The sequence below is a fragment of the Chlamydia buteonis genome, assembly GCF_900634605.1.
GTDB lineage: Bacteria > Chlamydiota > Chlamydiia > Chlamydiales > Chlamydiaceae > Chlamydia > Chlamydia buteonis.
In genome coordinates this window covers 403,700-461,370 of sequence record NZ_CAAAFM010000001.1, presented here as the reverse complement: position 1 = coordinate 461,370, position 57,671 = coordinate 403,700, and the positions used below count along the sequence as shown (strand labels likewise).

Genomic DNA, 57,671 nt, shown 5'->3' with positions numbered 1-57,671 from the left:
GACACAGAAATTTTAAAAATCACTACAATTCATGCATCTAAGGGATTGGAATATGATATTGTTTTTTGCCCGGGACTAGATAAATCAAAAAAAAATAAAAGTTCTTCAGAATGGATAAGAGAAATGTATGTAGCTTGTACTCGAGCTAAAAAACAACTCTTTATCCCTTTCCAAACTTCTTTAAATTCAAGACACAATACAGCTCTTACAAACTATGTAAATCAGGAGGGATCTTATGCATCTATCTTCGATCTAGCAAAAAATTTATCCAAAGAGCATCCATCCCTATTTTCTTTATCAACCACAAACACACAGGATCAATCTACTGGGCCTATTTATAACATTACCCCACCTTCAACTTTTGTGTTATCCCCCTATCCTACCAAACAAATTTTCTCTTTTTCTTCGGTAAAAATGATGTTAGATAACGAAGTGCTTTTAGACAGTGACATTGAGAGTCCACCTATCTCTTCCGTACTTCCTAGAGGAAGAAAAACGGGAATTATCATTCATAAAATCCTAGAGAATATATCTCCAAATTTTAAAATTCCCATTTCTAAAATCTTAACTACAGTCTTACACTTCGTTAAAAACACTCATTTAGAAGGGTATGAAGAGATGATCTCACAAAAGCTTTTCTCAACTATCTCTTCACCACTATCTTTTTCCTCTGCATCCTTTGCCTTAAAAGATATCTGCCCCGACAAAATACTCAGCGAAGAAGCCTTTCTCTTTTCTAATAAAGAACAGTTGTGGCAGGGAGCAATTGACCTATTTTTCGAGTATAAGGGCAAGTATTACATTATAGATTGGAAAACATCCTTCTTAGGGGAAACCAGCTCGAAATATTCTCAAGAAAATCTCTTCTCTTACATAAAAGAGCATAACCTGGATTATCAAGGTGCCATTTACATCCATGCGGCAAAACGCTTTTTGCAACAATTTGACATTACTAGTGATGTAGAAATGGGATTTGTTTTTATTCGCGGTATCGATTCTGAAGGAAACGGCTTTTTTTGCTTACCAAACTATAAAACATCTAATCCCACAATAAACCAAAAATATCCGGTCTATCATTAGGGTTAAATTCCATAGCAGGAAGAATCAAAACAGAAGAGAGATGCATTAAATCTGCAGCAAGTGATTTAGCTTCTATCTTATAAGAGCATGCGCCCTCTCGGGGTAGACAAACTTTAGTAATTTCAGCAACCAACAATCCTGGAGGAAAGACACCATCTAGTCCAGTTGTAACTAAAAGATCCCCAACACATAAACCCTTACCATCAGAAAAATAAAATCCTTCCCCATGTAAAGTTAGAGTTTCATCTTTCCACAAAGGACCACCTTTGCCTGATAATGTACCTCGCAAAAGTAAGGTATTTTCATCACTACATTGTATAGATGTATTGAGTTCTTCTAGATGATAGATTTTTTCATATTTATCTTTTTCTAGAATGTAAGCATCTGAAAGGCGTTCTATATGTTTACTAAGATCGTGAATCCGATCTTTTATTAACCATGCTTGTATTCCCCCTCGAACAGCTATCACTGAAGGTTGCATACCTACATCAGTAATCAAACGTATTCGGGACTGCTTTTCTCCAACATAATCTACAAGACCGATAAGAACCTTCCCAGAAAGTACTGAGGAGTTTTTTTGTATGTTGTGTTCACTACCCACATCTACCCAACAAGAACTTCCCCAATGGGAAGGATCTCGGTAAATCACACGACTAGTTATTAACTTACGAAAATAAGGTGATAGAATCTCTGGAAACAAAGGGGGCGTATGATAAGCAACCTCATAAGCTTGTAAACGTTCTTCTAAAATAGCAATGCGATCTTTTAAGATCATGTTCTCAGTATCTTGAATAGAACAACTTTTAGAAGAAACCTCAGCGTGTTTCATAAAAACACGGGAATACCAAACCACGAAACGTTTTTGGATATTTTCATAAAACGGTTTTGGCAAACTCCAGAACAAAGTAATACTCAATGCTATCACCACATAAACATATACTCTGTTCTTTCTATGTCGATGGTAAACAACAGATCCTGTTGTTTTTATTGCAGAATGATGTTCTTCCGGATTTTTAATCTCTCGCATATTTCTTAATGTTTTCGTTTAAACACAAGATTCATTTCCCACTTCAATCTACCTGAAACCCTATTTAGTCTATGTAGTTGTTAAGTGCTTAACTTATCGTTTTATGATATTAACAAATAAAACAAAAGATAATGAAAACTTCAGTGTGAAGTTAATAAAAAACAGGCGCAGATAAATACCTGCGCTATCATTATGAGTATTTTTAATCAAAAAAGGGGAACCATGTTATATAAAACTATGCATACTAAGCTTGTTGATATGCCTCAGCAAAACTCTGAACTACATGATCGATGTTATTATCGGTGATCCCGTTTAGATTAAACCTAGCTCCACTTGTTGTGTAAACGCCTTTTTCTAATCTTAAAAATAAGACCTGTTCTAAAGAAAATCCTGGGTAACCAAAAAATCCTTTCTGAGATAGGATAAAGTCAAAAGAATGACCAATATGATTGCGCATAGCCTGAACAAATCGAATTCGTGTTTTTTCTAAAGAACAACGAATTGTTTCTAATTCTGCTAACCATTCTATTTTCAAAGAGGCATCTGATAAAATTGTAGAAACAACTTTAGCTCCATGTCTAGGAGGTGAAGAATATTCTCCTCGTATTTTTTCTTCGAGACAGCTGGAAATCTTATCTAAATCATCAACAACCCTACTGTATGCAGCAAAATAACCTACACGCTCCCCATAAAGAGAAAAATTCTTACTTGCACACGCAGCTACAAATACAGCATGCCCCGAATCTATAAAAATCTTTATAGGTTTTCTATCTTCTTCGATACCCAATCCAAAGCCTAAATACGCCGTATCAAAAAAAGGTAGCAGCTGGCGTTCTTTCATTAGCTCTGCAAGACGTATCCACATGTTCTCGTCAAGATCCATTCCTGTAGGATTATGACAACAACATTGCAAAAGCACTAAAGAGTTCTTGGGAGCAGATTTTAATACAGAAATCATCTCATCAAAAACTAGTGTTTTACTTTCTGCACTATAATAAGGATATTTTAGAACATCTAAACCTTGTTGAGCAAATATTCTCAAATGGTTTCCCCATGTCTGTTCGGGAATGTATACTGCACCAGAAGGATTGGTCATGGAAAAAATCTTAGCACCCAAATGCAATGCTCCTGTTCCCCCAAGAGCTTGGGCGCCAACAACAAAACTCGGATTTACATCATCACCAAAAACAAGACTCTCCATTTGTTGATTAAAAGAAAACAACCCACTAATAGGTAAGTACCCCTTATTCATCTCGTTTTCTAATAATAAAAATTGTGCCTTGCGGACACTTGAAAAGCCACCATAAGCCTTATTAGGATCTTCATAAGAACCTATAACAAGATTTACCTTCTCATCTCGCTCGTCTTCTAAAAATAGTTTTTGCAAACCCAAAATAGAATCGGGAGCAAACGTGGGTAATTGATGAAAAAAACTCATACCAAAGAAATTCCTTCGTATTATAACAAAGATTGATTCTAAACCTTATCTCATGATAATTTTACCTACTTGGGGTATTAGCTCAATTGGTAGAGCGCAACAATGGCATTGTTGAGGTCAGCGGTTCGATTCCGCTATACTCCATTTCTTTATGCATCCCAAATAGATTGTATTCGGCTAATCTTATATTTCTTTCCTTGAAACTGTAGACTGGCTCCAACGCTCTTGTTAAGCATTTCTTGAGCAAGCTTAGATTTTAAAGATAAAATATAGTTGTCAGGATCAGCGTCCCAAGGACCTAGAATTGAATATGTGATAAGATTTCCCTGTTCATCTTCTAAAGAAACCTTACAACCAATGCCTACCGTATCAGTAAAAACAATATCCTTAGTTAATATTCTAGCTCGATTTACCTCTTCAGAAAGCACACGAATTTCTTCTTGTAAACGTGCTCGTTTTTCCAAAGCAAATTTATACTCAGAGTTCTCCCTAAGGTCCCCTAAAGCTCTCGCGTCCTCTATTTCTTTGGCGTTATCCACCATTTCCTTACCCACAAGAGATTGAAGCTTGTTTTTCATTTTCGTAAAGCTTTCTGGGGTTGTCCAAAAAATGTCTTCTTCCACAGCCAAAGTGTTTTTCTTCAAATCAGGTTGTACAACCTCAGCAAGGCTTTGTAAAACACTAAGATCACTAGAGGAAAATTGACTACATTTTGTAGAGAGCAATAAAATCTCTTTCAAATAAGATAAGGGAGCCCCCTCTATCATATTACGAATAACTAGGTAACGTTCACTCACAAGGAAGTGGTAAATCTTTTTTCCCAACTCTTTCTGAGGCGTTGAAGCAATATGATACATAAACACCATAGCAGCTTCTAAAAACAATCTTTCGATTTCTTTATCATTCGGATCAAAAAGACCATCATCGTGCGACCCAAACTTTAAGAAAAACCAGACAAAAACCTCTGGGTACATCATAGGATGTTCTATAAATCCAAGAAGCTTTTCCTTAATTTTCTGGCAACACGACTCCTCTCCTTTTAATATTTTAAAACTAAGCTCTCTAAGAGCTGGAAACGTTGTCGAGAAAAAGATCTTCATAAAGACATTTTCCCAAACTGGAGAATGCTTCTTTATTAACATTAAGAAAGCCTTCTGTAAGGCTGCTATAGAAATGTCATTGACTATAGAGATAATCCCTTCTTCAGAAAGCGAAGTTACAAATTTACTGTCTAACTTATTAGATTTTTCACCTAAAAAATCAGAAAGTAACAAATCCCTTTGGATTTCTAAAGATTGGTTATCTTCTATAGGAAGTGTTTGTAAAACCTTAAGTATAATTTCCCTGTTTTCAGGTTTCTTTAATTCACTATGCAAATCTCTAATGAATTGATAAATCTCTATAATCTTGCTCTGAGTCTCTTCGATTTGAGAAAGTCGAGTTTCTAACTGAGAAATTAAAGAATCCCCTCCAGGATTATATCTATAAGGATCTTTTATGGTTTTAGGGGCTACAATACGAATGTTTTTCTTAATTTTACTCTTAGTTGCTTGCCACCAACGATTCCACTCAGCCTCGGGAATAACTAAATCTACAAGCTCATCCTTGATCTCTTTAGCTGTTTTTGGACCTAAATCCTTAAGTAGAATTTCCATAACCTCGGACGGGTGATCTTTAGCATAAGCCTCAAACCCATCTGGATCCCCAAATCTTCGTGATAGAAAATGATCTTTATCTAAAGGAATCAAACTTTTAAAGGCTGTTTCAAAGGAGATATCCTTAGCCATCATAACTCCTTCAAACTCTATGAGAACCTTCTGTTGAAGAAAAGAAACACTCATAACCTCTCCAACACCCCATCCCCCAGAATGAAAGACGAAATTTCCCTCATTCAAGTGCATTAAGAAGTCAAAACGGCTTAAACTATACTGAAACTCACGACCATCACGAAGACCAACAACTCTTAAAGCTTCATTAAAATTTTCCCTACCACTATACTTCCTGTTTACGTAATCAATAGCAGCATCATAAAATGGCTTAGCGTTAGTGTTTTGTATATCCAAAACCAATCTAAGAACCTGATCTTTTTCTTTGCCCTCAGGTATTCTTTCCCATAAAGGAAGGACAGTGTCTGATATCTTGCCAAACAAAGGGGCTAAAGATGAATGTCTTACCTTTTCTAAGATCTGAACAAGCTCCGCCCCTCTCACCACATCGTTAAAACAATATTCTTCCCACAAATTAAAAAAACTCGAGGGTTGCTCTTCGTCTATTAAGACCTGCAACTTTTCTAGATAGTCCACAATGTCTCCCGTTTTTAACGGGAAATATACGCTTAACTATAAAAAAGAGCAATATCACAACACAAAAATAATAATATTTGTTTTATAATAAATTAAAATCCATGGTGTATTAATGAATAGTAACTCTGCGCAAAAAATAATAGATTCTATAAAACAAATACTTACTCTTTATAATATAGACTTCGATCCTTCCTTCGGTTCAGCTTTATCTTCCGACTCCGAAGTAGATTACGAATATTTGATGGAAAAAACCCAAGAAAAAATCCAAGAGCTAGACAAACGTTCTCAGGAAATCCTTCAACAAACAGGGATGACTAGAGAACAAATGGAAGTGTTTGCTAATAATCCGGATAACTTCTCTCCAGAAGAATGGTTAGCTTTAGAAAACATCCGGTCTTCATGTAACGAATATAAAAAAGAAACAGAAGCCCTGATTAATGAAGTTACCAAAGAATTGGGAGGAGAAACTCCCCCACCGAATTCTAATAATAAAACAAAAACTACTTCATCTAAAAAAAATAAGAAAAAAAACTGGATTCCCTTATAAAAACGCCTATAATCCCTAAAGTATGAAAATTGCGATTACTCGGGGTTTAGATCTATCTTTGCAAGGGTCTCCTAAAGAGTCTGGGTTTTTAAAAAGAATAGACCCTGCTCTGGTTTCTGTAGACCTGCGCCCATATTCTGCCTTAACTTTAAAGCTTAAGGTAGAACAGCATGATGTTATTTCTTCGGGATCACCCATTGCGGAATATAAAAACTTCCCAGGCGTTTTTATTACATCTCCCGTTTCTGGAACTGTACAAGAAATACGTAGAGGAGATAAACGCTCTCTTTTAGATGTAGTTATCAAAAAAAACCCAGGACCAAACCTAACAGAATATTCTTACGATTTATCCAAATTATCAAGAAAAGAACTGTTAGAAATCTTTAAAAAAGAAGGGCTATTTGCTCTTTTTAAACAACGTCCCTTTGACATTCCCGCCTTGCCCACGCACAATCCTAGAGATGTCTTCATCAACTTAGCTGACAACCGTCCTTTCACCCCATCTACAGAAAAACATCTTTCTGTCTTTTCTTCCAGAGAAGAAGGATTTTACGTTTTCAATGTAGGAGTTCGAGCTATAGCCAAACTTTTTGGTTTATGCCCGCATATTATTTCTACTGATAGACTAGCTATTCCTGAAAAAGACTTAAAATCCATAGCACATTTACATAAAATCACAGGACCCTATCCTTCTGGGTCTCCCTCTACACACATTCACTACATAGCACCTATTACTAGCGAAAAAGATGTGGTTTTCACTATCTCTTTCCAGGAAGTCTTAGCTATAGGACATTTATTCTTAAAAGGAAGAATTCTCAATGAACAGGTAGTAGCCCTAGCTGGGTCTGGTTTAAAATCCTCCTTAAGACGCTATGTGATTACTACTAGAGGTGCTGATTTCCAAAGCTTACTTCCCTTAGATGAGATCGCATCTGATAAGGTGTCTCTAATTTCTGGAGATCCTTTAACCGGAAGACTTTGCGACAAAGAACATCTTCCTTGTCTCGGTATGAGAGATGCTACTATCTCTGTTATCCCTAATCCCCAAAAGCGGCAAGCTTTTAACTTTCTAAGGTTAGGCATTAATAAACCTACACTTACAAGGACCTACCTTTCCGGATTTTTAAAAAGAAAACATACATATATGGATCCGGATACAAACCTCCACGGTGAAACACGCCCTATCATAGACACAGAAATTTATGATAAAGTTATGGCGATGAAAATACCTGTTGTACCTTTAATTAAATCTGTCATTACCAACAACTTCGAATTAGCGTGCATGTTAGGGTTTTTAGAAGTTTGTCCTGAAGATTTTGCTCTTCCGACCTTCATAGATCCATCAAAAACAGAAATGCTAACAATAATCAAAGAATCTCTACAGCATTACGCAAAAGAAACAGGGATATTAAACCCAGAAAATACAGCAGATACAGAATAAAGTTCTTCGAAGAACTTAAATTCTCGAAGAAGCTATCATTTCTAGGATTAACGGGGTTGCATAAGAAATGATCATGTCTGCTCCTGCTCGTTTTATAGCTATCAAAGATTCATACACTATCTTTTCTCTATCCAACCACCCCATATTAGAAGCTGCTGCTATCATAGCATATTCACCACTGACCTGATAGGCTGCTAAGGGTAAGGCTGTACTATTTTTCACTCGATGCAACACATCAAGATATAATCCTGCGGGTTTTATCATGAGCATATCCGCTCCCTCTTGCTCGTCTAAAGAGCATTCTAGTAAAGCTTCTAAAACATTTTTAGGATTCATCTGATAATTTCGTTTATCTCCCGATTGCAAATGAGATCCCAAAGCATCTCTAAAAGGATTATACAAAGCAGAAGCATACTTAACGCTATAAGAAAGAATCAAAGTTTGAGTCCATCCTGCTTGATCTAACTTCGAGCGGATATGAGCTACCCTACCGTCCATCATATCACTAGGAGCCACAACATCAGCGCCCATCTCAGCATGCAACGTAGCTATGTTACCGAATATACGAACACTTTCATCATTTAATACTTCCCCACGATCAACAATACCGTCATGACCATGAGTGGTATAAGGATCTAAAGCAATATCGCTTATTACACACAAGTTAGGAAAAGCTTTTTTTACTTCATAGATACTCTTACATAGAATATTTTTAGGATTGGAGGAGTATGAGCCATAAGCATCTTTAAGATGACTCGGAATTACAGGAAAAAGAATCACAGCTCTTAACCCCAAAGAACACAACCTTTCGATCTCTTTTAAAAGCAGATCTATACTCCATCTATACACACCCGTAAGGCTTTCTATTTCCTCACATATATTTTTTCCTTCCTTAACAAAAAAAGGGCAGATGAAATCCTGAGGTAATAAAGAAGTTTCAGATACCAAATCACGAATTGCCTCAGTTCTTCTATTCCTACGAGGTCGTCGACTCAACGCTAATGAGCTCATTTTTACATTCCTTCAACACTTTCCACAACTTCTGAAAAAGATATAGTATTTATATAAATATTACTTCTTCTTCTTTAGAGGGTGTGGAAAGTGTTTAAAACTTGATTTATAGAGGGAAAACAACGTGGTTAACATGTTTAAAACTTTGTTAAAACATTGTTCAGTTTGTAAATAAAACGAGATTTTGCATGTTTGTGAACACAAGATCAACCATTTTTCAACAGGATTTTTAAGTAAAAACGTTTTGGTTTTTTTCTAATCCATATGGCAGTCTTTTTAATTTTTGAGGTTTTTCATGTTGAGCAGAGATGATGAGTTTTCTTCAGAACAAAGGAAGAGTTTGTCTCATTTCGTTACCAACCTAGAAACAAACATTTTTGCTTTGAAGAATCTTCCTGAAGTGGTGAAAGGAGCCTTATTTTCTAAATATTCTAGGTCCACATTGGGTTTGCGTTCTTTACTTTTAAAGGAGTTCTTAGAGGGTGAGGGGGGCGATTTTTTAGATAGTTCCGGAGTGGATTTTGAAGTAGGAATACATAAAGCGTCTGATTTTTATAGACGAGTCCTTGATGGATTTGGGGATGATTCTATAGGTGAATTAGGTGGTGCTCATCTCGCTATGGAAAGTGTTTCTATGCTTGCTGCAAAGATACTAGAAGATGCTCGTATAGGAGGGTCTCCTTTAGAAAAGTCTTCTAGATATGTTTATTTCGATCAAAAGGTAAAAGGGGAGTATTTATATTACCGAGACCCTATTTTAATGACCTCGGCCTTTAAAGACGTGTTTTTGGGGACCTGTGATTTCTTGTTTGATACGTATGCGGATTTGATTCCAAAAGTACGTTCTTATTTTGAAAAGATCTATCCGAAGGAATCTGAAGTATCTCAGTCTGCATATACCATTTCTTTAAGAGCTAAAGTTTTAGATTGTTTGCGGGGACTTCTTCCTGCTGCAACCCTAACGAATTTAGGATTCTTTGGTAATGGAAGATTCTGGCAGACCTTATTGCATAAAATTCAAGGACACAATCTTACGGAAATTAGACAAATCGGAGAGTCTTCTTTAACCGAACTCATGAAAATCATTCCCTCTTTTGTTAGTCGTGCAGAATCACACCATCACCACCATCAAGCTATGCTAAGCTATCGACAAACTCTCAGAGAGCAGTTAACTAGCTTGGCTGAGAAGTTTAGTGGGGGGGCTCATCCGTCTAAACAAACTGGAGTGCGCTTAGTTTATGGAGATCCTGAAGGAATCTATAAAGTAGCTGCGGGATTCCTTTTTCCTTATTCAGAACATACTTACGAAGAACTTATCAATATCTGTAAATCCATGCCTAGAGAAGACCTGATCCGTGTTTTAGAAGCAGGATCTTCATCTAGAGAAAATCGTAGACACAAATCTCCACGGGGGTTGGAGTGTTTAGAATTCGGATTTGATATCACTGCTGATTTTGGAGCTTATAGGGATCTTCAAAGACATCGAATTCTTACTCAAGAACGTCAGTTACTCACGACAAATCTCGGCTACCACATTCCCGAGCAGTTGTTAGATACTCCTATGGAAAAAGATTTTAGAGAAGCTATGGAAAAAGCTGAAGAAGCTTACAACCAAATTTCCTTAGAGTTTCCAGAAGAAGCTCAATATGTTGTTCCCCTAGCTTACAACATACGTTGGTTTTTCCATATCAACGGAAGGGCATTACAGTGGCTTTGCGAACTACGTTCACAAATACAAGGACATGAAAATTATAGAAAAATAGCCATAGACATGGTTAAAGAGGTCATCAGGTTTGATCCTATATACGAATCATTTTTTAAGTTTGTGGATTATTCCGAATGTGATTTAGGTAGGATAAAACAAGAATCACGTAAAAGATCTTTTTAGTAATTTCTTAAATATAATCTTTGCGTTTACAGGAACCTTAGAGGTTGGTATTTTTATTGCTTTCGAAGACGAAGGTCATAAAATGAAACACCTTATCGATAATAACTTGGTGAGATTTAAAAATATTTCCAAAACTAAGCAAGGAATTTTTGTGAACTTCAAAGTAAAGGGAGAAAAAGGTGGAGCATCTTTTACAGCTTCTATAGCAGTAGACATAGAATCTGCTGATGTCTCGGCAGGGGATACTTTAGAAACTATTATTGAAAGATGTGCTCAGATAGGTGTTGCAGAATTTAAGAAATGTGAGTTCCAATTTGAAGGAATAACCTGTTTGTAAACTAGTATTTCCTGGGTGTAGCGCAGCCTGGTAGCGCACTTGCATGGGGTGCAAGGGGGCGGAGGTTCAAATCCTCTCACCCAGATTTTTAAATATTCAACTTTTTAGTAATCTCGAACACCCATATATTCTACAAGCATTTCTAATTCTGAAGTGTCTTTTAACCCGTGTTGTTTAAGATGGTTTATTAAGCTAAAGCACTTGTCTTTAGAGCTCTTTAAGAGGTCTTTTGCAGCATCTACACCAAATAATAGTGCGTAATTTAGCCCTACATCTTGATCATCTTGATGTATATCCAAAATATCATCTTTTACTTGGAAAAGCAGACCGAAGGTTTGAGAAAATTCTAGTACTTGTGGAACACATTGGGGTGTTCCTCCTCCAAACAACCAACCGGAGACACAAGCTATTTCAAAAAGGGATCCTGTTTTTTTATTAATAATAGATTGAACATGTTCAGGACCATCATTATTGAAGAACATGTCTTCATATTGTCCCCCTAAAACACCGTGGATGCCAAAATTTTTATCTGTGATATCAGAAATCATATCATAAGCAAAATCTACTTCTTTAGAATCCACACCTAAAGATTTGAGTTTTTTTGCATTTAAACGAATTCGAGAATATGCAGCAGGAATCAAAGCATAAGATGCTAATAAAGCAGAAGCTTCATCGAAAGCTTTATGCACTGTAGGACGCCCACGACGCTCATCATCATCATCCATACAAGGAAGATCATCAGCGATTAATGTGGATGTATGAATGAATTCTATAGCTAATGCAGAATCTAAAACATCTCTACCCATACCGAGACCTTTAGCAATCATACATACTAACATAGGGCGAATGCGTTTACCACCGCTTGTTAATGCATATTCTACAGGAGCTCGTATAGATAATCCTTTAGGACCAAACTCCTCTAAAGAATTCTCTATAGCAGTTTCTATCATTACGCGGTAAGCTTCGAAAATATTCATAACGACCATAGAATTTGCCCTAAACTAGATAACTGTTCCGGGATAAATTGTTGTATGAGCTGGAATACAATGCCCAGGATTAATAACAGTGTTGCAACCCACAGAAACGTTTTTACCAAGAAAGGCGCCTACTTTTCTTAGTTTGGTATCCACCCGACCTTCAGCACAATTAACAGAAACGTTTTTCCCATCAAGGCGAAAATTAGCACAACGCACACCTGCACCGAGATTGACTTCTGAACTTAATACAGAATCTCCAATATAAGCGAAGTGGCCAGCTTTGGCATAATGACCAAAATAGGCCTTTTTTACTTCTGTACAGTGTCCAATAACACAACCTGTGCCTGTGATCACACTACCTCGTAGATAAGCTCCGTGACGGACTTCTGTTTGAGGGCCTATGATGCAAGGACCTACAATGTAGGCTCCAGATTCTACATAAGCTCCTTCAGCGATTTCTATGCTTTCTATATTTTTTAAAAAAGCTCCAGATTCTACAGTTCCATGAATTCCTGAGAACACGTGAGAGGATAATTTTCTATCTATTAATGCTAAAATATCCCAAGTATAATACGCTTCTGTAATGAGTTCAGGAAAAGAAAAATCTTCAGGAGAAAATAAAACAGATGCAAGTATCATGGCAGGTCATAGCTTTTTAGGATATTGTCTGGTTATGACGATTTAGTGACAAGGAGTAATCAAAAGCTGTTAGAAGGATGGGTAGATGTTGGTTCTTCGCTTGAGTCTGGAGGTAGATTATCGTTTTCTGAAAATAAATAACCAACACCGCGAATTGTAGAAATTTTAGAACCGTAAGGCCCTAGTTTTTTTCTTAAAGAAGCGATATGTACATCGACGTTTCTAGCTATAATTTCTTTGGTGTTTCCTTTTATTTCCTCAAGCAGGTGTTTTCTTAAACACAACTGACCACGATTCATAAGTAGTTTTTTTAATATTCCAGCTTCTGAAGGAGTTAAATGAATAGTTCCTTGAGGTGAGTCTATAGAAAGATTTAAAAGATGGAATGTTCGATCACCAAAAGATATGGATTCAGGAATGGCGTGTTCGAAATAATGATGATTGCGTAAAAAAGCACGAATAACAGCATCTATAACTTTAACTGTTATGGGGCGAAGTAGATAACCGCTCGCACCGTTATTCAGAATTTTTACAATAGCCTCTTCTTCAAATACATCAAATAATACAACTAAATCTGTTTCTGAAGAAATTCTACTAGAAAACATAGCTTCAGGGAGAAGTAAGTATTCACAGAAAATTAAATCAGCTTCAGGCGTATCAGTAAGAGTAGACGAGATAACAATGTTATACTCTACATTCTGAGCAAACTCTTGTAGTTGCAAAGATATACTACTGTCTTCGGTAACAAATAATATAATTTTATCTGTAAGCATGAGCAAACAAGGTAGGCTATATTATTTGAGTAACTAATACAAAATCTTTTATTTTTCAAAGGCTCTTTACAATTTTTAATTTTTTTTATGATTAAAAATAATTTTGCATAAAGACAACCCTGTATATATAATTTAACTTTAACACGTTAAAAATTAATTAAAAACGACGGTTTAAAAAAGCCGGCAGAGGCTCTGATGGTTCGCTATATACTGTTTTGCGTATTTTTTCTTTCATGCTTTGCCATGGGAGGGGGGCTTTATTTTTTATGTTCCTCGCACAACCCTTCAGTGACATCATCAGAAAGCACACAAGCTGCAGCGTTATGGGTTAATGGTCAAAAAGAACAAGTAGATTCTTTTTTACAACGTTTGCTACCGAATCAACAACGTCAGTGTCTTCTTTGTTTCCAAGGATTTATTCTGCAAAAGCAGAAAAATATGAGCCAGTCAGAGAAAGTCTTTTCTAAGATTTATAACGAAGTAGAAACAACGCAATTCTTATTTAAAGAAGAGGTTATAGGAGGGCGTATTCTTAATGCTTTTTTCTCTGAGAATATAGAACAAATGGAGGTGTTAGTTGGTGCTTTGTATCAGCAGTTCCCCAAGTCGCATTATCTTCCTTTGTTTGAGTGTCTTTTAAATTATAAGCAAAGACATTTTGATAAAGCTTTACAAGCTTTATCAGTATGGAGAAATCAAGTAAAAGATACAGAATTTTCATTATTAGATTTAAACATACAGAAATTGGTTTCAGACTTCTTTTTAGGTAATATAGAAGCTCATTGCTTGATAGAACTAGGGGAATTTTCTTCAGGAAGAACCATTCTTAATCGTATCATTGAAAAGCTACTAAAAAGAGAGTGTGATTGGGATTCTGAAATTTACGATTATGCTGTTTTAATGCTCAGTAGAAGTTACTTTTTAGAACTACAACAGTCGAATGTTTGTAAGATTTATCCAGATTACTATGAGATGATTCTTTTTTATAAGAAGAAAGTTCACGCTTTGGATCAAAGATCATATGAAAATTTTATTCCACAAGAGGAGTTGTTTTCGATGCTTGTTGAACATCTTTTTGTTGTTCCTCAAGAACGTCTATCTCCTTTAATGCAGATAATTAAGAATTGGGAACGTTTTTATTTTGATCCTAAATATGATTTGGTAATACGATCTTTAGTTGACAAGTTTTTTTCCCATCCTGAACAGGTTACCCAGCTATGTAGCTCAATTGTTTCTTTTGAAATAGAATCGCTTAGGAAACGTCTTGTAGATACCTTTGGAACTATTCTATCAGCACATGTACAAAAGGTACAAACAACAAAAGCTCAACAAACTCTTTCGATATTAAAAATTTTAGATGCAGACTTGTGGGTAAGTGAGAAGTTGATTATCTCTCCCGAGGCTCTTAAAGAGATTATTGCTAATGACGATCTAAGTTACACTAATCTAAGAAAGTATCTCAATCTTTGGGAGGAGATACAGTCGTATGACATAGATAGACAACAGCTTGTGCATTATTTAATGAAAGAAGCTAAGCAGTTATGGCATCAGGGAAATTGTGATGATAAAGCTTTGAATTTGCTCCACCTCATTTTACAGTTTACTGACTATGATATAGAAAGTGAGAACCTTGTTTTTCTATTTATAAAGCAAGCGTATAAGCAAATGTTATCTGGACATGCGATTACACGTTTATTGAAGTTAGAGGATTTCATAACGGATGAGGGGTTAACTCCTATAACCATATGTGAAGAGGTGATAGCAAATTTTTTAGCTGATGCAGAATTCTTATACATTCAAGGTGAGTATCATAAATGTTACTTTTATAGCTTATGGCTTACCAAAGTAGCCCCCTCACCATTAACCTATCGTTTGTTAGGATTATGCCTTTTTGAAAATAAGAGTTATTTAGAAGCTTGGGACTGTCTACATGCTTTACCCTCGAATGAGCGTATGATTCTAAAGTTCAGAAAGCACTAGCATTATGCCAAAAACATCTACCCAAAGATCTAGAAACTAGTTATAAAAGGGGGTAAAATGCATAGAGTTTATGCTTTCGTTAAGCCCGGATGTTTCTCACCTTCTTTATGATGTAGTTCAACAACAGATTGTTCTACCTTTAGACCTAGCTTTTGCGAAACGCCATATCTCTTCAGAATCAAAAAAAGCATTCGCATTTCTTGCTATTTCTTCTGCTCTTTGGCGTTGTGGTTATCCCTTTCTTAGTATAGAAAATGAACGTCTGTTCCCTTCAGTATCCGGCATTTCTGAAAAGTTGTTTTACGAATATTTTCAGGCTCTTCCTAACGATGTTTTGTCGTCGTTATTTGTGATAGAAAATAATAAAATTTACTTAAAATCTTTATATACAGTTCGTGAGAAACTTTTTAAAAAACTTTCTGTGTTGTCACAAGCTTCTAATCGATACAGCCTAACTACAACAACTCTATCAAGTTTATCTCAGGAGCAAAATGAGGTTTTTCACAAAGCTGTTAACAGTTGTTTTTCTTTGATCTGTGGTGGACCTGGAACAGGTAAGACATTTCTTGCTGTACAGATAATAACCGCGTTAATTAAGCGGTATCCTAAAATCCGTATAGCTATAGTCTCTCCTACAGGCAAAGCAACCTCTCATATCCGTCACATACTCTCTAAACATCATATTTCTGAGGCTAGTGTTACAATCCAAACAATACACCGATTCTTGCAAGAACATGCTTATCATCAATGTACTTCTTTTGATTTATTACTAGTTGATGAGGGGTCTATGGTGACATTTAGTCTTCTGCATAGCTTAGTCAATACTTTATCTGGGGAAAATAAACGAGGGGAAATCATTGCTGATAATTTAATTATATTGGGAGATGAGAATCAACTACCTCCTATAGGTGTTGGCGCCGGAAATCCTCTTCAAGATTTGATAGCACGTTTCCCTGAAAGAGCTCTACATCTTCATGTTTCTCATAGAGCTAAAACAAATAGAGTTCAAAATTTTGCTAAAGCTATTTTAGAAAGACAAGCCATTCCTTTTACTCCTCTGCCTCCTATGCTCACTGCACTTTCTAGGATTAAAGAGGCCTTTATAAATACCCCTTCATCTCAAACACAATTGTGTGTTTTAACTCCTATGCGACATGGTCCTTGGGGATACCTAAGATTAAATGAACTGATCTTTCGTGAAGTACAAAAAACACATCCAGAGTTGCCCATTCCTATTATGATAACAGAACGTTATGAAGCTTGGGGACTATTTAATGGCGATACGGGGTACCTTTGCCCAAAGACGCAAAAGTTATTTTTTCCTCACTCTCGCTTTATAGATGCCAAAGAGTTTTCCTATTATACCTATAACTATGCTATGTCAGTGCATAAAAGTCAGGGAAGTGAGTATGAAGATGTCATTGTTATTATCCCTAAAGGGTGTGAAACTTTTGATATTTCTATTCTTTACACAGCGATCACACGTGCTAAGAACAACATAGATGTATGGGCTGACCGAGAGACGTTGTATAAGATCATAAAAAAACCCCATAAGTATACTTGTGGGGTAAATCGTCTTCTTTAGAGAAAGCTCTTATAAACTAATAAAATCTTGAACAAAGTTTAGCACGGAAGACATCATCCAGAAAGAACCAATAATGATAGCAGATTGAGGTCCTAATAAAGCAGGAGCAAAAGCAACAAATAAACAAAGAATGTCTGCGACTAAATCGACACAATTGCACAGAAAGGAGTAGATTTTCTCTCTTAACGTTAAACGACGTTGGATAAAATTCTCGACAGAAGGTTCAAGATCTGTTGAGCGTAAAGCGCTCACTATGCTAACAACGTCATCAGCAGCGCCGCAAGCAGAACTAATTGCGGATAATCCGGTAGCAATACTGCCTAAACCTTTCGCATGTTTTCCTAAATTTACAAGTTTCAAGTTAGAGAAGCAACAAACGTTTCCTGTCGCTTTGGCAGCTAAGCGAGTAACTTTGCTTGCAATAGCAAGAGGAGATCTTAGCAGACGACTCGAAGTAACTTCTATTTCTCCGTTTGATTTTTGTATGCTTTTTGTAACTACTTTGAAACTTCCGGTAGAAGAGTCTACTTCATAGAACATAGCACCTGTTAAAAGTTGAGAGAGCAGAGTTGCTGTATCTACACAGTTATTTAAGCCTAAAGCTAATCCACACGCATTTTCTAAGGAGGTAAGCCGTGTTAGAGAGTCTTGTCTCCCCGAATTTAGCGATGCTTTAGCAATTATTGTAGAGGAACCTAAAACTCCAAATATATCTCCTAGCAGGCTGATACCATTATGAAGTTTCTTAGATTTTAGTCGAATCTGATCACAACACGTTGTTAATATGGGACTCACAGGAATGTTAGATAGACAACATCTACTAAAGCAGGAAGTAGTCATAATTACCTAATAAATTAAAATTATATTTTTGCATTAGCTCGCAAGGTAGCACGTGATTTGATACGAGCTGCTTTATTGTGTTTAAAAATGCCCCTTTTTACAGCTTTGTCAGCTACGCTGTAGACTAACTGTAATCCAGAAGCAATGGTCGTCTGATCACCAGCTTTTAAAGCTGCTTCAAATTTTTTCATCATTGTTTTTGCTTTTGACTTAAAACTTTGATTGATCAAACAACGTTTTTGCGAAGTTATAATACGTTTTTCTGCAGAAGGTCGCTTTTTTGGACCGCTCTTTTTAGTTGTTTTCTTGCCTGCCATTATTACTCCAAAAACAAGTATTTTTTATTTGAAAGAATCAACCTGCCTTAACACTTGAGTTAAGACTTGATAAGTGTGATACTGTGTTACAATAAGGGCGGAATTGTAAAAGAAAGAACAATAAAAAGAAATAAAAACAGAGGAAATGGACTGTATTTTATGGGAGAGATAAATAAACTTTTATGTAAACATAAAAATATAGAATTAATCGCACGATTTTTTCTAAAAAGACTCGGAAAATAAAGCATACTTTGTGAGTTAATGAGACAAGGATTAGAATTTTTATGTTGTTTGTGAAAAAATTTTTTCACCCGATTGCTCGGTATCATAACTACCTCTTCCCCATAGTTGCATTTCTTCTTCCCCTCATTTGTCTACCTTTTTTGTCTAACTCTCAAAAAAAATATAGCTACTTTGTTTTTTCTATTATTTCCTTAGTTGGATGGTTTTTCTCTATCGGACTCAGAGAGAAGCAGTTAAAAACAGCAGCGGGTCAACTTTTGCAGACTAAAATTCGTAAAATTATTCAGAAAGACGAGGGGTTAAGAAAAATATGTGAATCAGTTGAAGAACGCCAATACGAGAGTCAACAATTGAGATCACAGAATCAGAAACTTCTGAATCAACTACTTCACGTTCGTGGAGTATTTATGAAAACCAAATCAGATATGCAGAAATTGGAAGGGTTAGCAGCTCATTTAAGGGAAGAGAATCAATGTCTGCAGTTGCAATTAGATGCCTTATCTCAAGAATGCCGTGAAAAGGAAGAAGAGATTCGGGAAGTAAATCGTGAACTTACCGAGGCTTTAGCTTATCAGCAAGTGCTTAATGAAGAGTACCAGGCAACTTTTACAGAACAGCACAACATGTTGGATGTTCGACAAGTCTACATTGGAAAGCTGGAATCAAAAGTGCAGGATTTAATGTGTGAAATTCGTAATTTGCTCCAGCTGGAATCAAATATAGTAGAAAACCTGCCCAGACACGCTACAGCGAGTTCGCAAGAATTGCCCAAGCAACTTCTTTCGGAGTTAAAAAAAATAGCTTTTAAAATGGAGAATACAGAAGCAGCATCTTCCTTAACAGCTTCTCGTTATATACGATCCGAATCTTCTGTGCATAACTACTCCTTGGAATGTCGTCAGTTGTTTGATAATCTTAGAGAAGAAAATCTTGGAATGCTTTTTGTGTATGCTCCGCAATCACAAAGGGCAGTTTTCGCAAACTCTTTATTTAAAACTTGGACTGGATACAGGGTAGAAGATTTTTTAAAAATGGATGAGGATATAGTTGTTTCTGGTTTACCTCAATGGGAGGCAGATCTTCGTCTCTATGATCGGCAAGAGCGATCAGGAAAAATAATAATCAAAACAAAAAACCATCGTCAAATTCCTTTTTACTATTGTTTAACTGTTTTAAATAAAGGCCCACTACACAAGCATGTTTTGGGTGTTCTTTATCCGGTGCGTATAGATGCTCTTCGTGGATAGACCTATCATCGACCATGCTTATTAAAAATCCCTAGATTTCCTATATTTCTTTGGCTAAACTATTACCCAAAGGCTAGGGCCCTATTATTTTGTTGCAACCCAATAATCAAATGCTCATGAATACACAAAATGGCCAGGCTATGGAAGCGGCTCATGAAGAAGAAGCTCAGAAAAAGTTAGAAGAACTCGTTTCTCTTGCTAAGGATCAGGGTTTTATTACTTACGAGGAGATCAATGAGATCCTTCCCATGTCTTTCGATACCCCTGAACAAATCGATCAAGTGCTGATTTTCCTTACAGGAATGGATATTCAAGTCTTGAACCAAGCGGATGTAGAACGACAAAAGGAAAGAAAAAAAGAAGCCAAAGAGCTAGAAGGCTTAGCCAAGCGTACAGAGGGGACTCCTGATGACCCTGTACGTATGTATTTAAAAGAAATGGGAACCGTTCCTCTTTTAACTAGAGAGGAAGAGGTTGAAATTTCTAAAAGAATAGAAAAAGCTCAAGTTCAAATTGAACGGATTATCTTACGTTTTCGTTATTCTTCAAAAGAAGCTATCTCTATTGCACAATATCTCATCAATGGAAAAGAACGTTTTGATAAAATCATTTCCGAAAAAGAAGTAGAAGATAAAACTCATTTCTTAAAGCTGCTTCCTAAGTTAATCAGTTTGCTTAAGGAAGAAGATGCATATCTAGAGTCTTTGCTGTTAGCTTTAAAGCAAAATAATTTATCGAAAAAAGAGAGTGCGAAATTAAACGAGGATTTGGAAAAGTGTCGTATTCGTACTCAAGCTTATCTGCGTTGTTTACATTGTCGTCACAATGTTACTGAAGATTTCGGTGAGGTTGTCTTTAAAGCATACGATTCTTTCTTACAATTGGAGCAGCAAATTAATGATTTGAAGGTTCGAGCAGAAAGAAATAAGTTTGCGGCAGCAAAATTAGACGCTGCTAAGCGTAGATTATATAAGCGAGAAGTCGCAGCAGGAAGAACTCTGGAAGAGTTCAAAAAAGACGTGCGTATGCTGCAGCGTTGGATGGATAAGAGCCAGGAAGCTAAAAAAGAAATGGTCGAGTCTAACCTTCGTTTAGTGATTTCCATAGCTAAAAAATATACAAATCGCGGCCTTTCCTTCTTAGATTTGATTCAAGAGGGGAATATGGGCTTGATGAAAGCTGTAGAAAAATTCGAATATCGCAGAGGATATAAATTTTCTACTTATGCCACATGGTGGATTCGTCAGGCTGTTACACGTGCTATTGCAGATCAGGCACGAACCATCCGTATTCCTGTGCACATGATTGAAACTATAAACAAAGTTCTTCGTGGTGCTAAGAAATTAATGATGGAAACAGGCAAAGAACCTACACCAGAGGAATTGGCCGAAGAGTTAGGATTAACCCCTGATCGGGTGCGGGAAATTTATAAAATTGCTCAGCATCCAATTTCTTTACAAGCAGAGGTTGGTGAGGGAGGCGAAAGCTCCTTTGGCGACTTTTTAGAAGATACTGGTGTGGAGTCTCCAGCAGAGGCTACGGGCTATTCTATGCTTAAAGATAAAATGAAAGAGGTGTTAAAAACCCTTACGGATCGTGAACGTTTTGTTTTGATTCATCGTTTTGGTCTTTTGGATGGCAAGCCTAAAACACTAGAAGAGGTGGGTTCAGCATTTAATGTGACTCGAGAGCGTATTCGTCAGATTGAAGCTAAGGCTTTAAGAAAAATGCGTCACCCGATTCGTTCAAAACAATTGCGAGCTTTCCTCGATCTTTTAGAAGAAGAAAAAATCACGGGTAAAGCAAAGAATATCAAGGGAAAATAACTCGAATCATTTTATAACTTTTAGGTGTCACCGCAGAATCGTATCAACTCATTATTCCAGATTTTCGTGTATGGGTGCGTCTTGGATGTTCTTCAGAGGAACGTTATTTTAAGCAGCCCATTTTAGTTTCTATCGCCCTTTCTTTCTTTAAAGAGCCATCTGTTTGTGTTTCAGATGATCTTGGGGATGCATGTTGTTATATTGAAATTACTTCTTTAATAGAAGAAGTGGCCTCTAGCAAGCCTTGTGCTTTAGTAGAGCACTTATCTAAGATTTTAATGGATGCTTTAGAAGCAAAGTTAAAAGACAAGGTTTCTAAAATAGATTTAGAAGTGCGTAAAGAACGCCCTCCTGTTCCTAACTTGCTACAGCCCATTTGTTTTAAGATAAGTAGGGAAGTTTCACTATGATAACCAAGCATTTTATTTGTTTATCTCTAGGTTCTAATCTAGGAAACCGTTTTGAAAATTTTCGTAAAGCGTTCTCTCTTTTAAAAGAGTTGGGTATAGAAGATTTACAAAGTTCCATAATTTTGGAGACAAAGGCTTTATTGCTGCCTAACTCACCAAAAGAATGGGACTTGCCTTTTTTTAATTCCGTACTTATTGGAAGGACTACACTATCTCCAAAGCAGTTATTGTCAGGGATAAAACATATAGAATGTAAGCTTGGTAGAGATCCTAATGCCTTGCCTTGGTCTCCTAGGATTCTAGATGTGGATATTCTGTTATATGGTGATGAAAATTACCAACAGGATGACATAACTATACCTCATAATAGGATTTTAGAAAGACCGTTTTTACTTTCTCTTGTGGCATCGTTATGCCCTACTAGAAAACTCAATCAACCGGATTCTGAATTTCATTTAAAAACTTTTGGAGAAATAGCCCATTGTCTACCTTATCCTCAAGAGACTGTTCTTAATAGCTTTTCTCCTACTACCTTTTTAATGGGAATAGTTAATGTTACGGACAATTCTATTTCTGATGGGGGATTATATATAGATCCTTCTAAAGCTGTTGCTCATGCAGAGCAATTATTTGCTCAGGGGGCTTCCGTGATAGATTTTGGTGGGCAAGCAACTAATCCTAAAGTTAAGCAGTTGATTGACATAGATCAAGAGTGGGCCCGTTTAGAGCCTGTACTAAAGCTTTTAGCTGAAAAATGGTCAGGATGTATGCAATATCCGGACGTTTCATTGGACACATTTTATCCTGAGATTGTTAGGAGAGCTTTAGAGATTTATCCAATTCGATGGATAAATGATGTTTCTGGTGGGTCTAAGGAAATGGCTGAGATTGCGAAGGAGGCGAATTTATTATTAGTTATCAATCATTCATGTTCTCTTCCCCCACGTTCTGATAAAACGTTAGCTTTTACGACATGTGCTTCAGACCAGTTGTTAAGTTGGGGAAAGAAGCAAATCGAAGCTTTTGTTGCTTTGGGATTGAGCGAAGATCAAATTATTTTTGACCCAGGAATAGGTTTCGGCACGACTCCCATACAAGCATTGAATATATTACACAGAATGGAAAAATTCCGAGAGCTTGGTTGCTCTACGTTAGTAGGTCACTCAAGGAAATCGTGTTTCTCTTTGTTGGGGAAATATGATGCTAAAGATCGTGACTGGGAAACTGTGAGCTTATCGGTTTTGTTACAACAGCAAGGAGTGAATTACTTACGTGTTCATGATGTTGAAGCAAACCAAAGGGTTTTATCCGCAGCAGCATGGCCTGGGATTTATGTGTAAAATACTTGGTATAGTTGCTTGTGACCCTCGGGGAGTAATAGGAAATCAAGGAAAGCTTCCCTGGAACTATCCTGAAGATATCAAATTTTTTTCCAAAACTATAGGGGGTCATGCCCTAATCATGGGGAAAAGGACTTTTGAGGGTCTTCCCGATAAGTATAAGAAGAATCGGAAGATTATTGTCTTTTCTAGGAATTATCATGAAAGTTTCGAGAATGTGATATGGGTATCTTCGTTAGAGGAATTTACTCGTTTAGAACAACCTTCTTCTATTTTTCTTCTTGGTGGAGGAGAACTGTTTTCTTTATTTTTAGAAAATCGGATGGTGCATGGGTGTTTCATAACTCATATTCATAAGTGTTATGAGGGAGATGTTTTCTTCCCCCTATCTTTAGTAAAAGGGTGGAAAAAGACTATTTTAGATGAGAAAGAGAACTTAACATTTTGTTTTTATGAAAATTTCGCCGATTGTCACTCGTAGAGTTCATGTTCATGATGATATTTACGAAATTTTAGATGAGTCTCTTCCGCAGTTGGCGGAGAATTCTATAATTGCTTTATCTTCAAAAGTTTTGAGTCTTTGTGAAGGTGCTGTTGTTGATGTAAAAACAACAACCAAGGAGGCATTAATTAAAAAAGAATCAGAGGCTTATGTTTATTCTGAGCTTCATGATATGTATCTCACTAAGAAGCAAGGAATTTTGATTCCTTCAGCGGGGATTGATGAATCTAATGCTCAGGATTACTATGTTTTATATCCGCGAGATTTATTAGCTTCAACAAATGCTTTAGGCATATGGTTGAAGGATAGATATCGCTTAGAAAATTTAGGAGTGATAATAGTAGATAGTCATACGACACCTATGCGTCGAGGTGTTTTAGGATTAGGATTATGTTGGTATGGATTTTCTCCCCTATACAGCTATATAGGGAAGCCTGATTGTTTTGGCCGTCCCCTACGCATGACGCAAATTAATCTTTTAGATGCTTTAGCAGTTTCTGCTGTACTTTGTATGGGAGAGGGAAATGAACATACTCCCATAGTGCTTATAGAAGATGCGCCTAAAATCACTTTTCGTTCTTTGCCTACGCTGCAGTCCGATTTATCCACATTAGATATTGATGAAGGAGAGGATTTATACGGTCCTTTGCTTCGTTCTGTAGCTTGGGAGTCCACATAATTTTAATTTTTTGGAGGCGTTAATGAAACCTTGTTTGGATTTACTAGATAAAAATATCAATCAGAAACATATGTTAAACCATACTTTCTATATGAAATGGTCTAAGGGAGAGTTAACTAAAGAGCAGCTAAGAGCATATGCAAAGGATTACTATCTTCACATTAAAGCTTTCCCTCGTTATCTTTCAGCAGTCCACAGCCGTTGTGATAATTTAGAAGCGCGTAAATTACTTCTTGATAACCTTATGGACGAGGAAACAGGGAACCCTAATCATATAGATCTATGGAAAAATTTTGCCTATGCTTTAGGTGTTACTGAAGAAGAGTTAGAAAATCACGTCCCTAGTGAAGCAGCCCAAAAGAAAGTAGCTACATTTTTACGCTGGTGCTCTGGAGATTCATTATCAGCTGGTATTTCGGCTTTATATACTTATGAAAGCCAAGTCCCTGCAGTTGCAGAGACAAAAATTTCTGGATTAAAGCAATATTTTGGTTTTACTGCTCCTGAAGATTACGAGTACTTCTCAGTACATCAAGATGTTGATGTAAGACATGCTCGTGAGGAAAGAGAGTTAATAGAAACACTACTTAATAATGATTGTAATAAGGTTTTACAAGCTTCTCGGGAAGTCTGTGATGTTTTGTATAACTTTTTAGATACTTTCTTAGATGAGAAAGATTCTTGCTCAACAATTTCTACTACTTCAGATTCCAAATCTTCTTCATGTCGTTGTCATTGCGGTCATTAATGAGCTGTTTCTCCTTCTCTTGATTAAATCAAGAGAAGGGTGTTAAAACATTTAAGCTACAGGTTGCACAGTAGGCTCTTCTTTCTTTTCTTCAACTGTAGTTTTTGATGAAGCAGTCACTTCGAAGATACGTTTTTCTAATTCTTCGAGTAATTTCTTATTTTTCTTGAGTTCTTCACGAACAGCTTCTCTTCCTTGTCCTAATTTACGATCTTGATAGTTAAACCATGATCCTTTTTTCTCGACGATATTATGTTCTACAGCCAGATCTAAAATGCATCCTGCTGAAGAAATACCCTCGTTAAAGAGAATATCAAATTCTGCTGTTCTGAATGGAGGTGCGAGTTTATTTTTAGCAACTTTTACTTTTATCCGATTTCCAAGATCGAAGTTTTCATTACCTTTGATCGCTCCTATACGACGAATATCCATACGTATTGATGAGTAGAATTTTAAAGCGCGTCCGCCTGTTGTTGTTTCGGGATTGCCGAAACTTACACCTATTTTCTCTCGGATTTGATTAATGAATATAGCACAGGTTTGACTACGTGCTAATGTTGCTGTCAGCTTACGTAATGCCTGAGACATCATACGTGCTTGTAATCCTACATGTACATCACCAATATCGCCTTCGAGTTCACTTTTAGGAACCAAAGCGGCTACAGAGTCTATGACGATAACATCAACGGCTCCTGATCTTGCTAGTAACTCAGCTATGCTTAAGGCATCCTCACCACAATCTGGTTGGGAGATCATAAGATCATTGATATTCGCTCCTATAAGGGAAGCATAACTAGGATCTAAAGCGTGTTCTGCATCGATATAAGCAGCAACACCCCCAATTTTTTGCGCGTTCGCCACAATGTGGGTGGCGAGCGTAGTTTTCCCCGAAGATTCAGGGCCAAAGATCTCAACGATCCTGCCTTTTGGAACACCTCCGATGCCTAATGCTAAATCTAAAGACAGGGCCCCCGTTTTTATAGTAGAGATCTCATGAGATGCTGAGTGTTTCCCTAGACTCATGATAGATCCAGAGCCAAATTGTTTTTCAATATAGGCAATTGCTGCTTCTAGTGCTTTTTTACGATCAGGTACATTCATTTATATAGGTGCTCCTTTTTTCCACACTTTCTATGCAATAGTCCTGCGTTTTGGACTTTGAGAGAAGAATGGGTAAGCTTCTTCTCGTAACTTAGCTAAGAGATGTCAGAGTGGTGATTTTTGATGATGGATGTATGCTTGGCTTTTCTTTTGGTTTTTATGGATAACCCAATTTTTCACACTAGTCAAGATAGAAAGCAGTTGTAAATGTAACATTTTCTGTATCTGTAGGTTTGTTGCAATTATTAGATAAAAGATTTTTCGTGGTTCACCTTGACAGTGGATTGTCATCATACACAGAGGGTGTGTTATTGACAATTCACAGATTTTTCAATGTGAAGACAAAGGTATTGGTAATGAAGAAGTAAAAAATCTCTGGAAAGTATTTATGAACACGTTTCCGAGAAAAATATTAAGCTAAAAATACTTGGGATAAGGGAATATCATGAGATTCTCTAGAAAGAATTGTAGTTTTTTGTTCTCTAAATCCTAAGCCTATAGAGATAAGGTGTGGGTGTTTTGCTAACCAACGATCATAAAAACCACCACCATAGCCCAGGCGGTAGTTATCGTTATCAAAAGCTAAGGCGGGAACAAGAACATGTGTGATATCTTGTGGTGAGATATATTTTAAATTGAACTCAGCGAGACGCAAGGGGTGTACTATCTTTGAGAGATTGTTGAGTGAAGAAACCTGGACGGGCGTCAGTTCATGATTATCTATTTTAGGTAGTGCTAGGGAGAATTGTTCGATCAGAATCTGATTGGCTAAATTTATGTTAACTTCTGATCGAAAAGGGACAAAGGAAAGGACACAACTTCCTTTAGGTAGTAGACGAACAAAAGAAGCCATTGCTTGAGAGGCTTGTGATAACCTAGGTTCTTGTATAGATTGTCGTAGTGAAGAAAAAAATTTTCGTTGTTTTTTTTTGTCAGTAGTTACGGAAGTATCCATAGCTAATTAATTAATTAATGGTTTGCCATCTTGATAAGGGATTTTTTTAGTAATCGTTCCTGAAGATGTGAACAATACTGCTGTGCCACAACCTTTATCTATCTTAGAATAGGGGTGTCGATCTCCGGGGCGGAAATATTCGCCTTTTACAAGCAACTCGTTGTCATATTCTTCGGTAGCCATGATCTGCCCCTCAGGATAATACAACGTTAATAGACCTGATTTTTTATTATTTATCAATTCTTTACAGCTTTCTAGAGATCCATTCGGATACCAGGTCTTTACGGGGCCTTGTAAAATGCCGTGATTCCATGTTAAAAGGAGTTTAGATTTTCCAGAATCGGGATAGAAAAATAGCTCTTCACCATGTTTTACGCCTTCAGATAATGTGTATGTTTGAAGAATTTGATTGCCGAGACCATCGAATACAGTCACGTTTCCATGAGGCTCCCCACGGACGAACACCCGTGTTTCTACAATAGAGTGTTTGCCATAGATAGCTTGCGTTCCGTTGCCGTTGGTGATTTCAGAAAATATTTGATGAGTTTCAGGATCTAGGTAATAGCCTTTTAACAATAGACCATTATCGTATTCTTCTTCAGAGAGCACAGTGTTAGAACGTTCTTCATAGCGTATGGATATGCTGTGCTTTTCTCCATCTTGATATGTCTGCTTTTTTAGTAGGAATCCTTCAGATGTATACGTGAGGAAATCACCATGAGCGCGGCCTTTATGATAAGAGCACTCTTTCCAGACCTGACCATTAGAATGGTAGTAATATGAGGTTCCTTGGAGTAAACCCTTATCATAATTAATAGCAGCTTCCAGTATGCCTTCGTCATTGTGTGCTAGAGTCGTTCCATGGAATAACCATCCTGATTCTGCTGAAGGATGAAGATCTGCAATTCCTCCTATGACTTCTGCTTGGATTTTGATTTTTCCATTACTATGCCATTCTCGGTAACGTCCACACGCACGGTTATTCACGCACTCGAGATACTGTTTTAACTGTCCGTTGGGGTGGTAGGTTGTCAAACAAGAGACATTTTCTCCTCGTGCGTTTTTATACATACGCATGACTTTTTGATAAGGTTGAGGAGAGAGAAAATCTACTTTAGAGTATTTTTTTAGCTTCTCTTTAGAGCAAATTGTCTCCGATAAGCCATTCCTATCAATGATGTTAATTCCTGTTAGTGTTAGTTTCTCATAAGTTCCAGAGGCATACCCCGGAGTCATACAAGCACAACATAGAAGAAATAAACATAAAAATTTTCTTACAACCATCGACTTATAGCCTCAGCGTTTATAGACCACACCTGATTGTTTAATGGTGTAGTATGTTTTGTCATTTCCCAATGTGTAAAGAAGGCCAAAGGTGCTTTGGGGTTATTGGCATCGAATAAATAAAAAATTTCTTCAACATTATCACTATCAGCTTCTACGGGATTTTCCAGACGAAGTGATATCAGATCATCGGCAATCTGCCCGATAAACCATATCACCTGATTGTTTGATGAGAGAAACATTTGTTTCCTGCACCACACTTCTTTACTCTGAGAAATCAAGGAATTGTCTTTGAGGGATGCTAACCGATCTTGCTCCCTACCTAATAGGCGAATTTGCTTACTTGCTTGGAGGAGTTCTTGGGGTTGGATATTTTTATGATGTCGTTTGAGGTGCTCATTCTTGTTCTTGATTAGTTCGCATTGATCTTTCATCAACTTTAAGGTAAGAATGTGCGAGTTTAGAGCTTCCCAGCGCTTTGTTGTCCGGGCGTGTTTATAGACAATCCCTATAATAGGAAGGCAGCTAACTAAACTCAAAGCAATAAGAGCACAAATTAAAGACCATTTTTTCATAGGACTTCCTGGGAAACTATAGTGAATTGTAACTCAAAAGCGCGTCCGCTAGACGATGTCTGCATGATGTTAGAGAGTTTAGGATGCATAGATATTTTGCGGAGGAATTCGGACACGTCTTCAGGATTTCCTTCTCCCTTGACAGAAATATTTGCTTTGTAAGGTAAGGTAGGATTTTGCTGCGAAGGGAAGGACACCAAGGAATAACAGAAGTATGAAAGTTTCACGGAGGGGGTATTCTGCGACATCGAAGAAAGAAACAGCATAGTTTCTTTGCTTGTTGGAATTGTTGGGAGGTAGGGGTACTCGGGGTGAGAATATGAAGATACAGCAGTACGCAGAGCTTCTTCTAAACCGTGAAGAGATTTAGGCGTGTTTGGGATTTCCGGACACGCCAAAGCAAAGTGTTCCCGCACGCGGTGAGAAAGAGAGGCGAGTTTTAAAGTAGAACCTATACCTACGATTGCCGAGGATAGTAATGCAAGTTTCCCTATAACCAGAGCTGAGCGTTTAAACCAATGCTTTTGAGATTCCGAACAGTTAAACACGGGGTTGTAGGGTAAGACAAGAGTTCTTTTTGAGGCACTGTGATATGCTGTGGTAATAGCGTCACCGTAATTTGCCCATTCTTCTTCCTCCAAACCAAAGGTTGTTGTTTGGCAGGAAACCAAAGGGAGAGAGAGTTTGTGTTCTAAAGATTTTTTTAATCCTTCAGGAATATGTGCAGTGTGAATAGCGGATAGCTCTATAGAAGGATAAGTTTCTTTTACGTAATCTAATGTTGTTAAAACATTCTCGGAGTTGTTTTGAGCGTTGCCAAACGATCTAGAGACTAAAACTGCGCCATTTTGGACAAAAAGGCATGTGGTCTCAGAAGAACCTGTATAAACTAAGAAATACGCGGGAAGAGCTTTTAAGGGGGTCTGCTGCACAAGAGAGAATATGTCTGCGGGTTGGCAAGATATTCTATCAGGAAAAATACGCGCTTTATGTAGAAGGGCTACCTCGCGTTCTGCTGTAGCTTTTTGAGTTACCCAAAGGGTTACAGGAGTTTCTCCGTACTCATTTCTTTTCCCTAACCTAGGAGCAACTATTAAAGAATTCCAAGGGAAAGGCGCGTTAGTTTCTAAATCTGTTAAAGCTATTTTTAAAATATTATTTCTATTTCTTAATGAGGAAAGCGAACTTCTGATTAAACTATCAGTTCCTCTTAACGAAAATGCGATAGACGATGTTAAATATTTTTTTGGTAGCAACCATTCTTGATCTTTAGAAATGTGTTCGCAATGGGAAACTATCCATCCTTTACATGTTTTCTGCAAAATTGCTATTTTAATAGTGTTATTTGCATCTAGGGTTACCCCTATATGGTATATGGGCAGTTTAAAATCCATAGTACGGTGTTCTTAAAAAATAAAGGTAACCATTTTAAAGAATAAATGGCTGTTTTTCAAGAAAAACACATATTAATTGTTTATAAAGGGGAAAGGAATGATATCTTATTTTTTGAAAGCAGCTATTAATGTTTATAGTTTTTTAATCTTAGTGTATATTCTTGCCTCTTGGGTTCCTGAATGCCACAATACAAAATGGTATCAATACGTATATAAATTTGTAGAGCCTTATCTAGCTTTATTTAGAAAATTTATCCCGCGGATTGGCTTTATCGATATTAGCCCTTTAATTGCTCTACTTTGTTTAGAAGCTGTTCCTTTTATTGTGTTACGAACCCTAAGGTTTGTTATTCTTAATATTTTTCAGTACCCATGGCTTCTTCAATACGTATAGGAGATATTTTATTAAAATCTCCTGTAGTTTACGCGCCTCTAGCAGGTTTTTCAGATTATCCTTACCGGAAAATGTCATCATTTTATGGCCCTCCCGCGCTAATGTTTTGTGAGATGGTTAAGGTTGAGGGTTTGCACTACTCCCCTTCGCGCACTCTCAAGCTTTTAGAATATTCTGAATCTATGCGTCCCATAGGGGGGCAGCTTTGTGGTAGTAAGCCTGAAGTGGTTGCAGAAGCTGCTAAGGTTTTGGAAGGTCTAGGCTTTGATTTAATAGACTTAAATTGTGGTTGTCCTACAGACAGGATCACAAAAGATGGCAGTGGGTCAGGATTGTTAAAATCTCCAGAACTTATTGGGAAAGTTTTGGAGAAGATCATAGAGGCGGTCTCTATTCCTGTTACTGTAAAAATACGTTCCGGATGGGACTGCAGTAATATTAATGTTGAAGAAACAGTACGTATTATAAGAGATGCTGGCGCAAGTGCTGTTTTTGTGCACGGAAGAACGCGAGCTCAAGGTTATGTTGGTCCTAGTAATCTTGAATACATAGCGCGAGCGAAAGCTGCAGCCGGCAAGGATTTTCCTGTATTTGGGAATGGGGATATTTTTTCTCCAGAAGCAGCTAAGCTGATGTTGGACTCTACGCAATGCGATGGTCTACTTGTTGCCCGCGGTACTATGGGAGCTCCTTGGATAGTAAGACAAATAGAAAGTTATCTTGCGAGCGGAGCATATCAACAAGTCCCTTTTTCTAAGAGAAAACAGGCTTTTATTCAGCATTTGCAGTGGGTGGAGGAATACTATCAAAGTGAAGCAAAGTTTCTTTCTGAAACGCGGAAACTTTGTGGTCACTATTTAATATCTGCTTCTAAAGTGCGGTTTCTTCGCTCAGCTTTATCTAAAGCTACATCAGTGCAAGAAGTCTATCGGCTGATTGATAGTTATGAAGAAGCTGATGACGAGGATGGGGATTAACCAGATTTGAATAAATGCTGATTTAGTAGTTTTGGCAATTGGAACATATCTACAGGTTCGGGGCCAATAATAGCTTCAAACTTATCGTCAGGCAGCAACATCTTTTTATTCTCAGGGGATTGTAGATTATGGTCTTTGATGTATTGCCAGACTTTCTTTGTGGCTTCTCCACGTCCTACAGGTTCGGAGCCAATCACCAGCGCTAATTGAGGAGATGGTGTAAGTAAAGCCCCTGCTTTAGGGGTTTTTCGAGTCTTTCCTTCGCTTTTCTTTTTTTTAGCAGTTGTTTTAGTCATTTTGCTGCTGGATTTTGTAGTAGCTTTTTTCTTCCCTGTTGTTTTCTTTTCGTAAGGTGTTTTTGGAGTTCCTGTGTACTTTGTAATAACAGCATCTATAGTGTTACCTATCACACTGCAGTCAGGATATTCTGAGCAAGAATAGAATGTTTTATTGTAACGAGAACGTTTTTTTAAAATTTTCCCTGAGCAGCCAATGGCAGGACAAGGAATAGCTTCTTCTTTTTCTACTTCCTCGCCTTTCTTATGAATAGAAATCGTTCCACGACATTGAGGATAGTTTAAGCATCCTAAAAATGTTCCAAAACGCCCGTGGCGAACTTTCATATCCCCACCGCAAACAGGGCAAGGGCTATTCCAAGGTGTATCAACAGCATAATCGTCTTTATTGAAAGCAAGTTCTTCTTCAGAAGTTTTAAAATCACACTCAGGGTATTCGGAACATCCGTAAAAATAACGATTTTTTGCCCAGATTTTAACAAGTTTTCCTTTGTGACATGCGGAACATACAATATCGGTAATCACTCGAGGGATAACAGCTTCTTTTTCTGCAGTAGTGACTACAGGAAGAAATTGGTCCCAAAATTCTTTAAGAAGTAATTTCCAAGACTTTTTATTGTCAGCAATAAGTTCTAGCTCATCTTCCATAAGAGCTGTAAAACCTATGTCCATAATCCGAGGAAAGTTTGTCTCAAGAAATTGCGAGATAATTTTTCCGAGTTCTGTAGGGCGTAAGCGCTGATTTTCCTTAATAGTATACTCACGACTTTGAATTTTATTCATAATCGTTGCGTATGTGGAGGGTCGACCAATGCCTGATTTTTCTAACTCTTTTACTAAAGAAGCTTCTGTAAACCTCGGTAAAGGTTTTGTAAAAGCTTGTTCTGCAGAAACCTTTTCCTTATCTAAAACGTCCTGGGCGTGTAGTTGAGGAAGCGATAGATTTTCTTCTTCAGTTGTATCATCATCAAGTTTTTCTTCGTATACTGCGAGAAAGCCTTTAAATTTCAATAATGATCCAGACGCACGCAAATCTATTTTTACATTTGTTGAAATCGTCATCGCTAACGTATCGTAAATCGCAGGATTCATCTGGGAAGCAACACAACGTTTCCAAATAAGAGAATAAAGCTTGAGTTGATCATCGGAGAGTTTCCCTTCAAGCTTATCGGGAGATAAATAGATATCTGTGGGGCGAATCGCTTCGTGAGCATCTTGGGTCATCTTTTTTGTGGTGTAGAGATTAGGAGACTTCGGAAGGTATTCTTGTCCAAATGTGTTTTGTATATAATCTCTCACGTTATTTAATGCCTCGGGATCAATACGTACAGAATCTGTACGCATATAAGTAATTAATCCTGTAGCACCTTCGTTATCTAACTCGACACCTTCATATAATGTTTGAGCCACTGACATAGTTTTAGAAGAAGAAAATCTGAAATGACGACTTGCTTCTTGTTGCAAAGTGGATGTAATAAATGGTGGCGCTGCATTACGTCGTTTTTCTTTCGCTTCTACGCGAGTCACTCTGTAGGAAGCGTCTTCTAACAGCTGAGCATAATGTTGAGCTTGAGCTTCAGAGCTAATTAATAAAATTTCATCTTCGGTTTTTCCCTTAGGGAGTTCTTTTTCCCACTTTTTCCCGTCAGCAGAATATAGGTGGGCCCAGAATGTCTTAGATGTTTTAGGGTCTTGGAGGAAAACACGAATATTCCAATATTCAGTAGGCACAAAGGCTTCTATGGCTTTTTCACGATCAACCACAAGCTTGAGTGCTACGGATTGCACGCGTCCTGCAGATATGCCAGATCTTTGTTGTAGCTTACGACTTAAAATAGGAGAAATTTTATAACCAACAATACGATCTAACAGGCGACGGGCTTGTTGAGCATTTACTAGAGCCATATCGATTTCTCGAGGATGCTTTAAAGCTTCATTAACAGCACCTTTGGTAATTGCATTGAAGGATATCCTTTGCATATGAGTATTTTTAGGAAGCTGATTTGCAATATGCCAGGCAATCGCTTCCCCTTCTCGATCTGGGTCAGGAGAGAGATAGACAATATCACAACTGGAGGCTAATTTACGAATTTGACTGATAACTTCTTGTTTATCAGGAAGAACTTGATAGTTAGGTTCGAAATCATGTTCGATATCGATACCAAATTCCTTGGCGGGAAGGTCAACAACATGTCCTAGTGATGAAGCGAAAATAAAACCTTTCCCTAAGAGTTTTTGTAAGGTTTTAATTTTAGCGGGAGATTCCACTACGATTAAGGATTTTTTCATTTATATTAAATGGCGAACTCCACATTTTACTTGGAGTAAAACCGCCTCTCCTTTTTTATTGTTTTTATTCCCTATCTAAAAAAAATCCTCATGCAAGCAACGATTATTTAATGCAAGCTTTCACTACTGATACGTATTTCAGCTCACTTTAAATAACGGACAAACTAGAAATTTTGACAATAACCTGCTTATATGAAGAGGAAATCTTCAAAATAAAGAAGGATTATAAATAGGTAATTTTATTTTTTCTCTTAGAAGAAAAAATCGCTGACTATAGAGACTTTCATGTCCCTATAATTTCTATGATTTGTAGAGCTTGCCCTTCATATAAACATGTAGAAACCGCAAAACTCAAATTCTTCAATAGAGATTAAACCAGAGGGCCTGGCATGTCCTAATCGTTATTCAGTATGAAGTAGATTCTTTTCAAGGGAATAATGTAGTACTTAAGAAATGTATCTCTACACGAAAACTTTAATAAGAATAATTCTTGTTTTTGAAAGTTGAAACGATAAGAAGCAAATCTTACATCTAACGAGAATATTTACTCAAAAAATGCTTACTGTTGATTTGTTAAAGTTTTTGATTTTAACAATGGATAAGAAGAAATTCTGATAGCACTAGTATCTTAGAAATATGGAACTAAAACGTGGAAAAGTTTGAGTTTTTAATTCCTCCAAAAACTTTGGAGGATGATCTCCTGGATTTGAACAAACAAGGAATATTAGCTGGGCCTGAAGAATTAAAAGCACCTTTTTTATATCGTGCTCAAGATATTATTGATAATGCTCCTGATTATCCCACCGCATTCCCTCCGAGATTACAAGAGATTTTTGATATTAATCCTACACATTTAGAAGTTATATATTCTAATGAAGGGATGGATGTTTGGGAGGCTGGGTGCACATGGATAACCAACAACTATGTAACCATACAGCTACGCAAACATCTACGTAAAGCCGCGCGTTGGTTTTATATGTATTCTAAAGAAGAAATTCTTTCTCATGAAGCCGTACACGCTGCACGTATGAAGTTTTATGAACCTATGTTTGAAGAGGTTTTAGCTTATCAAACCTCACCAAAAGTTTGGAGGCGCTTTTTAGGACCATTATTTCGTTCTCCAGGAGAGCACTACTGCTTATTTTTCTTTGTTCTTTCTGGGCTAGGGTTAGCTTTATGGTCTCCTTTAGTAGGTCTTGCCTGTATTCTTGCTACACCTGTGTATTTCGGGACAAGATTATTGATCATACAGAGCTATTTTCGTCGTGCTATGAAGAAAATCCGTAAAATGCTGGGGATTCCTCCTTTATGGGTAATGCTAAGACTTACAGATGCTGAGATTCGTATGTTTGCAACACAACCTATTCCGGTTCTTGAAAAATATGCTAGAGAACAGAAATTAGAAAATGTTCGCTGGCAGCAAATCTATATAGCGTACTTTACCTAATTGCTAAAATGTAAAACCGCTTTACATTTGCGAATGAGTTTTTCTTTTATAAGCAGGGAGAATTTTTAATTGTGTTCGGTATTTAGCTACCGTACGACGGGCACATTGGATGCCCTGTTGTGAGATGCGTTTGCTAATATCAGCGTCAGACAAAGGTGTTGTTTCAGAGGCTACCCATTGATGAATCCATTGTAATATAGTTTCTTTGGATTGAGAATCACTAGTACTTGCAGTACGAGGGAAGAGGTGTTTCAGAGGTATGATGCCAATAGGGCCTGCCAATGTTTTATTTTCTATAGCACGAAATATCGTAGATTCATGATAGGGCAATTCTTTCGATAAATTTTTTACAGACAATGGTTTAGGGCATGATGTTTTGCCCAGGAGAAAGTTTTCTTGATGAGGCAGGATTTTTTCAATAATAGAAAACAATGTTTGTTCTCGTTTTCTTAAGTTTTTAATCAGCCATTTAGCAGAAAGAATTTGCTGTGTGAGGGTCTTTTTTTCCTCTCTAGGTAGCTGTTCATAAATATGAAATACTTCGCTATTAAGTTTTATAGGAGGTAGTCCTTTGGAACTGATTTGAATCTCCCAAACCCGATCTTTTTTAGTGACATAGACGTCAGGAAGCGCGGGTTGTATATTGGAGGAGGAAGCATACCCTTTGGCAGGGCACCACGGGACTGTAGTTAATGCATTTTTAAGAGCATGTCTTAAGTCTGAAGGGGAGCAGTGACATTTCTTTGCTATACGGAGGAAGTCACAGTTAATCAAAAGAGAGTAGTGCTCTTTGATAATCTTGTAAGCAAGATAGTGTGGGGAGCCTTCTAAATGTAAGAGCCAATAATCTTGTAGAGATGGAGAAGCAATGCCCAGAGGATGGAAATGTTGGATCGTTTTCCATACTTTATAAATAGTCTCTAGAGAAACTTCAAGTTGTAGCGAGAGTTCTTCGGGAGAAGAAAGAAACAAACCTTGATCTGAGAGATTTCCTATAATGTGTTGAGCAATAAGCAGATCTTCAGAACGATCAAAAGTTTGTTGAACCTGTGTGAGAAGATGGGAAAATAAAGATTCAGGACGAGAATATGAAGCATCCACGGAAGGAAGAGAAGAACATGTTGACCACTCTTCCTCTTCTAGAGAAGAGAGATCAAAAAATGGATTATGAATGATTTGTTGAAGTATATAGGAGGAAAGTTCTGTAATCGGAGATTGTAACATTTGCAATCCCTGCTGCATGCGCAGCGAGGGAAGGTAGTTAAGAGAAAGCTTTTGATGGTGTTGAAACATACCTAATGTACTTGAATCAAGTAATCTCTAGGGATTTCCTTAAGAAAACGACTCGGTTTCATGACACGCACTGTGCCCCAAAGAAAACGAGTTTGTGCTGCTGTTAAGTAAAGGAGATCTTGGGCTCTAGTGATTCCTACGTAACATAGGCGTCGTTCTTCTTCAAGATTTTCATAACTACCCTTAGAGTTTGCATGAGGGAAGAGGTTCTCTTCTAATCCTACAACAAAAGCTATGCGGAATTCTAAACCCTTACCATTGTGAATTGTCATGAGATTTACACGATCTGCAATCAGTTCCGTGTCATCTGTAGAACTTTTTAAAGCAAGATCATCTAGGAAATTTTCTAAGGTTCCTTCTGTATTTTGCTGTTCCCATTCGAAAGTTTTTGAAGCGAGTTCGTCAAGATTGCTTTTACGATCTTCGAAAGTATCAGGATCTTCCTTTAATACTTGAAAATATCCGGTGATGCGTATTGTGGCGACCACAAACTCATTAAGAGGAAGGGTTTCATAAGCATGTTCGAGTTGTTGAAAAATACTTAGATACTCCCTCAGGCCTTCTTGTTGTTTCTTGGATAGTTTCACATCTTGAGTTTTTAAAACGTTGTTACATGCTTCTAAAATCGGCAAGTTATTTTTGAGAGCATACTCAATTAAAGAGGAAATCGTAGAAGGACCTAGCCCTCTCTTAGGAAGATTGACTGTTCTATCAAAAGCAACAACGTCTGATTTCGCAGTGAACATTCTTAAAAAAGCCAAGATGTCTTGAATTTCCTTACGTTTATAAAATGAAAGACCTCCAAGAATTTCATAGGGAATACGTCTACGTAATAAAGCATCTTCGAAAGTTCTAGATTGGAAGTTTGTCCTATAAAAAATGCAGATATTGCTGAGGGGAATCTGGGATCTTCTATGCAGCCGGCTGATTTCATCAGCTACAAATTCGGCTTCTTCTTTATCTGTTTTTCCTAAGAATACGCGGATTTTTTCTCCAGGGCCTTTTACGCTGCGTAGGTCTTTCTTCAAGCGTGAAGCGTTGTTTTGAATTAGAGCATTGGCAGCATTAAGAATATTTCCATAACTCCGGTAGTTATCTTCTAAGCGAAGAACAAGAGCTCGAGGATAATCTTTTTCAAAGTTTAAAATATTATGAATATTTGCCCCACGCCAAGAGTAAATAGATTGGTCGGGATCTCCCACCGCAAATATATTTTGATGTTCCCCAGCTATTGTCTGAGCCATTTTATATTGTGCGTGGTTAGTATCTTGATACTCGTCAATTAGAAGAGCTTTCCATAATCCGCTGTATTCTTTTCTGACCTCAGGAAATTCCTGAAATAGTCTTACTGTAAGAAATAACAAATCATCAAAATCTAAAGCGTTAGCTTCGTGTAAACGTTGCTGATATTCTTTATAAATAGAAACCACGGGATCTATATATTCTTCGGGATCCAGGTCCTCAGGAGAAAGCAAACGGTTTTTTGCTTGCGATATGTGATATTGGATGGAATTGCTTAGAGTTTTTTTTAAATTAAATTTTTGTAAACATTGTTTGAGCAATTTGTCAGTGTCGCTTTGATCATAGATAATAAAATTATTTTCTCTATTTAATGCTTGTATAGACCTACGTAAAATAAATACCCCTAAGCTGTGGAATGTGCATACCATAGGAATATCGGAACCATGAGCTTGAGGGCATAAATGTAAAATGCGTTCTTTAAGTTCTTTAGCTGCTTTATTGGTAAAAGTTACTGCAAGGATTTCTTTAGGGGCGATACCTTCGTTAATGAGATGAAGGATACGGCAAGTTACCACACGAGTTTTTCCGGCTCCGGCTCCAGCGAGAACTAAAATTGGACTTAGTGGTGAAGTTACTGCCGCGATTTGTGCTTCGTTTAATTCTGAAGTAAGCATAGTGGTATCCTAATTTAATAGCTTCTGACTGAAAAAAATCAGGATCCCTGAAGCTAAAATAATCTAAGAAGGTTAATATACTTTTATTTTCAAATAATAAAAGTGGGTGGTTTATGCAAAACGCCTTTACTATAGACCAGCTTCCTTTGTCTTGGCAAGAGCAGCTTGAAAATGAATGGTCTCAACCCTACATGTATAAGCTTAGGGAATTTTTAGAGTCAGAGTATTCGCAGAAAACCATCTACCCTGCAAAAGACAATATCTTTACTGCATTAAAAAGCACACCTTTTGATTCTGTGCGTGTTGTTATTCTTGGTCAAGATCCTTATCCTGGAGAAGGACAGGCACATGGATTAAGTTTTAGTGTTCCTCAAGGTGTGCGCTTGCCCCCGTCTCTTGTGAATATCTTTAGTGAATTACACGCAGACTTGGGAGTAAAAAATACCACGGGATGTTTACAGTCCTGGGCTAATCAAGGGATCTTATTGTTAAATACTGTATTGACTGTGCGTGCCGGCTCTCCTTTCTCGCATGCGGGTCAGGGATGGGAACAGTTTACTGATGCAATTGTTACGAAACTCATAGAAAATCGATCTCATATTATTTTTGTTTTATGGGGAAATGCTGCCAGGAAGAAATGTGATTTGCTTTTTCGTTCCACACATAAACACGCGATTTTAGCAGCTGCGCATCCCTCCCCTTTAGCGGCACATCGTGGCTTTTTTGGTTGTTCGCACTTTTCAAAAATTAACTACCTGCTTAAAAAGCTGAATAAGCCCATGATTAATTGGAAGCTCCCATGAATGAAGGTATTCAAACGGTTTCTTTTAACAAGACCCACCGACTTACAGCGAAATCTACAGTTAGTTTAGAAATGCCTGTAGCTACGCAGAAACTTCAAGGAAAAGAAGGCATGCCAGCAGCGGCAAGTTTAGAAGCAGATTTTTTAAGAGCAGAAGCTATACTTGCAGAGATGCGAGAAATTCGCGGCTGCTTAGAACATTCATTGGAAATGTTAATTCCTAGAGACTAGCTGTTTCTCTAACAGGTCTTGTAAATAAGGGGCTAGCTTTTGTAAAGCTTTAGCTCTATGAGAGACTTGGTTTTTTATATCTTCGGAAAGTTCAGCGAAGGTCTGTTTATAGTCATATTTTAAAAATAAAGAATCGTAACCAAAACCAGAAGAACCTTTTTCTTGAAGGCTAATATATCCTTCACAAATCCCACGAGTCTTAAAGAATTTTCCTTCAGGTGAAGCAAGCACAATGCAACATTCAAAATAGGCAGAACGATCTACGATGCTTTCTAAAGATTGCATTTCTTGTAAAAGTTTTTTTCTGTGGTCTTTATCACAAGCATCTTCTCCGGCAAAAGTAGCTGATAGCTTTCCAGGACGCCCATTTAATGCAGGGACCATGAGCATAGTGTCATCAGCAATTACCCAAGAGTTCAGTTCCCTTGCTGCGTGGAGACCTTTTGCTAGAGCGTTTTCTTCGGGAAGACAACCTACTTCTTTAGGAGAGTGGTAGTTAGGGAAATCTGTTAATGAGAAAATGTCAAAGCTTCCTAATAGTTTTAAAAAAGTCTTGGTTTCTCGTATTTTATAACCGTGGGAGCTAGCAATTACTATCTTCATGGGTTTCTCCTTAGCAAAAGGGAAAGAGCAAATAACTAACAGTTTCTGTCTCGTGTGGCATTACATTAGTAATTTTGTCGAGTGTAGTGCCTTTCGCGATTATATTACAAAATAATCGAAATAGGCGCACCTACACAACTATTAGCAAGGTTGCATAAAGTTATCTTTTTTGCTAGCAGTACTTAACCAACATGCAAACTATCAAAATGTTATTTTTATAATCAGATAGGTTTTATGAGACTTATACGCTCATTTTTAATTTTATTATGTTTATTTCCTTGCTTAGGGTTCTCTCAAGTGTCGGTGGGACTAGATCGTATTTTTAATGATGAGCCTTATCTTTCTTGGATTCGTGGTAAGAAAATAACATTAATATCTCATAATGCTGCTGTTAACCATGAGGGGAAAGATGCCCTATCTGTTTTCCTAGAACATCATGATCTATGCTCTTTGAATGTTCTCTGTACTTTAGAACATGGATATTATGGAACTGCACCGGCAGAAACTCCTGGAACAGTTCCTAGGATTCAGGGATTACGCATAGTTTCATTATATGGTGTTAAAGAGGTTCCTGAGCATGCTGTGCAGGGTAGTGATGTTTTAATATATGATGTGCAGGATATCGGAGTGCGTTCTTATACTTTCATTACTTCCTTGCTCCATCTGGTGCGTGCGGCACAAAAGTATAAAAAAAACCTAATCATTTTAGATCGCCCGAATCCTATGGGCGGTAAGATAATAGATGGCCCTATGCCTATATCTCAATCGGAGTATGCTCCTGAAATTCCCTATTGTTACGGAATGACTCCTGGGGAATTAGCACTTTTTTATAAAGCAAAATACGCTCCCTATGCTGAAGTGTCGGTAGTTCCTATGCAGGGATGGAAGCGCTCTATGACATTTTCGCAAACAGGATTAAATTGGATTCCTACTAGCCCACAAATTCCTGATGCGCAAACGACATTTTTTTATGCAGCAACAGGGATTATCGGAGCCTTGTCTATATCCAGTATTGGTATAGGCTATACCCTGCCTTTTCGGTTGATTGGTGCTCCTTGGATGGATGGGAATCTTGTTGCTAAGAAACTAAATGAAGCGCGCTTACCGGGAGTGACATTTTATCCTTTTTGTTACGAACCTTTTTTTGGCAAATATAAAATGGAGCTTTGCTCAGGTGTTTTGCTGGTATTAGATAGACCTGGAGAGTTTCTTCCTATGGAAACGCAAAGTACAATTTTAGGAACTTTGAAAACTCTTTATCCTAAACAAGTGGAGAATGCATTTAACGCTTTAGAGAAAATTCCTTTGCGAAAAAACTCTATATATCGTTGTTTAGGAGAAGAAACATTTCTGCATATCTGCCAGAAAGAACGCTATATTATTTGGCCGTTAAAAAAGTTGTGTAATGAGGGGAGAACACAGTTCCAAATTATACGTAAGCCTTTCTTAATAGCTGATTATGGTGAAGAAGAGTAATTTTTTCTCTTGATTCCACTGTTTGACAGGAATTTTTGTTGTTTCTATAAGCGACCTTATAGGGTCGCCTTATCCCTGGAATCTAGGGAGACATAGAAAGAACGTGTCTAAAATATTCAAGAATCGATTAGAAGGGCTTAGCGCGTTAAATCGGGGAGTGCGTGCTTTAGCTAAAGCCGTAATTACAACTTTAGGGCCACAAGGGTCTTGTGTTGTCATCAAAAAAGATCGCGTACCTCCTTATGTCACGAAACATGGTGCTTCTATAGCTAAAGAAGTGACTTTGACGGATGCTTTTGAACATACGGGTTTGAAGCTTGCTAAAGAAGCTGCGCTGCAAACAGAAATGCAGGTAGGAGATGGATCTACTACCACAATTGTATTGATAGATGCATTATTTTCGTCGGGATTGAAGGGCGTCGCTGTTGGGTTAGATCCTTTAGAGATCAAACAAGGAATTTATCTTGCTGGGGACATGCTGGATAAGGAGCTTACTAAGCTCGCAATTGAGGCGGATCCAAAAGAAGACGTATTACAAATAGCTACAACATCTGCAAATAACGACGCCTTTATAGGAAGACTTATATCTGATGCTATAGCAACTGTAGGTATAGAAGGTGTTATCTCTATAAAAGAAGGGACGAATAAAGAGACGACGCTAAAAGCAACTGCTGATGTGGGGTTGAATGCTGGATATTTATCCCCTTATTTTATAACCCATCCAGAGACTATGGAAGTGGTTTATGAAAATGTCTCCATCTTGTTATGCAATCAGACGTTATCTTGTTTAAATCAAGCATTTATTCATTTTTTAGATCAGACTTTTCAGACGAGTAAGAATCCTTTAATTATCATTGCTGAAGATTTTGATCCCCAGCTTCTTTCGATTTTAATTGTTAATAAGCTTAAGGGGGGGCTCCCCATATGTGCTATAAAAGCTCCTGGTTTCGGTAATCAACGTAAGGAAATCCTCGAAGATATTGCTATTTTAACAGGGGCAACTGTTGTAGGGGATCTATTGGGAATTTCTTTGGAAGAATGGAGTCCAGGCATTCTTGGTTTCGTTGGGAAGATCGTCATTACACAAAATACAACGCTTTTATCAGGAGGAAAAGGAAATCAAGAAAAAAAAGAACAGCGTATAGATTATTTACGCCGGGCAATTGTTCATAGTAGTTCCGAAATGGATACTGAAGATTTGGAAAAGCGTTTAGCCAGGTTTGTTGGAGGAATTGCTCAAATACATTTAGGGGCAACTACAGAAAACGAATATAGAGAAAAGAGAATTTGTTTAGAAAGTGCTTTAAAAGCAACAAAAGCAGCTTTTAAAGAAGGATGCCTTCCTGGAGGTGGAACAGCGTTAGCTCGTGCCGCATCTGTTGTAAAAATCCCAGAGCAATTACCGGCTGGGGTGATGTTTGGCTGTAAGTGTATGTTGCAATCAGCAGAAGCTCCTCTGAGGATCTTGGCAAGAAATTCGGGGAAAGTTCCAAATGCTGTAGTTGCGGCAGTCTTAGAACATGCTGATCCTTATTTTGGATACAATTGTGTTCATGATACCTTTGAAAATTTAATTTCAGCAGGGGTTTTAGATCCACTAACAGTGATTAAATATATTTTAAAGCATTCTATTTCTATTTCTTGCTTACTTTTGACTAGTTCATTTTTTATCGTGGACTCTTCTAAGGAATTGCAAGATCCTCAATTTCCGGAAACTTCTCACCCGGACGATCTCTAGATGTAAATAAATTTTATAGAACACCTGATTAGGATATCTTTTATGTTTAGAGCGATCTTTTTTCAAAGATAAAGGAGAAAGACTTGATCATTTGGCCGAACTTGACTACACTTTTCATCGAAAGAGCTGTGCACCAGTAGCTCAGTGGATAGAGTACCTGGCTACGAACCAGGTGGTCAGAGGTTCAAGTCCTCTCTGGTGCGAAGCATAATCTAAAAAATAGGGTGGTAAATTGGGATCGCTATTTATTGGGAAAGCTGCCCCAGATTTTTCTGTGCAAGCAGTCGTTGACGGCGAAGTAAAGAACATCTCTTTGCAAGATTATCGTGGTAAATACGTTATTCTTTTCTTTTATCCTAAGGACTTTACTTATGTTTGCCCTACAGAGTTACATGCTTTTCAAGATTCTTTAGAAGAGTTTGAAAATCGCGGAGCTCAAGTTATCGGCTGTTCCGTTGATGATCTCGACACACACCAGCGCTGGTTAAAAACCGACAAAAAAGCTGGTGGAGTTAAAGGTATCACCTATCCTCTAGTTTCCGATACAACTCATGAGCTTTCTAAGCTTTATAGTGTTTTAGACTCCCAATCAGGGTTATCTTTCCGAGGGTCATTCTTGATTGATCAGGGGGGTATAATCAGACATATGGTAGTAAATGACCTTCCTTTAGGTCGTTCTATAGATGAAGAGCTTCGAGTGTTAGATGCTTTGATTTTCTTTGAAAATCATGGATTAGTATGTCCTGCAAATTGGCAACAAGGGCAGAGAGCTATGGCTCCTAATGAAGAAGGTTTAAAAGAATATTTCGGAACTATCGATTAGAAAATCTTATTAAAGGTTAACAAATCGTAGAGATCTTGTTCGAAAAATAAAAGAAAGCTATTATATTTTCGGCAGAGAGATTTAGAGGCTTCTATGATGTGTTGGTCACCAACACCAGGGAGGCCCATGGCGATGATATTTTTTAGAGTAGTTTGCGTATTTAAGAAGTGAAGTCCAAAAAAATAGCTGTCTATACAATACCCTTCTTCTTTTACTCGGAAGTAAAGCACGTTATAGTTATACATTAGTGCTTGTATCGCTAAGGCTATTCCTGATTTGGTTGTTGCAGATCCATTGCCTAAGTGGTCATAAAGCTCTGCTGTACTACGACATAAGTAGGCGGTGTCGTAGCTTCCTTTTTCTGCTTCACCAAATAAAGCAATTGTGAATTTCATTGAATTATAGATAAAACGGACTTTATTCCCGATCCTACAAAAGAATTTGTTTATTATCTATAGTGAGAAGTAGATATTAGTTATGCAAAAACAGATGATTACTTCTTATTCTCTGGTAAACAAAGCTTTTGATTTGCGTAAATAATATCAGAATTCAATTTATTAAGTTTTTTTAATTCTGCTACAGGAACTTTATATTTCGCGGCAATTTTACCTAAAGTTTCTCCAGGTTTTACAATATGGATGTGAGAAGGAATCTCTTCACTAAGATCAGTATACGCTTCGGGAGAAGTTCCATCAACCAGAGCAAGAAGAGAACGTCGTAAGAGACGAATATCTTGAGAAAGAGTCTTGTGATCTTTTTGTATTTCTTGGAGTTTGTTGTGTAATGTAGATTGGATATCTTTTACAGATGCTGTCAGTACCGCAACGGTCTTGGCTAGGGTTTTGTATTCAATTTCTAATTGTTGAATTTGTTTTGTGAGAGATTCTGGTTTTGCAGAAGAAAGTCTTTGTATTTTGCTATCTTGTTCATCTATGCGATCTGTAAGCATTTGAATTTCTGCTTCGTGGCATAACAATTTTGCAGAAGCATCTTCTATCTCTGCAAGCACAGTTTGTATGGCAGGAGGTTTCCCCGCTGCTTGTGTAGGCAAAGTAACTCCTAAGCAGCACCAGAATCCGTAATAGAGGAAATGTTTATAATTAACGTGCATGGATTTTAAATTCTGTACGACGATTTTGTTGCCAAGCAAGTTCATTATGACCAGAGTTTATCGGCTGTTCTTTTCCATAAGATACGGTGAATAGCCGGTCTGCTGAAATTCCCTGTTTAATCAAATGTTGCTTAACGGCATTGGCGCGGCGAGCTCCTAAGGCTAGGTTATAAGCTGCAGCTCCACGCTCATCAGTATGACCCTCTATATAAAGTGTTGTTCTTGGAGATTTCTGCATTTGACGAACAAGACTAGATAAAATAGCTAAGTTTTCTTCACCTTTGATGGTGTAGCTATCAGTTGCGAAAGTAATATTGCGGAAAGCAACTGCCTGGCTGCTTGTTTTATACAACTGTTCTTCTTTGGAATCATAGGTATCCGCAAAGTGTTGATTCATCTCTTCATCGGTGTAGAGAGGAACAAAAGCGAAATTTTGTTTTCTTCTTCTAGGATGCTGACAATCTTCGCAAATAGTATCCCAATCACCACAAGGATAAGAGCATGAAGGTAAGGCGAAAAGAGTAAGTAGTAAACAACTCAGAACGCTTAGGTATTTCTTTTTCATAAGATTCTCTTTATTGGTTATCAGGGAAACCTCCCCAAGAAGGAAAACGTTTTTCCCCTAATCCTATAACAATTTTCTTAGTTTTTTGGGTAATCAGACTTAATAAATAAAGTTCTGACTCTCCTGAATTCCCTGCACTATACACAAGATGCTGACTATCCACGGCCCATGAAGGCCCTTCCTTGTCTACAGGGGTTGTTGTTAGTTGATAATCTTTCCCAGTAGCCAGATCATATAGGCAAATCTGCCGAACACCCTTAATCACAGAGCAAAAGGCTATTTTTTTACCATCAGGAGACCATGAAGGGCAACTGCTATTTCTATATTTTTTCGTTAACAATCGGGGAGATTGAATTTCTGGGTCTATTTGAAGGATGTATAAACGTGGTCTACCATCTTTATTAGAAACAAAAACTAACTTAGAGCCGTCAGGACTAAAAGAAGGGTTGCCTTGTGTTCCAAAAGTTTCATTAAGTACTCTACGGGGTTTCCCCATAGCTCCTTTTGATAGAGAAAAGCTCTGAAGAAACAAATCAGGATTCCCATACGAATCCGAAATAAAAGCTAACAGCTTTTTCCTTGGAGAAAAAGCTGGCATAAACTGATTCCCTTGTAAATGAAGAACCTTTTTCCCAGTAGTGTTCTCTAAAGAGCCTATGAAAATCTTCGGAATGCCAAATTTATAGGAAACATACAGGTAAGGATTCTTGCTCCCTATATTCATCCAATTTGGAGTAATAGATAAGGAGTTTTCTTGTGTAAGGGGACGCAAATTTCCTCCATCATAATCTACCGACCAAAGCTCACCTTGTTTTAATTCACAATCTTGAGGATTTTTACTTAGAGAAAAAATAATTTTCCCCGAGCTGATTCCAGGAACACTTGTAAGAGCATAATGAATCTTATCAGCAGCTTCATGTATTTTCTGACGGTTACAGATGTTATCTTCTGTAAGCACGAGAGAGTGCACTGGGTGATGATTTTGACTGCCTCTGGCTATGGTAAATGTGATTTCTGGATAATGGGAAACAATAGCTATATTAAAAGGTGCTGAGGAGTTTCCGGTTTGAACAAGAGAAGGCTGAAGACGATCACCAAGAGCTAAATCATTAATGAAGGTGGTACACAATGAGCGTAAATATTTTTGTTGTGGCGCATCGTTAGGGCTGATCTTTAACTCTATATGTATGGGTAAACGAGATATCTCCGAACGCACAGAGACTTCTAAGTCTTTAGCATAGAGGGAGATCATCCCAAAAATCAGGAAAGCACTGACTAACATACGTCGTAACATTCCAACAACCCCTACTATGTTAAGACTCATTACTCAGCAGTTTAATATGAAAAACGATATTTTTCGAGATTTTGTATTTGTCTAAGAATTTTTTAAAGGGAATTGCGTGGATGCGCATAAGAATGAGTGCTTTTTCTGATTCGCTAATTTCGGATAATAACACACACTCCTGAATCAATCCTTGAGGCGTTAATACAAGTTTTAATCTAACTTCTCCAGAAAAAGGAAGAATCATGTACTCACGGAGCAATTGGCATAATTCTTCATCTTGTGTTGTTGCTAAAGTTGTTTGCACTGAGAGTTGTTTATTTGTAGGAAAAGTAATATCGGCGAGCCGAACATTACTCTCATCGAGATGCTTTGAGAGTGTTTTTGTCAGGTCTGCAATTGCTTTAAGTTTGGCTTCTTTCCCTATACTTTTGCTTGCTGTAGGTTGATTTTCTCCCTTGGGTTTTGGTTTCGGCTTTTCTATAGGTTTATTGGGGACACGAGTTTTTTTAATATCCTCGGTTTTTTTCTTTTCGACAGGTGGTTTTAGGTTCTGTTTGTGAGGAGATTGCTCAATGTCGCGTTTGTCAGTATGTTCTTTTAGGGTTGGTTGAGGGAGCGTAGTTGTTAGAGTTGCTATACTAGGACAAGGTTCGCTTAAAGTAACAATTTTTTCTTTAAATGGTACAAGTTTAGTAGATGGCTTGTTTGCTGGAGAACATGTAAGGAGAGCTATACACGCTCCGTGGAAAATGATTGCAAAAAGGCTATAAGGAAGGGCTTTTTTCATAATTAGCTTTTTAAAGCTATATGGAGTTCGTGAAATCCTGCTGATTCTATCGTGGTTTTTACTTCTTGGTATAATCTAAAAGGTGTATCGCCATCTTGTAGTAGCAAAGGCACTTGATTTGGGTATTGCTGATGTAAAAGGGTGAGTTGTGTTTTTAGTTCTTCTAAAGAAAGAGCTCGATCATTGAGAGTGATCGTATGATCTACTAATACCTTGATTGTTGTTGGCAGCGCATCTTCTTTTGCAAGAACCTTATGATTTTTTGTTCCAGGGGCTAAAGCTATAGAATCGATACGTATTAAAGGCATGGCTATCATAAACGCCATTAAAATAACAAAAACAATGTCAATCAATGGAGTCAGATTAACATTAGGATCTTCTTCAGTATCTTCAACGATAATACGTTTCATAAATTTGTCTGACGATACTTGACTTCTATAGAATTTAGCAGCAAATATGCTGTCTGCTCTATTTCTAGTATTAACCGAGAAGAATGAGCTTTAAGATAATTAAACCCTATTAAAGAGGGAATAGCCACAAACAATCCTACAATTGTAGTTCCTAAAGCTGTTGCAAGCCCTTCCATCATGGCTGCTCCTCCAGTTTCTCCTGAACTGATATGCGAAAAAGCTGTTAAAATACCCCAAACTGTTCCTAAAAGTCCTAAAAAGGGCGCTAGACTAATTGTTGTAGCAGGAATAAAGTTATTTTCGTGCATAAGTGCACGATATTTTGGCATAACGGCTCCAAGTAGGGTCTCTAAGGATTGTATATCCTCAACTGATAATACCGGGCCGTGATCTGGTGCCTGCTGACGATTTTTATCAAGAAGTTCTAGAGTTCCCCGTTTAATAGTGAAATATAAGTCAGCAAAAGGGTTTAACTCCGGGTGAATTTCTAAGGACAGGGGGGCATGACGATTCTTTATCAAGAAGTCTTTAAGAGATTTTCCTGATTTTAGAAATTTTTTTTGAATAGCAAGCTTTTGATGCAGTACTGTCCAAGTACAAACGGAAAGAATCAGTAGACTGAAGAATATCCCCTTACCGAAAAGGTCGGCTTCTGTGTAAGCCTGGATAATTGGATTATGGGTGAATTGCAACATAGAGTATAAAATTCTTTACATAATGAGGGGATCGTACAAAAGATGATCCTATCAAAATTCTGGTATAGAGCCAAGTAGGTTTTGTTAAAGAGATTTACAAAAGCATTAGTAAAAACAAAATTATAAATAGTGTATAATTACCTACCTGATTTAGAAATAGTTGGAGTTATTTTGAATAAAATCAAAAAGTATTTTCAAACTCTATTGGTAGCATTTCTATTTTCTTTACCTGCCTTTAATGGGTATGGTCAGAAACTGCGTGCTGCAGAGCCCGTTATAGAGACGGCTTCACCAGGTGCTACTCTAATTTCTGAGGGATCCCACATTCCTAAAGGTGCGATATTCAGATTGGGGATTAAGATAGCGGCTCCTCAAGGAAGTCATATTTATTGGAAGAATCCCGGCGAAGTGGGTAGTCCATTGAGAATTAATTGGATTTTGCCCAAGGGATTCATAGTTGAAGAAGAACATTGGCCAACTCCCAAAGTTTTTGAGGAGGAGGGTGCGACATTCTTTGGTTATGACGATCATGCTTTTATAGTTGCAGGTATCCGTGCTCCTGAGAGTGTAGATGATCAAGAATCTGTGGTGTTAAAAGCGCATGTTGAATGGTTGGCTTGTGGAGAGAGTTGTGTCCCGGGAAATGTTGATCTAGAATTATCGCTACCTTATCGTGATGGCGCTGCTATCTTATATCCTGAAAGAACTACAGAGTTTGCTCAAACTTTACAAACACAACCTCGTCTATTGAAAGATCAGACAATTACTTTGGGACGTAGTCAAGATGGCGAGATCATTTTAAACATTGCCGGACAAAAAAACCGCGCTGAGAAGGCTTGGTTTATTTCAGAGAAGGCGGATAAGATTTTTGCTTATTCTGAAGAGGCGATTAATGAAGCTTCGGGAACGGCTTGGAAGCTGAAGATAAAAACCCTTTCAGGGGTTCAGAAAAATCAGGAGTTGCAAGGGATTTTATTGCTTACAGATAAAGCTGGTGGCGAGGTGGAATCGTTCGCAGTCCGTGGTCAAATTAGTGAGTCGGAATCGGGAACACCTGCATTATGGAATTATGTCACGATTATTGCTATGGCGTTCCTCGGGGGACTTCTTCTTAATATTATGCCCTGTGTTTTGCCTTTAGTAACTCTTAAAGTTTACGGATTAATTAAATCTGCTGGGGAGAACCGATCATCTGTAATTATCAATGGCTTATGCTTCACTTTAGGGGTAGTGGGCTGTTTTTGGGGGTTGGCAGGGGTTGCTTCTCTTTTAAAAATGTTAGGGCATAACATTGGTTGGGGCTTCCAGCTTCAAGAGCCTATGTTTGTCGCAACCTTGGTTATAGTGTTCTTCTTGTTTGCCTTGAGTTCTCTAGGCTTATTCGAAATGGGCACGATGTTTGCTTCCCTTGGAGGGAAACTTCAATCCACAGAGTCTGGAGGCTCTAAAAATAAAGCTGTAGGAGCTGTATTTAATGGAGTGTTAGCAACATTAGTAACTACACCATGTACAGGACCTTTTTTAGGTTCTATACTAGGTTTAGTTATGTCTTTATCGTTCATGAAGCAATTAATGATATTTACATCGATAGGCTTAGGAATGGCATTGCCATATCTTATATTTTCTATTTTTCCTAAGATGCTTTCCGTTCTCCCTAAACCTGGAAGTTGGATGAGCACATTTAAGCAGCTTACTGGGTTTATGTTATTAGGTACGGTAACTTGGTTAGCGTGGATCTTTGGTTCAGAAACAAGTACTACAGCGTTAATCATCCTCCTTGCAGGATTATGGCTTGCAGGTATAGGTGCTTGGATTTTAGGGAAATGGGGTACGCCAGTTTCTCCTAAGAAAGACAGGGTTATTGCTTCAACATTATTTTTGGGATTTGTTGCAGGAGCTCTATCTTTAAGTTTTGTCGCTTCAAAGCATTTTGCCGAAGCAACAGAAACTGTAGTTGTTCAGGAGAATAACGTTTGGCAACCATTTTCAGCTACGAAACTTGCTCAATTGCGTAAGGAAGGACACGCGGTGTTTGTGAACTTTACAGCTAAGTGGTGTTTAACTTGTCAGATGAATAAGCCCGTATTGTATGCAAGTGTTGTACAAGAGAAGTTTAAAGAACATGGAGTGGTTACTTTAGAGGCGGATTGGACACGTAAGGATCCAGGGATTACTGAGGAGCTAGCACGTTTAGGTCGTGCAAGTGTTCCTTCTTATGTCTACTATCCTGCGGATCAGTCTGATCCCATAGTGCTTCCCGAGAAGATAACACAATCCATTCTCGAAGATATGGTGTTTTCTAAAAATTAATATATCAAGATAACACAATCTGTTTGGGGTGTATTGATTCAAATACATCCTTTTTTGTTTTTAAATTTTAAGAAAAGATTCTGGGGAAACCGATTCTTTTGAAGATATTTCATGAGGAGATGTATGATCAAGAATTTCCTAATACCAAGATTTTAAGGAGAAGAAGTTATGGATTTAGCAGATGCTCACTTACATCTTTCAGATGAGGCTTTTGTTGAGGATGCTGATGATGTGATCCATCGTGCACAAGATTCCGGGATATCTCTCCTTGTTAATGTAACCACAACTATAGACGAGCTTGATAAATCGTTTCGTTATGCCGCACGTTTCCCTGATTTGCGTTTTTGTCATGTTGCTGGAACTCCTCCTCAAGATGCTCATACAGACATAGACGAACATTTTCACTATTTCCAAGGCTTTGCCCAGGCAGGGAAATTAGCGGCTATTGGTGAGGTAGGTTTAGATTATTGTTTTGCTGAAGATAGCCCTGCTAAAGAACGTCAAAAGGAAGTGCTGAAGAAATACTTATCCCTTGCTTTAGATTGCGAATTACCTCTTGTGGTGCACTGTCGTGGAGCTTTTGATGATTTTTTCCATATGCTAGATCTATATTATCATAATGATGAACGCTCTTGTCCCGGTATGCTCCACTGTTTTACAGGTACACTACATGATGCTGAAGAATTACTTTCTCGTGGATGGTATATCTCCATTAGTGGGATTGTTTCATTTAAAAATGCTGAAGATCTCCGTTCTGTAGTTGCTCAAATTCCTCTTGAGCATTTGTTAATAGAAACGGATGCTCCTTTTCTCGCTCCTACTCCGCATCGGGGAAAGAGAAATGAACCTGCTTATATAACGCATACGATAAAAACTATTGCTCATCTTCATGGTATGGATCCTCAGAATCTTGCGGATATAGCGCGAAGGAATGTTTTGCGATTCTTGGAGGGAAGAAAAAAAGGTTAGTCTATCTCTGATTTGTCAGTAAAAATAACTTCACATAATTCTATTTAAGCTTCTATGGTTGCTAAAAAAAGAAATTGTGAAATAAAGGCTTACGATGAATGAAAAGGAATCATGTTCTGGAGCTGCTCAGAAACCATGGAAGTACTACACTAGCTTTGTTTTACGTTGTGTTCATTCTTTAGCAGGAGTTGCGTTTACGTTATTTCTTTGTGAGCATTTGTTTACCAATATGCTTGCTTCTTCTTATTTTAAGGAAGGCAGTGGTTTTGTTCAGTTAGTGGGCAAATTTCATCAGATCCCTGGTCTTAAGATCATAGAAATTGTTTTTTTAGCCCTACCGTTTACTTGTCACGCTATCATAGGTATCATCTATCTTTTTCAAGCGAAAACTAATTCAAAAGCTTCTGATGGCAGCAGACCCGCTTTAATTTATGCGAGAAATATTGCCTATACTTGGCAGAGAAGAACTGCTTGGATTTTACTTTTCGGTCTTATTTTTCACGTGGTTCAGTTTCGTTTTCTTCGTTATCCTATTCATGTAGAACTGCATGGGCAAACATACTATGTTGTAGATATTGACGTTTCTCGGTATGCAGCAATAGTTCGTGGCACTAAAGGATTTTTTACTATAAATTTTTCAGCTCCTCAATTTGAAACTATTCGTTTGGACAAAGAGGATCTTGACGGCAGCGCGGTTTCTCAATTATTAGAAAGAAAAGCGTATCTCCTGACTCCTAATGTTGGGACTGCTTTTCTTTATGTTGTTCGGGATTCTTTAGGATCCTTATGGATGGCAATTTTTTATACTATTCTTGTGATTTCTGCAGCTTTTCACGGGTTTAACGGTCTCTGGACATTTTGTTCAAGATGGGGTGTAGTCATATCTTTACGTTCCCAAACTCTTTTACGTAATGTATGTTATTTTGCCATGGTCATAGTCGCTACCATGGGCATTAGTGTGATTTGGAATTTGTATAGCATGGCATAAGATTATGGAAGCACAAGGTTGTAAAGTTATCGTAGTCGGCGGCGGTTTAGCAGGGTTGTCAGCAGCCATGAAATTGGCGGATTTCGGTATAGTGGTTGATCTAGTGTCATTGACAAAAGTAAAAAGATCTCACTCTGTATGTGCTCAGGGAGGAATAAATGCTGCTCTTAATCTTAAGCATGAGGAGCAAGATTCTCCTTATATACATGCTTACGATACAATAAAGGGAGGAGATTTCTTAGCAGATCAACCACCTGTTTTGGAAATGTGTTTAGCTGCGCCTAGAATTATCCGTATGTTGGATAATTTTGGATGCCCTTTTAATCGTACACCTAACGGTGATTTGGATGTCCGTAGATTTGGGGGCACTCTATACCACCGTACAGTATTTTGCGGGGCTTCTACTGGGCAGCAGCTTATGTATACTTTAGATGAGCAGGTGCGCCGTCGTGAGAGCCAGGGACGTGTGAATAAATTCGAGAATCATGAATTTGTAAGATTGATTACCAATAGTGAAGGCAGGGCCTGTGGTATTGTGTTGATGAATTTATTCAATAACCGTTTAGAAGTTTTGAAAGGCGATGCCGTGATTTTTGCTACAGGAGGGCCTGGGGTAATTTTCAAAATGTCTACGAATTCGACATTTTGTACAGGAGCTGCAAATGGGCGTTTGTTCCTTCAGGGCATGACCTATGCAAATCCAGAATTCATACAAATTCATCCCACAGCTATTCCTGGCATTGATAAATTGCGGTTAATATCAGAGTCTGTGCGAGGAGAAGGGGGGCGTGTTTGGGTCCCTGGAGATTCTTCGAAGACTATTACTTTCCCTGATGGCTCACAGCGTCCTTGTGGAGAAACAGGGAAGCCGTGGTATTTCTTAGAAGACATGTATCCTGCTTATGGGAATCTAGTGAGTAGAGATGTCGGCGCTCGTGCTATTTTACAAGTATGTGAAGCAGGGTTAGGAATAGACGGTCGTATGGAAGTTTTCTTAGATGTTACACATTTGCCAGCTTCCACACGACATAAGTTAGAAGTTGTTCTCGATATCTATAGGAAGTTTACTGGAGAAGATCCTGATAAAGTGCCTATGAGGATTTTCCCTGCTGTACACTATTCTATGGGTGGTGCTTGGGTAGATTGGCCCGCTGCTGATGATCCTGATCGTGACAGTCGTTATCGTCAGATGACTAATATTCCTGGATGCTTTAATTGCGGGGAATCGGACTTTCAATATCACGGGGCGAATCGTTTAGGGGCAAATTCGTTATTGTCTTGTCTCTTTGCTGGATTAGTTGCTGGAGAAGAAGCAGCTCGTTTTATTACGGCTTTTGGTTCTTGTCGAACAACTTCTACAGATTTTTCAGACGCACTCCAGCACGAGAAAGAAGAGAATGCTCTTTTACTTTCTAGAAGTGGGGGAGAGAATATCTTTATATTGCATGAAGAGATTGCTAATGTCATGGTTCGAAATGTCACAGTGAAGCGTAATAACAAAGACCTAAAGGACACTATAGAACAGCTAAAAGAGTTTAGGGAAAGACTCCAAAAAGTTTCGGTGCATGATTCTTCCCAGTTTGCTAATAAGACATTCCATTTTATACGTCAGATGGGTCCTATGATAGAGTTAGCATTAGCAATTACTAAGGGAGCATTATTGCGAAATGAGTTCCGAGGTTCTCACTATAAAGAAGAATTTCCCCAACGTGATGACAAACACTGGTTAAAAACAACATTAGCTTCATATTCCTCTGAGGAGCCAGAGATTACCTATAAGCCTGTAGATACGCGTCATGTGCAACCTACGCTACGAGATTATACAAAATCTTCAACAGGGAAAATCGAGTTTGCCAATGTCCCTGAAACTATTCGTTTGCCCATATAAGTAAAGAGAGGACTATGGATATTCCTAAAACTTTTATATTGAAAATCTATCGGGGAACCCCGGGGAAACAATATTGGGAAAGTTTTGAATTGGCCTTGCACCCAGGAGAGAATGTAATCAGTGCTCTTATGGAAATTGAAAAACGTCCTATAAATACTCTAGGGGAAACCGTAAATCCTGTGGTGTGGGAACAAGGATGTTTGGAAGAAGTTTGTGGTTCTTGCTCATTATTAGTAAATGGGGTGCCTCGTCAGGCATGCACAGCTCTTATTGAAGAGTATATAAAAGAGACAGGATCTCGAGAGATTGTTTTAGCTCCTTTAACTAAGTTCCCGTTAATTCGTGATCTTATTGTAGATCGGTCCATCATGTTTGACAATTTACAGAAGATCCAGGGATGGGTAGCTGCTGATGTTGATGGGGAACACTGTGGGGTGAAGGTGTCTCAGAAAGAGCAAGAGCTTATGTATGCCTTATCTATGTGTATGACGTGTGGATGTTGCACGGAAGCCTGCCCTCAAATTAATGAGCACAATGATTTTATAGGCCCGGCAGCCATTGCTCAAGCGCGCTTATTTAATACCTATCCTGGGGACAAACAGTCTAAGAAGCGTCTACGCACTCTTATGGGCAAAAAAGGCATAGAAGGTTGTGGTCAAGCACACAATTGTGTTCGGGTATGCCCGAAAAAGCTTCCATTAACAGAAAGTATTTCTGCAATGGGAAGAGAAATTTCTAAATATTCTTTAAAATCTTTATTTCGTTCGATTTTCAAAAGAAAGAAAAAAGCTTGTGACGAAGATTAAAAAAATCCTTTAGGCAGATGACTGCGGTATCCCGGAGGGGACGGCATGCCGTAGTCTATAGGATTGGCATAGAGTATCCAGGGTTGTGTTACAGATAAGAGCTTGTCTGTGTTTTCTAGAGGTTGTCCTTGTAGACCAGCATAGTTAAACTGCCAAAGATCGATTTCTTGAGTTCCTGGATGAAGGATAAATCCGAAATAGCTGTATGCCCAATTACTATCCCCAAAGAGAAGAGGGGCAGGATAAGCAAGGTGATGATGACGCATTGCTGTTGCTAATCTCAGAAAGATATCTTCCTCGAAATACATTTGTTGATAACTTTCCATCATCAAACCTTTATAGAGATGTCGAATCTCTCCCGAAGATAATAGAGAAAAGTTCGGAATAAATTTGTTTAGGAGTTTACTGAATTTTTCATAAGTAATTCTTGATGAGATCCCTAGATAGGAGCTTACCTTATCTAGAACTTCAGGAAGTTGTTGATCTGAGGTGTAGGGAACGTCTTGCACCATTTGATGAGCTAAACGTCGTTGGTATAGGGCGGAGGTTTTTTCTGATTTAGGGAAGATTTCTTTCAGAAATCTTGCGGCTTTTTCATAAAGCTCAGGAAGTGATAAAGAATGATCAGAGCAAAAGTCATGAAAATCGTATGCAAAATTCTGTAGGCTATATTTTGAACAGAATCTGTCTATAAATGTATAGATTGCTTGTTGATTTAGTATGGTGTCTGTTAGGAAATCTTGGTGATTCTTTACCCAAACATCGCGTAGCCAAGTATAGCTGTACCAATCGTTGTCCCATGCTTCGCGAAATAGAGGAGATCCTGCAATTATAGAAAAGACGTGTGTTGGAGATGAAGCGATTAAAGAATGAGACCCGTCTTCTAAATAGCCTTTTATTGCATAAGGAAGATCTTTTAGGGCGTCTGAGAAAAAAGCTGCCAATTCATGAGCGTTTTCTGGATGTTTTTCGATATAGGTAAGTTCTTCAGGATTTTCGAAGTAATCTTTTAATAGAGTTTCCACTGTTCCTCCAGAAACATAGACCCAAGGTGTGTGGGAAATCTTATCCAAATTATCAAGAAC

At 37.8% G+C, this 57,671-nt stretch carries 52 protein-coding genes, 3 tRNA genes and 1 pseudogene (2 of these 56 running past the window's edge); 30 read left to right on the top strand and 26 right to left on the bottom strand.

All coding sequences use genetic code 11. The features are described 5' to 3' along the window. Positions 1-1,080: the 3' portion of an exodeoxyribonuclease V subunit beta gene (recB, locus tag E1N70_RS02015; RefSeq protein WP_131743903.1), read on the top strand. Its footprint begins 2,058 nt before the window's first position; only the last 1,080 of its 3,138 coding nucleotides appear in the window; the start codon falls outside the window, past its left edge; its stop codon occupies positions 1,078-1,080. Here recB and E1N70_RS02010 read toward each other — a convergent pair. After that, complete coding sequence (locus E1N70_RS02010; protein WP_131743902.1) at positions 1,040-2,107, bottom strand: rod shape-determining protein MreC; 1,068 nt, start codon at positions 2,105-2,107, stop codon at positions 1,040-1,042. The two genes, recB and E1N70_RS02010, sit on opposite strands and share 41 nt — an antisense overlap. 244 nt (positions 2,108-2,351) lie before the next feature. Then, complete coding sequence (locus E1N70_RS02005; RefSeq protein ID WP_131743901.1) at positions 2,352-3,545, bottom strand: amino acid aminotransferase; 1,194 nt, start codon at positions 3,543-3,545, stop codon at positions 2,352-2,354. A 71-nt stretch (positions 3,546-3,616) separates the two neighbouring features. On the opposite strand from E1N70_RS02005, the gene E1N70_RS02000 reads away from it, so the two are divergent. Beyond that, positions 3,617-3,689, top strand: a tRNA-Ala gene (locus tag E1N70_RS02000). A gap of 5 nt (positions 3,690-3,694) precedes the next feature. Here the strand turns inward: E1N70_RS02000 and E1N70_RS01995 are convergent. Beyond that, positions 3,695-5,848 (bottom strand): GreA/GreB family elongation factor, encoded by a 2,154-nt coding sequence (locus E1N70_RS01995; protein ID WP_131743900.1) that lies wholly within the window; start codon positions 5,846-5,848, stop codon positions 3,695-3,697. 112 nt (positions 5,849-5,960) lie between these two features. Between E1N70_RS01995 and E1N70_RS01990 the strand changes: the two genes are divergently transcribed. Together E1N70_RS01990 and E1N70_RS01985 are read left to right on the top strand one after the other, a co-directional pair. Further along, entirely contained in the window at positions 5,961-6,395 is a 435-nt protein-coding gene (locus E1N70_RS01990) for a hypothetical protein (RefSeq protein ID WP_131743899.1), read from the top strand. 22 nt (positions 6,396-6,417) lie between these two features. Beyond that, positions 6,418-7,836: a Na(+)-translocating NADH-quinone reductase subunit A gene (locus E1N70_RS01985; RefSeq protein WP_131743898.1), complete on the top strand. Its 1,419-nt coding sequence runs from the start codon at positions 6,418-6,420 to the stop codon at positions 7,834-7,836. A gap of 15 nt (positions 7,837-7,851) precedes the next feature. On the opposite strand, the gene hemB is transcribed toward E1N70_RS01985, so the two are convergent. Next, complete coding sequence (gene hemB / locus E1N70_RS01980; RefSeq protein WP_131743897.1) at positions 7,852-8,847, bottom strand: porphobilinogen synthase; 996 nt, start codon at positions 8,845-8,847, stop codon at positions 7,852-7,854. 295 nt (positions 8,848-9,142) lie between these two features. Here hemB and E1N70_RS01975 point away from each other — a divergent pair, with 295 nt between their 5' ends. The 3 genes from E1N70_RS01975 to E1N70_RS01965 all read left to right on the top strand — a co-directional run bounded on the left by E1N70_RS01975 (position 9,143) and on the right by E1N70_RS01965 (position 11,157). Continuing rightward, positions 9,143-10,735 carry an FAD-dependent thymidylate synthase gene (locus E1N70_RS01975; protein WP_131743896.1) on the top strand — a complete coding sequence of 531 codons (1,593 nt, stop codon included), beginning with the start codon at positions 9,143-9,145 and terminating at the stop codon, positions 10,733-10,735. An 82-nt stretch (positions 10,736-10,817) separates the two neighbouring features. Further along, entirely contained in the window at positions 10,818-11,072 is a 255-nt protein-coding gene (locus E1N70_RS01970) for a hypothetical protein (protein WP_131743895.1), read from the top strand. Positions 11,073-11,083: 11 nt separating this feature from the next. Further along, a tRNA-Pro gene (locus E1N70_RS01965) sits at positions 11,084-11,157 on the top strand. Positions 11,158-11,176: 19 nt separating this feature from the next. Here the strand turns inward: E1N70_RS01965 and E1N70_RS01960 are convergent. Genes E1N70_RS01960 through E1N70_RS01950 form a run of 3 tightly spaced genes read right to left on the bottom strand, consistent with a single transcriptional unit; the run spans position 11,177 to position 13,461 of the window. Further along, entirely contained in the window at positions 11,177-12,058 is an 882-nt protein-coding gene (locus E1N70_RS01960; protein WP_131743894.1) for a polyprenyl synthetase family protein, read from the bottom strand. A 15-nt stretch (positions 12,059-12,073) separates the two neighbouring features. Then, the gene (locus E1N70_RS01955) at positions 12,074-12,688 is read right to left on the bottom strand and encodes an LbetaH domain-containing protein (RefSeq protein ID WP_131743893.1); all 615 of its coding nucleotides are present in this window, start codon (positions 12,686-12,688) and stop codon (positions 12,074-12,076) included. A gap of 59 nt (positions 12,689-12,747) precedes the next feature. Further along, positions 12,748-13,461, bottom strand: a complete 714-nt coding sequence (locus E1N70_RS01950; protein WP_131743892.1) for a response regulator transcription factor — start codon at positions 13,459-13,461, stop codon at positions 12,748-12,750. A gap of 195 nt (positions 13,462-13,656) precedes the next feature. Between E1N70_RS01950 and E1N70_RS01945 the strand changes: the two are divergent. Both E1N70_RS01945 and recD read left to right on the top strand, forming a co-directional pair. Next, positions 13,657-15,497, top strand: a pseudogene (locus E1N70_RS01945) (DUF1347 family protein). Positions 15,498-15,511: 14 nt separating this feature from the next. Then, positions 15,512-17,026 (top strand): exodeoxyribonuclease V subunit alpha, encoded by a 1,515-nt coding sequence (recD, locus tag E1N70_RS01940; RefSeq protein WP_131743891.1) that lies wholly within the window; start codon positions 15,512-15,514, stop codon positions 17,024-17,026. Between the two features lie 9 nt (positions 17,027-17,035). On the opposite strand, the gene E1N70_RS01935 is transcribed toward recD, so the two are convergent. Together E1N70_RS01935 and rpsT are read right to left on the bottom strand one after the other, a co-directional pair. Next, complete coding sequence (locus E1N70_RS01935) at positions 17,036-17,710, bottom strand: hypothetical protein (RefSeq protein WP_208638300.1); 675 nt, start codon at positions 17,708-17,710, stop codon at positions 17,036-17,038. A 176-nt stretch (positions 17,711-17,886) separates the two neighbouring features. Further along, positions 17,887-18,183 (bottom strand): 30S ribosomal protein S20, encoded by a 297-nt coding sequence (rpsT, locus tag E1N70_RS01930; protein ID WP_131743889.1) that lies wholly within the window; start codon positions 18,181-18,183, stop codon positions 17,887-17,889. A 284-nt stretch (positions 18,184-18,467) separates the two neighbouring features. Between rpsT and E1N70_RS01925 the strand changes: the two genes are divergently transcribed. The 7 genes from E1N70_RS01925 to E1N70_RS01895 all read left to right on the top strand — a co-directional run bounded on the left by E1N70_RS01925 (position 18,468) and on the right by E1N70_RS01895 (position 25,178). Further along, on the top strand, positions 18,468-19,673 hold the full coding sequence (locus E1N70_RS01925) for a hypothetical protein (RefSeq protein WP_131743888.1): 1,206 nt from the start codon (positions 18,468-18,470) through the stop codon (positions 19,671-19,673). Positions 19,674-19,783: 110 nt separating this feature from the next. Beyond that, the gene (locus E1N70_RS01920; RefSeq protein WP_131744154.1) at positions 19,784-21,499 is read left to right on the top strand and encodes an RNA polymerase sigma factor; all 1,716 of its coding nucleotides are present in this window, start codon (positions 19,784-19,786) and stop codon (positions 21,497-21,499) included. Between the two features lie 50 nt (positions 21,500-21,549). Beyond that, positions 21,550-21,909 carry a dihydroneopterin aldolase gene (folB, locus tag E1N70_RS01915; RefSeq protein WP_276330485.1) on the top strand — a complete coding sequence of 120 codons (360 nt, stop codon included), beginning with the start codon at positions 21,550-21,552 and terminating at the stop codon, positions 21,907-21,909. Further along, positions 21,906-23,249 (top strand): dihydropteroate synthase, encoded by a 1,344-nt coding sequence (gene folP / locus E1N70_RS01910; protein ID WP_131743886.1) that lies wholly within the window; start codon positions 21,906-21,908, stop codon positions 23,247-23,249. The genes folB and folP overlap by 4 nt, the downstream gene beginning before the upstream one ends. Further along, positions 23,242-23,730: a dihydrofolate reductase gene (locus E1N70_RS01905; RefSeq protein ID WP_131743885.1), complete on the top strand. Its 489-nt coding sequence runs from the start codon at positions 23,242-23,244 to the stop codon at positions 23,728-23,730. Before folP ends, E1N70_RS01905 begins: the two co-directional genes overlap by 8 nt. After that, positions 23,702-24,430 carry a putative folate metabolism gamma-glutamate ligase gene (locus E1N70_RS01900; RefSeq protein WP_131743884.1) on the top strand — a complete coding sequence of 243 codons (729 nt, stop codon included), beginning with the start codon at positions 23,702-23,704 and terminating at the stop codon, positions 24,428-24,430. The genes E1N70_RS01905 and E1N70_RS01900 overlap by 29 nt, the downstream gene beginning before the upstream one ends. 22 nt (positions 24,431-24,452) lie before the next feature. Beyond that, a complete protein-coding gene (locus E1N70_RS01895) occupies positions 24,453-25,178 on the top strand; it encodes a CADD family putative folate metabolism protein (protein WP_131743883.1) in 726 nt (241 codons plus the stop codon). A 51-nt stretch (positions 25,179-25,229) separates the two neighbouring features. Here the strand turns inward: E1N70_RS01895 and recA are convergent, their stop codons facing one another. The 5 genes from recA to E1N70_RS01870 form a co-directional block, all read right to left on the bottom strand. Continuing rightward, positions 25,230-26,279 carry a recombinase RecA gene (recA, locus tag E1N70_RS01890; RefSeq protein WP_131743882.1) on the bottom strand — a complete coding sequence of 350 codons (1,050 nt, stop codon included), beginning with the start codon at positions 26,277-26,279 and terminating at the stop codon, positions 25,230-25,232. Between the two features lie 412 nt (positions 26,280-26,691). Continuing rightward, positions 26,692-27,234: a 5-formyltetrahydrofolate cyclo-ligase gene (locus E1N70_RS01885; RefSeq protein WP_131743881.1), complete on the bottom strand. Its 543-nt coding sequence runs from the start codon at positions 27,232-27,234 to the stop codon at positions 26,692-26,694. 6 nt (positions 27,235-27,240) lie between these two features. After that, positions 27,241-28,518, bottom strand: coding sequence for a toxin-antitoxin system YwqK family antitoxin (locus E1N70_RS01880; RefSeq protein ID WP_131743880.1), 1,278 nt, complete (start codon positions 28,516-28,518; stop codon positions 27,241-27,243). Next, positions 28,509-29,093, bottom strand: a complete 585-nt coding sequence (locus E1N70_RS01875; RefSeq protein WP_131743879.1) for a hypothetical protein — start codon at positions 29,091-29,093, stop codon at positions 28,509-28,511. Before E1N70_RS01875 ends, E1N70_RS01880 begins: the two co-directional genes overlap by 10 nt. Next, a complete protein-coding gene (locus tag E1N70_RS01870) occupies positions 29,090-30,487 on the bottom strand; it encodes a hypothetical protein (protein ID WP_131743878.1) in 1,398 nt (465 codons plus the stop codon). Before E1N70_RS01870 ends, E1N70_RS01875 begins: the two co-directional genes overlap by 4 nt. Before the next feature lie 97 nt (positions 30,488-30,584). On the opposite strand from E1N70_RS01870, the gene E1N70_RS01865 reads away from it, so the two are divergent. Together E1N70_RS01865 and dusB are read left to right on the top strand one after the other, a co-directional pair. Continuing rightward, positions 30,585-30,881, top strand: coding sequence for a YggT family protein (locus E1N70_RS01865; RefSeq protein WP_131743877.1), 297 nt, complete (start codon positions 30,585-30,587; stop codon positions 30,879-30,881). After that, on the top strand, positions 30,860-31,858 hold the full coding sequence (dusB, locus tag E1N70_RS01860) for a tRNA dihydrouridine synthase DusB (protein WP_131743876.1): 999 nt from the start codon (positions 30,860-30,862) through the stop codon (positions 31,856-31,858). Before E1N70_RS01865 ends, dusB begins: the two co-directional genes overlap by 22 nt. Here dusB and topA read toward each other — a convergent pair. After that, positions 31,855-34,443, bottom strand: a complete 2,589-nt coding sequence (topA, locus tag E1N70_RS01855; protein ID WP_131743875.1) for a type I DNA topoisomerase — start codon at positions 34,441-34,443, stop codon at positions 31,855-31,857. The genes dusB and topA overlap by 4 nt on opposite strands. 649 nt (positions 34,444-35,092) lie before the next feature. Between topA and E1N70_RS01850 the strand changes: the two genes are divergently transcribed. Next, complete coding sequence (locus E1N70_RS01850) at positions 35,093-35,890, top strand: hypothetical protein (protein ID WP_131743874.1); 798 nt, start codon at positions 35,093-35,095, stop codon at positions 35,888-35,890. Between the two features lie 21 nt (positions 35,891-35,911). On the opposite strand, the gene rpoN is transcribed toward E1N70_RS01850, so the two are convergent. Together rpoN and E1N70_RS01840 are read right to left on the bottom strand one after the other, a co-directional pair. After that, complete coding sequence (gene rpoN, locus E1N70_RS01845; RefSeq protein WP_131743873.1) at positions 35,912-37,183, bottom strand: RNA polymerase factor sigma-54; 1,272 nt, start codon at positions 37,181-37,183, stop codon at positions 35,912-35,914. 2 nt (positions 37,184-37,185) lie between these two features. Then, a complete protein-coding gene (locus E1N70_RS01840; RefSeq protein ID WP_131743872.1) occupies positions 37,186-39,099 on the bottom strand; it encodes an ATP-dependent helicase in 1,914 nt (637 codons plus the stop codon). Positions 39,100-39,212: 113 nt separating this feature from the next. Here E1N70_RS01840 and ung point away from each other — a divergent pair, with 113 nt between their 5' ends. Then, a complete protein-coding gene (ung, locus tag E1N70_RS01835; RefSeq protein ID WP_131743871.1) occupies positions 39,213-39,902 on the top strand; it encodes a uracil-DNA glycosylase in 690 nt (229 codons plus the stop codon). Continuing rightward, on the top strand, positions 39,899-40,132 hold the full coding sequence (locus E1N70_RS01830) for a hypothetical protein (RefSeq protein ID WP_006343644.1): 234 nt from the start codon (positions 39,899-39,901) through the stop codon (positions 40,130-40,132). Before ung ends, E1N70_RS01830 begins: the two co-directional genes overlap by 4 nt. On the opposite strand, the gene rdgB is transcribed toward E1N70_RS01830, so the two are convergent. Next, positions 40,115-40,735: an RdgB/HAM1 family non-canonical purine NTP pyrophosphatase gene (rdgB, locus tag E1N70_RS01825; protein ID WP_131743870.1), complete on the bottom strand. Its 621-nt coding sequence runs from the start codon at positions 40,733-40,735 to the stop codon at positions 40,115-40,117. The genes E1N70_RS01830 and rdgB overlap by 18 nt on opposite strands. A 234-nt stretch (positions 40,736-40,969) precedes the next feature. Here rdgB and E1N70_RS01820 point away from each other — a divergent pair, with 234 nt between their 5' ends. The 4 genes from E1N70_RS01820 to E1N70_RS01805 all read left to right on the top strand — a co-directional run bounded on the left by E1N70_RS01820 (position 40,970) and on the right by E1N70_RS01805 (position 44,772). After that, the gene (locus E1N70_RS01820) at positions 40,970-42,211 is read left to right on the top strand and encodes a DUF1343 domain-containing protein (protein WP_131743869.1); all 1,242 of its coding nucleotides are present in this window, start codon (positions 40,970-40,972) and stop codon (positions 42,209-42,211) included. 103 nt (positions 42,212-42,314) lie between these two features. Further along, complete coding sequence (gene groEL, locus E1N70_RS01815) at positions 42,315-43,949, top strand: molecular chaperone GroEL (protein ID WP_131743868.1); 1,635 nt, start codon at positions 42,315-42,317, stop codon at positions 43,947-43,949. A gap of 130 nt (positions 43,950-44,079) precedes the next feature. Further along, a tRNA-Arg gene (locus tag E1N70_RS01810) sits at positions 44,080-44,152 on the top strand. A 29-nt stretch (positions 44,153-44,181) separates the two neighbouring features. Further along, positions 44,182-44,772: a peroxiredoxin gene (locus E1N70_RS01805; RefSeq protein ID WP_131743867.1), complete on the top strand. Its 591-nt coding sequence runs from the start codon at positions 44,182-44,184 to the stop codon at positions 44,770-44,772. On the opposite strand, the gene E1N70_RS01800 is transcribed toward E1N70_RS01805, so the two are convergent. From E1N70_RS01800 to E1N70_RS01770, 7 genes are all read right to left on the bottom strand, one after another. Next, on the bottom strand, positions 44,769-45,167 hold the full coding sequence (locus E1N70_RS01800; RefSeq protein ID WP_131743866.1) for a hypothetical protein: 399 nt from the start codon (positions 45,165-45,167) through the stop codon (positions 44,769-44,771). The genes E1N70_RS01805 and E1N70_RS01800 overlap by 4 nt on opposite strands. Positions 45,168-45,265: 98 nt before the next feature. Then, positions 45,266-45,883 carry a LysM peptidoglycan-binding domain-containing protein gene (locus E1N70_RS01795; RefSeq protein WP_131743865.1) on the bottom strand — a complete coding sequence of 206 codons (618 nt, stop codon included), beginning with the start codon at positions 45,881-45,883 and terminating at the stop codon, positions 45,266-45,268. Beyond that, positions 45,873-46,448 carry an OmpA family protein gene (locus tag E1N70_RS01790; protein ID WP_131743864.1) on the bottom strand — a complete coding sequence of 192 codons (576 nt, stop codon included), beginning with the start codon at positions 46,446-46,448 and terminating at the stop codon, positions 45,873-45,875. The genes E1N70_RS01795 and E1N70_RS01790 overlap by 11 nt, the downstream gene beginning before the upstream one ends. Before the next feature lie 10 nt (positions 46,449-46,458). After that, complete coding sequence (tolB, locus tag E1N70_RS01785; RefSeq protein WP_131743863.1) at positions 46,459-47,742, bottom strand: Tol-Pal system protein TolB; 1,284 nt, start codon at positions 47,740-47,742, stop codon at positions 46,459-46,461. A 19-nt stretch (positions 47,743-47,761) separates the two neighbouring features. Beyond that, the gene (locus E1N70_RS01780; protein ID WP_131743862.1) at positions 47,762-48,520 is read right to left on the bottom strand and encodes an inclusion-associated protein; all 759 of its coding nucleotides are present in this window, start codon (positions 48,518-48,520) and stop codon (positions 47,762-47,764) included. Positions 48,521-48,522: 2 nt separating this feature from the next. Next, positions 48,523-48,930 (bottom strand): ExbD/TolR family protein, encoded by a 408-nt coding sequence (locus E1N70_RS01775; protein WP_131743861.1) that lies wholly within the window; start codon positions 48,928-48,930, stop codon positions 48,523-48,525. Next, positions 48,927-49,625 (bottom strand): MotA/TolQ/ExbB proton channel family protein, encoded by a 699-nt coding sequence (locus E1N70_RS01770; protein ID WP_131743860.1) that lies wholly within the window; start codon positions 49,623-49,625, stop codon positions 48,927-48,929. The genes E1N70_RS01775 and E1N70_RS01770 overlap by 4 nt, the downstream gene beginning before the upstream one ends. A 171-nt stretch (positions 49,626-49,796) precedes the next feature. Between E1N70_RS01770 and E1N70_RS01765 the strand changes: the two genes are divergently transcribed. The 5 genes from E1N70_RS01765 to sdhB all read left to right on the top strand — a co-directional run bounded on the left by E1N70_RS01765 (position 49,797) and on the right by sdhB (position 56,586). Continuing rightward, positions 49,797-51,935, top strand: coding sequence for a protein-disulfide reductase DsbD family protein (locus E1N70_RS01765; RefSeq protein WP_131743859.1), 2,139 nt, complete (start codon positions 49,797-49,799; stop codon positions 51,933-51,935). 168 nt (positions 51,936-52,103) lie between these two features. Then, complete coding sequence (locus E1N70_RS01760) at positions 52,104-52,904, top strand: TatD family hydrolase (protein ID WP_131743858.1); 801 nt, start codon at positions 52,104-52,106, stop codon at positions 52,902-52,904. Positions 52,905-52,998: 94 nt separating this feature from the next. Further along, complete coding sequence (locus tag E1N70_RS01755) at positions 52,999-53,892, top strand: succinate dehydrogenase cytochrome b558 subunit (protein ID WP_131743857.1); 894 nt, start codon at positions 52,999-53,001, stop codon at positions 53,890-53,892. A 4-nt stretch (positions 53,893-53,896) separates the two neighbouring features. Next, positions 53,897-55,780 carry a succinate dehydrogenase flavoprotein subunit gene (sdhA, locus tag E1N70_RS01750; protein WP_131743856.1) on the top strand — a complete coding sequence of 628 codons (1,884 nt, stop codon included), beginning with the start codon at positions 53,897-53,899 and terminating at the stop codon, positions 55,778-55,780. A gap of 14 nt (positions 55,781-55,794) precedes the next feature. Then, positions 55,795-56,586, top strand: a complete 792-nt coding sequence (gene sdhB / locus E1N70_RS01745; protein WP_131743855.1) for a succinate dehydrogenase iron-sulfur subunit — start codon at positions 55,795-55,797, stop codon at positions 56,584-56,586. Here sdhB and E1N70_RS01740 read toward each other — a convergent pair. After that, positions 56,583-57,671: the final stretch of a TroA family protein gene (locus E1N70_RS01740; protein ID WP_131743854.1), read on the bottom strand. It continues 1,803 nt past the right edge of the window; the window shows 1,089 of its 2,892 coding nt (coding positions 1,804-2,892); its start codon lies off the right edge, out of view; it ends in the stop codon at positions 56,583-56,585. The genes sdhB and E1N70_RS01740 overlap by 4 nt on opposite strands.

Coding starts and splice junctions, on each gene's coding strand:
- E1N70_RS02010 (WP_131743902.1), bottom strand. CDS start 2,107: ATGCGAGAGATTAAAAATCCGGAAGAACATCATTCTGCAATAAAAACA.
- E1N70_RS02005 (WP_131743901.1), bottom strand. CDS start 3,545: ATGAGTTTTTTTCATCAATTACCCACGTTTGCTCCCGATTCTATTTTG.
- E1N70_RS01990 (WP_131743899.1), top strand. CDS start 5,961: ATGAATAGTAACTCTGCGCAAAAAATAATAGATTCTATAAAACAAATA.
- E1N70_RS01985 (WP_131743898.1), top strand. CDS start 6,418: ATGAAAATTGCGATTACTCGGGGTTTAGATCTATCTTTGCAAGGGTCT.
- hemB (WP_131743897.1), bottom strand. CDS start 8,847: ATGAGCTCATTAGCGTTGAGTCGACGACCTCGTAGGAATAGAAGAACT.
- E1N70_RS01975 (WP_131743896.1), top strand. CDS start 9,143: ATGTTGAGCAGAGATGATGAGTTTTCTTCAGAACAAAGGAAGAGTTTG.
- E1N70_RS01970 (WP_131743895.1), top strand. CDS start 10,818: ATGAAACACCTTATCGATAATAACTTGGTGAGATTTAAAAATATTTCC.
- E1N70_RS01960 (WP_131743894.1), bottom strand. CDS start 12,058: ATGGTCGTTATGAATATTTTCGAAGCTTACCGCGTAATGATAGAAACT.
- E1N70_RS01955 (WP_131743893.1), bottom strand. CDS start 12,688: ATGATACTTGCATCTGTTTTATTTTCTCCTGAAGATTTTTCTTTTCCT.
- E1N70_RS01950 (WP_131743892.1), bottom strand. CDS start 13,461: ATGCTTACAGATAAAATTATATTATTTGTTACCGAAGACAGTAGTATA.
- recD (WP_131743891.1), top strand. CDS start 15,512: ATGCTTTCGTTAAGCCCGGATGTTTCTCACCTTCTTTATGATGTAGTT.
- rpsT (WP_131743889.1), bottom strand. CDS start 18,183: ATGGCAGGCAAGAAAACAACTAAAAAGAGCGGTCCAAAAAAGCGACCT.
- E1N70_RS01925 (WP_131743888.1), top strand. CDS start 18,468: ATGTTGTTTGTGAAAAAATTTTTTCACCCGATTGCTCGGTATCATAAC.
- E1N70_RS01920 (WP_131744154.1), top strand. CDS start 19,784: ATGCTCATGAATACACAAAATGGCCAGGCTATGGAAGCGGCTCATGAA.
- folP (WP_131743886.1), top strand. CDS start 21,906: ATGATAACCAAGCATTTTATTTGTTTATCTCTAGGTTCTAATCTAGGA.
- E1N70_RS01905 (WP_131743885.1), top strand. CDS start 23,242: ATGTGTAAAATACTTGGTATAGTTGCTTGTGACCCTCGGGGAGTAATA.
- E1N70_RS01900 (WP_131743884.1), top strand. CDS start 23,702: ATGAAAATTTCGCCGATTGTCACTCGTAGAGTTCATGTTCATGATGAT.
- E1N70_RS01895 (WP_131743883.1), top strand. CDS start 24,453: ATGAAACCTTGTTTGGATTTACTAGATAAAAATATCAATCAGAAACAT.
- recA (WP_131743882.1), bottom strand. CDS start 26,279: ATGAATGTACCTGATCGTAAAAAAGCACTAGAAGCAGCAATTGCCTAT.
- E1N70_RS01885 (WP_131743881.1), bottom strand. CDS start 27,234: ATGGATACTTCCGTAACTACTGACAAAAAAAAACAACGAAAATTTTTT.
- E1N70_RS01880 (WP_131743880.1), bottom strand. CDS start 28,518: ATGGTTGTAAGAAAATTTTTATGTTTATTTCTTCTATGTTGTGCTTGT.
- E1N70_RS01875 (WP_131743879.1), bottom strand. CDS start 29,093: ATGAAAAAATGGTCTTTAATTTGTGCTCTTATTGCTTTGAGTTTAGTT.
- E1N70_RS01870 (WP_131743878.1), bottom strand. CDS start 30,487: ATGGATTTTAAACTGCCCATATACCATATAGGGGTAACCCTAGATGCA.
- E1N70_RS01865 (WP_131743877.1), top strand. CDS start 30,585: ATGATATCTTATTTTTTGAAAGCAGCTATTAATGTTTATAGTTTTTTA.
- dusB (WP_131743876.1), top strand. CDS start 30,860: ATGGCTTCTTCAATACGTATAGGAGATATTTTATTAAAATCTCCTGTA.
- topA (WP_131743875.1), bottom strand. CDS start 34,443: ATGAAAAAATCCTTAATCGTAGTGGAATCTCCCGCTAAAATTAAAACC.
- rpoN (WP_131743873.1), bottom strand. CDS start 37,183: ATGTTTCAACACCATCAAAAGCTTTCTCTTAACTACCTTCCCTCGCTG.
- E1N70_RS01840 (WP_131743872.1), bottom strand. CDS start 39,099: ATGCTTACTTCAGAATTAAACGAAGCACAAATCGCGGCAGTAACTTCA.
- ung (WP_131743871.1), top strand. CDS start 39,213: ATGCAAAACGCCTTTACTATAGACCAGCTTCCTTTGTCTTGGCAAGAG.
- E1N70_RS01830 (WP_006343644.1), top strand. CDS start 39,899: ATGAATGAAGGTATTCAAACGGTTTCTTTTAACAAGACCCACCGACTT.
- rdgB (WP_131743870.1), bottom strand. CDS start 40,735: ATGAAGATAGTAATTGCTAGCTCCCACGGTTATAAAATACGAGAAACC.
- E1N70_RS01820 (WP_131743869.1), top strand. CDS start 40,970: ATGAGACTTATACGCTCATTTTTAATTTTATTATGTTTATTTCCTTGC.
- E1N70_RS01800 (WP_131743866.1), bottom strand. CDS start 45,167: ATGAAATTCACAATTGCTTTATTTGGTGAAGCAGAAAAAGGAAGCTAC.
- E1N70_RS01795 (WP_131743865.1), bottom strand. CDS start 45,883: ATGCACGTTAATTATAAACATTTCCTCTATTACGGATTCTGGTGCTGC.
- E1N70_RS01790 (WP_131743864.1), bottom strand. CDS start 46,448: ATGAAAAAGAAATACCTAAGCGTTCTGAGTTGTTTACTACTTACTCTT.
- tolB (WP_131743863.1), bottom strand. CDS start 47,742: ATGTTACGACGTATGTTAGTCAGTGCTTTCCTGATTTTTGGGATGATC.
- E1N70_RS01780 (WP_131743862.1), bottom strand. CDS start 48,520: ATGAAAAAAGCCCTTCCTTATAGCCTTTTTGCAATCATTTTCCACGGA.
- E1N70_RS01775 (WP_131743861.1), bottom strand. CDS start 48,930: ATGAAACGTATTATCGTTGAAGATACTGAAGAAGATCCTAATGTTAAT.
- E1N70_RS01770 (WP_131743860.1), bottom strand. CDS start 49,625: ATGTTGCAATTCACCCATAATCCAATTATCCAGGCTTACACAGAAGCC.
- E1N70_RS01760 (WP_131743858.1), top strand. CDS start 52,104: ATGGATTTAGCAGATGCTCACTTACATCTTTCAGATGAGGCTTTTGTT.
- E1N70_RS01755 (WP_131743857.1), top strand. CDS start 52,999: ATGAATGAAAAGGAATCATGTTCTGGAGCTGCTCAGAAACCATGGAAG.
- sdhA (WP_131743856.1), top strand. CDS start 53,897: ATGGAAGCACAAGGTTGTAAAGTTATCGTAGTCGGCGGCGGTTTAGCA.
- sdhB (WP_131743855.1), top strand. CDS start 55,795: ATGGATATTCCTAAAACTTTTATATTGAAAATCTATCGGGGAACCCCG.